This window comes from Nocardia sp. NPDC052254 (genome assembly GCF_040679495.1).
Lineage (GTDB): Bacteria > Actinomycetota > Actinomycetes > Mycobacteriales > Mycobacteriaceae > Nocardia.
In genome coordinates, this window is record NZ_JBFAUW010000002.1 from 650,425 (window position 1) to 708,095 (window position 57,671).

Consider the following 57,671-nt stretch of genomic DNA (forward strand, 5'->3'; position numbering starts at 1 on the left):
CACTGGCGGCGGGACTCAGCACCGCGATCGTTCCGGCCACGGCGCACGCCGCCGCCGATTTCGGGGACTGCCCGGCCGGTGCGATCGCCGACCGGCATCCCGCGCAGTGTGCCGTGATCTCGGTGCCGCGCGACCACGCGGCGGTGGACGGGCCGCGAATCGATGTGACGGTCAGCCGGATTCGAGCCGGTGCGCAGCGATACGGCACCCTCTTCGCCAATCCCGGCGGGCCGGGTGCGGATGCGCTCGACTACTGGGGCGCGCGGCTGGCGCAACTGCCGAAGGAACTGGTCGAACACTACGATCTGGTGGCTGTCCAGCCACGCGGCCTGCGCTGGTCCAGCCCGCTGAACTGCGGTACCGCGATCGCCGACGGCGGCGGTCGCGAACCCCTGCAGAAGGCCTGCGACACCGCCCAGCCCGGATATCTGCGCACCATCACCACCGAGAACACCGCCCGCGACATCGACTCCGTGCGCGCGGCACTCGGACTGGATCGCATCGATTTCCTGGGTGTCTCGTACGGAACCTATCTGGGTGCGGTCTACGCGACGCTGTTCCCGGAGCACGTCGGGCGGATGGTGCTGGATTCGAACGTCGATCCGCAGTGGGTGTGGACCGAACAGTTCGCGCAACAGCAGCTCGCCGGTAAGCAGCGGCTCGACGACCTGTTCGGCTGGCTCGCCGAACACGACAGCCGGTATCACCTCGGGGATTCACCCCTGCGGGTGTATCAGACCTGGGTGCGGCTGGTGTCGGCACAAGGTGGTGGCTGGTACGCCAATCTGACGCCGCCGCCGGTCTCGGCCGCGGATCTGCCCCGGGAACTGCCCGCGCCGCTGGCGGCGGTGGCGAGTGCCGGTCTGAACGTGGGGGCCGAACAGCTGTTCCAGGCACAGAACCTGGTGCGCGCGTTGACATCCGGTGGCGCGTCGGCGCAGGTACCGCTGGTTTCGGCCACGACGGTGGCCTCCTACACCCGGGGTTTCTGGCCGAGCCTGGCGCAGGCCATGTCCGAGGCGAACGCGGAACCGTCGGATCTGCGGCGGTTGCGGGCCATCGCGGGTGCGGCGTCCACCGATCCCACCGGGCAGGCGTTGTTCTCCGCGATCACCTGTAACGAGAACGCGGTGCCGGCCCGGATGGACGCCATCGGTTCGGCGGCCGCGATCGTCGCCTCGGGCGGAAATGCCCTGGATGCCCGCGCCGATCTGGTTCGCAGCGGATTGGCCTGTGCCGATTGGGATCCGGTGACCGAGCCGGTGGCCGTGGCCGATCACGGTCTCGCGACCGCCCCGCTGATCCTGCAGAGCAGCCACGACGCGATGACCCCGTTCCCGGGTGGCCCCGCGATGGCATCCGCGCTGCACGGTCACCTGATCACCGTCGCCGGTGGCGATCACGGCACCTTCGGGCGCGGCAACACGCCACTCGACGACGCGGTGCTGACCTATCTGCGCACCGGGGCGGTGAGTATCGATCAGGTGGATCAGGCGCCGTTGCGGTGAACCGTGTCCTCGGCCGATACGCCCTGCGATCGGCGCGGCCCGGGACCAATACAGTGGGTGACCGGACGCTTTTCGACGAGATGGGGTCGCGATGACGCCGAGACGAGTGGTGCTGGCGCCGGACAAGTTCAAAGGTTCGCTCACCGCGCCCGAGGTGGTCGCGGCCCTGGCCGCCGGAATCGGCCGGGTGGCGCCGGATGCCGAGGTGCTGGAGCTGCCGGTGGCCGACGGCGGGGACGGCACGGTCGACGCGTTCGTCGCGGCGGGCTGGGAGCGGGTGTCGGCCGATGCGGTCGGGCCCACCGGTCTGCCGTCCACGGCGAGCTACGCGGTGCGGGGCGAGATCGCGGTCGTCGAACTGGCCGAGGTGGTGGGCCTGGTGAAACTGCCCGGTGGCCAACTCGATCCGATGCATGCCGGAACCTACGGACTCGGAGTGCTGATCCGCCATGCTCTCGATCGGGGACTGCGCGAGATCGTGCTCGCGGTGGGCGGCAGCGCCTCGTCCGACGGTGGCGCCGGCATGTTGCAGGCATTGGGGCTGCGGATCGTCGATGCGCGTGGCGACGAATCGGCCAGGGGTGCGGCGGCATTGGCGGGCGCCCGGCGCATCGATTACTCCGAGCTGCATCCCGCGATCGCCGAGACCACTTTCGTACTCGCCAGTGATGTCGACAATCCGCTGCTCGGCGCGCACGGTGCGGTGGCCGTCTTCGGGCCCCAGAAGGGCGCCGACCGGCAGCAGTGCGTGGAACTGGAAGCGGCGCTGACGAATTGGGCCGAATTGATCGAATCCAGCGGTGCGGCGCGCCCGGCCGCCCGTGCGACCGACTGGGCCGAACATCCCGGTGCGGGCGCGGCCGGCGGCACCGGATTCGGGGCCATGGCCGTCCTCGGCGCCCGGCCGCGGCCGGGTATCGAGGCCATCCTCGAGCTGATCGACTTCGCCGGCCGCGTCCGGGGCGCGGATCTGGTGGTCACCGGTGAGGGTGCGCTCGACGAGCAGACCCTGCGTGGGAAGGCGCCCGCCGGCGTCGCCGCGGCCGCACGCGAGGCCGGGGCGACGGTGGTGGCCGTGGCAGGGCGCTGCGACCTGACGCCGGAACAACTGCGCGCCGCCGGATTCGACCGCTGCTACGCACTGGCCGAGCTGGAACCCGACCCGGCACGGTCCGTCGCCGACGCCGCCGCCCTCCTCGAGGAACTGGGCGCCCGCCTCGCCACCGACTATCTGAGCTGATGACGGCTCACGCCGGTACGGCGGTGGAGCCCGCGTCGCGGCCGTTCTCCCCACTGCTCCAAGGGCTTCGGCGTCGCGGCCAAGTCGACCCGGGGAAGCCCGGTGGGACCGATCAGCGGGTGCAGAGGAATTCGACCGCCGCCGCGTAGCCCTGGATCCCCATTCCAGCGATCACCGCGGTGGCGATCGGTGAGATGTAGGAGTGGTGCCGGAATTCCTCGCGGGCATGCACATTCGAGATGTGCACCTCCACGATCGGCACCTCCGGAATCACCAGCGCGTCGCGGAGGGCGACCGAGGTGTGCGTGAGACCACCGGGATTGATCACGATCCCGGCCTCCGCACCTCGCGCCGCGTGGATCCGATCGATCAGCGCCCCTTCGGCATTCGACTGGAAGGCGGTGATCTCGCGATCGAACCGAGCGGCGGTCGCGCGGCACAGTCCGACGATGTCGTCGAGTGTGTCCGAGCCGTACACCTCGGGCTGGCGGGTACCGAGCATGTTCAGGTTCGGGCCGTTGAGCACGAGAATCGGGGCCATGCCCACACCCTAGTCCGGCACGGGGCGGGTTCGGCCCGCCCGCCCGGCGCACCGGTCACAGCCCGCGCGGCCCCTCGGCACGCAGGTCGTCGACCTTGCGCATCGCCGAACGCAACTCCTCGAGCCACTCCTCGGCATGCTGGCCCGCCAATTTCACCGTCCACGCCAGCGCGTCGGCGCGGGACCGGGCGACTCCGGCGTCGACCAGGGTGTCGAGGACCTTGCGTTCGGGCTGCCGCAGCCGGGTCATCACCGGCACCGACAAATGCGTGAACAACGTGCGTTCACCGTTCACCGAAACACCCCAAGCCACATTGCGGCCGTAACGGGCCTGCGCCTCCTGGGCGATCTGCATCCGGGCCGGGCGGGTCGATTCACGGAACCGGGCGATCGTGCCGTCGATGGTCGCGCGGGACGGGCCGGATTTCGCCGCGGGGCCGTCGGTTCCAATGGATTGTTCGGTCTCGGATTCACTTTCCGCGATGGCCAATTCGCCGATCACCACGATCTCGTCGCGGTCGATCTCGATGGTCGCGGGACCGCTGAACCACTCGCTTGGCAACCTTCCGGCGAACCAGTCCGGAGAATCTGCGGCATCGGGAAGGTCGGCCTGCTGCCAGCCGCCGGGACGGCCGAATCCGCGTCCGTGTCCGTGTCTCATGACATGTCCTCACTGCGATACTTGCTCTGTAACAGTGATTACAAGATTACGCCGAATGGTGGTCATGGGTGTTTCGCTGTGAGCGGACGCAATGTGGAACACGGGTCACGATTTCGGAGACCGGGTGCGACGCATGTCGATGATCGGGCACTATTGTGGTCGCTGAGCATGGAGAATGCGGTCGGTGTCAAGGTGGTACCGAGGGCAACTCCTTCGGGTACCGTTGGTCTTGTTGCTGGAGTGACAAGAGTGAAGAGTGGGCGACATGGATGTGTGGGGATCCCGCCGCTTTCGCGTTCGGGGCGCAGTGGCACTAGTGGGAGTTGCTGTCCTGGCAATCGTGATCGGTTCGTGCGATTTTCACCGGGCCCCGAGTGGGCCCCAAGCGGTCGTCGAGCATTTCACCCAGCTAATGGACGATCGCGACGCCGCCGGCGCCGCGGCGCTGACGTCGTACCCCTCCGGCGCCGAAAGCACTCTGAAATCGATGTTCGACGGACTGCAGCCCGGTAAGCCGGATTACAAGCTGGTCCAATTCATCGGCCTCGATGCCGATTCGGCGATGTTCAATCTGAAGGCGTCGTGGAATTTCGGGCCGGGTAAGGATTGGTCCTACGACCTGCAGGGCAATCTCCGCAAACTCGCGATCGGGTGGCGGATCTCCTGGGATCCCACCGTTGTGATGCCACAACTGGATTACAAGCGCACGGTGAAACTGGTGCGCACCGAGGCGACGCCGGCGCCGACGGTCAACGACAACGATGGGCAACCGCTGCTCACTCAGCAGACCATCAATGTCATCAAGGTCGATCCCGCCAAGACGCAGGACCCGGTCGCGACGACCAATGCGCTGGCCGATGCCATTTCGCCGGTCGCGCCGCTGATCACCGGCGGATCGCTGATGCAGCAGCTGGCCGAGGCGAAGGGCCGGCCCGTCACGGCGGTGAGCCTGCGTGAGGACGATTTCGCCATCCTGGAGCCCCGGATGGCCGCCATTCCGGGCGTCGTGATGGAGAAGCAGCCGAGACTGATCGTCGCCGACCGCCGGGTGTGGTCGCCGATGACCGACGCGCTGCAGAAGGTCTGGCAGGAAAACCGTGACGAGCACGCCGGCTGGGGTGTGCAGCTGTTCGAACCCGACGGCAAGATGGTCACCCAGCTCGCCGGTTACCAGGGCCCGCCCGGACCCGATATCGCCTCGACCATGGACCAGAAACTGCAGCGTGCGGCCGAGGACGCGGTGGTGAGCGTCGGTACCGCGGCATCCATCGTGGCGATCCAGCCGTCCACCGGTGCGGTGGTCGCGGCGGCGCAGAACAACTACGCCAGCGCCCAGGGCGCGCCCGCCTTCACCGGCACCTATCCGGTCGGCGGGGCGAGCGAGTTGTTCAAGGCGGTCGCGGCCATCACCAAGAAGAAGGCACCGCAGGACGTTTCGGTACAGGATGCGGCCGAGGCGGCGGCGAGTCTCGGTGTGGGTATCGGCTTCAAGGTGCCGGGCCTGGAAGAGACCACGGGTCGGCTGCCCATTGCCGGTCGCGGGGTGGAGCAGGTCAAACAGGGCACCAACGATCCGATTCTCGCGAGCCCGTTCGGGATGGCCATCGCGGCGGCGACCATCGCCCGCGGTTCGGTGGCGCCACCGATGATCGAGATCGGACGTCCCAGCACCACGGAGGCGAAACTCGACCCGCTGTCCGGCGATGTGGTGGACAAACTGCGCGGCATGCTGCGGGATGCCACTGCTCGCCCGCACGAGGTGACGGTGAGCCGTTACGCCGGTGTCACCGCGTTCGCCACCGATGCGGGCAACGACGGCTGGATGCTGGCGAATGCCGGTGACCTGGCCTTCGCCATCCACATCAGCGATATCGACAGCAGTGACGCGACCTCACGGATGGCGGCGCGGATGCTGCAATCGCTGGCGGCCCCGGACGACAACAAGTAGTTTCCGGCGCTCAGTTCGCAGACGCGCCGGTGACTTGCATGCGCCGTGTGATCAACAGCCGTATGGCGCGCCAGCCCAACAGGAAGACCGCCAGCACGGTCGCGGCGACCACGACGAAGCTCACCGCGGTGCCCTGACCGCTGATCACCCGCAGCACCATGCCGCCGATCAACGTCGACAACCACACCACCACACCGGTGGGCCACAGGGCGCCGCCGCCATCGAATCGGGTGGGCGTGCGGAGGCGCCCGGCGATGATCAAGGCGAGCAGCCAGCCGATCAGCAGGCCCGTGGCGAACGGCCAGACAGTTCGCAGCAGACCGGCCGCGATCGCCTCGTCGTGACTGCGCCGACCGATCGCGCAGAACACGATCACCAATACGACATCGATCACCAGCGGCAGCAATTTCCTCACGGGCGCCAGGGTAGTGAGCGGGTCGTCCACCCGGCTCAGGCGGGCGCTTCACCGTCCGGTTCGGCCGAGTCCGGGGACTCGTCACGCTGGTCCCGCGGCTGTTCGCCGCGGCGCGGCTCGGTGATCAGCGACGAGCGCTGTTCGAATTCCTGCTCGAACTCCGCATCGCCGGCCTGTGGATTGCGGAAGCGGAAGGCGACGACGATCCAGCCGATGATCGCGACCAGAATGAAACTCACCAGGCGATAGACGAAGGCCGCGGCAACGGCCTGTGCGAACGGCAGCCCCGCCGCGGCGGTGAGGCTGGCCAGCAGCGTGGCGTCGACGTAGACGATGCCACCGGGCGCGAACGGGATCGTGCCGACCGCTTTGCCCACGCTGAACGCGATCAGCAGGCCCGCCCAGCGCGGATCCGCGCCGACCGCGTAGCAGGCGGCACCCAGACAGGCCACATCACCGAGCCGGTGCACGACCGCCCAGAGCGCGACCCACGCCGCGTCGCGGCGACCCAGATCAACCGATTCCAGCTGGTGCAGAGCATCGTCGACGCGGTCCATACCGTCTTCGGGTGGATGCCGGCGAACCCGGTTGACCAGGCGAACCCCGCGTCGGACGAGGGCTTGCAGCACACCGGGATTCCCGGAGATGTACTTGCCCGCCCACACCAGCAGCGCCACCGCGCCGAGGGTGAGCACCAGCTTCCACGGGCCCACCCGGTTGCCCACCAGGAAGGCGCCGCCCACGCCCAGCAGCAGCATGCCGGCCGTGGCGACCACGCCCGACATCAGCAACTGCCAGGACGCCACCACCGGGCTCGCACCCCAGCGCCGGGTCTGGCGGTAGGTGAACGCGGTGGAGAACACCTGCCCGGCCGGCAGCGATACCGACATCGCGGTGGCGCCGTACACCACCGAAACCGATGCCCGCTGTGAGACATCCACGCCACCGGCGTGCAGCAGCCGCTTCTGGATGCGGCCGAATCCGCTCATCGATACGGCCTGCATCACGATGCACAGCGCCACCCAGCCCCAGTGGATCTCGGTGAGAGTGCGCCAGGAATCGTGCAGGCGGGGCCAGAGGTAAATGCCCTCGGCGATGAGCAACGCCGACAGGGCAACGCCGAGGACCCATTTCAACCAGCGAAATCTGCGGCGAGCGGGCGGCGCGGGATCGCCGGCTGGTCGAGCTTGGGCGGTCACGGACTCCAGCCTAGTGGGATACGGCCCGGAGGCGGCAGCGGACGCGTAACCACGGAGGCGGTGGACGCCGAGCGCGCTCACTCCGAGGCTTTGGGCCAGGCCAATCGGGTTTTGCGGCGGCGGCCGCGCAACTGGACCTCGTCTCCGGGGGTCCACTGCCGTTGTTCGTCGTCGTCGGCGAAATAGAGGGCGCTGCCCGAGGCCAGCACCCGGCCGGGATACTCCTTGGCCAGTTCGGTCAGGCGAGACGCCTCGTTGACCGGATCGCCGATCACGGTGTACTCGAATCGGTTTGCCGCGCCGATATTCCCGGCGACCGCGAGTCCAGCGGAAACGCCGATGCCGATATCCAATCCGGGCACCTCGCGCAATGCCACCCGCAGATCGCGGGCCGCGGCCAGCGCGGCGGTGGGCGCATCCGGCCGATCCAGCGGTGCGCCGAATATCGCGAGCGCCGCATCGCCGACGAACTTGTTGATCAAACCGTTGTGCCGGTCCACCACATCGACCACGACCCGGAAGAACTCGTTGAGCAGGCTCACGACCTCGGTGGGCGGACGTTCGGCCGCGGTCGCGGTCGAGCCCACCATGTCGACGAACAACACCGCCACGAACCGGGTTTCACCACCCAGCTCGGTGCCGTACTCGAGGGCGCGCCGGGCGACCTCCTCACCGACGTGCTGACCGAACAGTTCCTGCAGTTCGCGGCGCTGCGCGGCCTCCTCCATCATGCGGTTGAAACCGACCTGCAGCAGGCCGATCTCACTGCCGTCGAACACTTCGACCTGCACATCGCGCGCACCGGTCTGTACCCGGTTGATCGCGCGCGAGAGCTGGCGCACCGGGTCGGAGATACTCGAGCCGGTCAGCATCGACAGTGCCAGTGCCTGCATGATCACCACGCCGCACAGCAGCAGAATCGAAATCGCCAGCGACTGCGCGGAGAAGTGCACCTGTGAGGTGATCTGGGTGACACACAGCAGCACGATCGCGATGGTCGGTGCGAAGGTCCCCATCCCCCAGGTCATCCCCATCCGGGTGCCGACGCCGGGAGTCAGGGTGTGGTCGAAGGTGCCGGTGGTCAGCGCGTGCGCGGCCACCGGGCGCAGAATGCGCTCGCCCAGCATGTAGGTGAAGCCGAACACGATGGTGGCGGCCATACATTCGGTGACGATCACCGCTCCGGCCAGTTCCGGTGTTTCCACGATGATCCGCCCGGCCAGCACCGCACCGCCCACCAGCCACAGCAGCAGATGCAAAATGGACTGCCGCAGCGGGGCGTGCAGGGCCGCCATCTGTTCCTGGCGACTGGGCGGCCCACCCCGCACCTGCCAGCGCATCACCGGCCGCAACATCAGGGCCGAGGCGGTGACGCTGAGGAATCCGCCGACCGAGAAGACCAATGCGGGAAGGAGCAGCCCGGCGCGTCGCAGCCCGTTCGGCGTGCCCTCGGGCGCGGGCAGACCGTACTGAATGAACGCGTACACCAGAACCGCGCCGAAGGCATTGGCCGCCAGCATCGACGCCAGGTACAGCGGCCAGCGCGTTCGCATGGTCTGTTTGACCGCTTCGAGTTGCGCTGACACGTTGACCAATCTAGCGGGGGGAGCGTCGGGCCGGAGATGGCAGCTTGCGTAACCGTGTAGGTCCGACGTGGACGCCGCCAGATTTACAGGGGGAGCGTCGGGCCGGAGATGGCAGCTTGCGTAACCGTGTAGGTCCGACGTGGACGCCGCCAGATTTACCGGGGGAGCGTCGGGCCGGAGATGGCAGCTTGCGTAACCGTGCACCACGGACAAACCTCCCGACCGGTAGGCGTGCTCGTGACGGGGTGTGCCGATAGGCTCGCGGCGTGAGTGGGGACAACAACACCTCCGGACAGCCGGCCGAGCCGGCGTCCGCGGGCGCGGCAGCGGGATCGTCGACAGTGCGCAGGTCCGCGAGTCGGGTCCGGGAACGCAAACCCGCCGATGCCGTGCACCCGCTGGTGCGTCAGGGCGCCGAATGGTGCTGGCGGTTGTTGATCATCCTGGTGGCGGTGCTGGCGCTCGCGTATCTGGCGCACAAACTGACCACCGTCGTCATTCCGGTGGCGATCGCGCTGCTGGGCGCGGCGCTGCTGTCACCACTGGTGGATCTGCTGCAACGGCTCGGAATGCCGCGCGGGCTGGGGGTGTTCGTCGCGCTGGTGGGTTCGATCGGACTGCTGGCCGGCATCTTCACCTTCGTCATCGAGCAGTTCGTCAGCGGTGTGCCGCAGCTGACCGACGAATTCAAGACCAGCATCCACACCGTCCAGGACTGGCTGATCAACGGGCCGTTGCATCTGAGCGACGAACAGATCCGCAACGGCGGCAACACGATCATCAAAACCATCGAGGCGAACCAGGATTCGCTGACCAGCGGTGCGCTCACCACCGCCGCGGCCATCGGTGAGTTTCTCACCGGGACCTTCCTGACGATGTTCATCCTGATCTTCTTCCTCTACGGCGGCGATCAGATCTGGCATTTCGTGACCAGGATCGTGCCGACTCCGCAGCGGGAGCGGGTACGCACCGCGGGCCGGCTGGGCTTCGGCACCCTGATCGGATTCGTCCGCGCCACCGTCGTGGTCGCCGCCGTCGATGCCATCGGTATCGGCGCGGGCCTGGCGATTCTGAGTGTGCCGCTGGCACTTCCGCTGGCCTCGCTGGTGTTCATCGGCGCGTTCATCCCGATCATCGGGTCGCTGCTGGCCGGATCTGTCGCGGTCTTCCTTGCCCTGATGACCAAGGGTTTCGTCACCGCGTTGATCGTGCTCGGCGTGACCATCGCGGTGATGCAGCTGGAAAGCCATGTGCTGCAGCCGTTGCTGCTGGGCCGGGCGGTGCGGATCCATCCGCTGGCGGTGGTGCTGGCGATCACCGCGGGCGTGGTGCTCGCCGGTATCGCGGGCGGTCTGCTGGCGGTGCCGTTCGTCGCGGTGATGAACACCGCGATCCGATCGCTGCTCGCGGGTAGTACGGAAGAGCTGTACCAGGAACTCAGTACCGGTGAACCAGGCGAGCCGATGTTCCATGCCGAGCCCGACACGCCCGACCCCGATCGATATCGGTCACAGGAGCCGCCTGCCGAGGGCCCGGCCGGTGGTGTTCCGAGCGCGGGCTGAGATGTCCGCGGTGACCGGCGCGACGGACTCCGAGACGCGGGTTGCCGCCACGGCGCCGCTGTGGCGGGCCGCTCAGGCATTTCGACTGGTCACGATGGTGTACGCGGTCGGTCAGCAGATCGCGTCGGTGTCCTCGTACCGGCATCCGGCACTGAGCTGGGTGCTGATCGCGGCGCTGGTGGTCTGGTCGGTGTCCTCGGCGCTGTGGTTGTCGCGCTGGTCGCTGTCCGATACCGAGCGCCGCGCCGTCGTGATCGGTGATCTCGTGGTGGTCGTCGGGCTCATGGCCGCGACCCGGCTGGTCGCGGACTATTCCTGGTATCACGGTCATCAGACCCTGCCCACCACCCTGTGGGTGGCCAATGCGGTGATGTCGGCGGCCATCGAATGGGGTGCGCTCGGCGGCGTGCTGTCCGGACTGCTCATCTCGGTGGTGAGCATCGTGGTCCGGGAGCAGTGGGAGCTGGATCTGTGGTCGGATGCCACTGCGCCGGTGCTGGTTTCGGTGGGCTTGGCAATCGGGCTGGCCGCGGGGACGGCACGCCGCGCGCAGGGTCAGCTCGAACAGGCGATGCGATTGCGCGCCGCCACCGCCGAACGCGAGCGGTTGGCCCGCGAGGTGCACGACGGGGTGTTGCAGGTGCTCAGCTACATCAAACGTCGTGGTGATGAAATCGGCGGGGACACAGCGGATCTCGCTCGTCGGGCGGGCGAGCAGGAGGTGGCCCTGCGGGTGCTGATCTCCGAGCAGGGGCGCCGGGAATCCGCGGGTGGCCTCGGGACGCACGAGGATCTGCGATCACTGTTGAGTGCCTTCGCCGCGCCCTCGGTATTCGTGTCCGCGCCCGGTGAGCCGGTATCGCTCGGGGGGTGGACCGCGCGCGAGATCGCCGCCGCCGTCGGTGCCGCACTGTCGAATACCGCGCTGCACGCCGGGGCGGAGACGAAAGCCTATGTGTTGCTGGAGGATATGGGTGACGCCGTGGTCGTCAGCGTGCGCGACGACGGCCCAGGGATACCCGCCGGGAGGTTGCGCGCGGCCGCGGCGGAGGGGCGAATGGGGGTGGTGCAGTCGATCATCGGGCGGATCGAGGCGCTCGGCGGTACCGCGGAACTGCTCGACACCACCGACGGTACGGAATGGGAATTCCGCATCCCACTCGATCGGGAGGAACGGCGATGACGGCACCGGAAGACGCTGCGGTGGGGAATATCTCGGTGATGGTGGTGGACGATCACCCGATGTGGCGCGATGGTGTCTCGCGCGATCTCGCCGAGGCCGGCTTCCAGGTCGCGGCCACCGCCGACGGAGTGGGTGCGGCCGGTCGGCGCGCCGCGGCCGTCCGGCCCGATGTGGTGCTGATGGACATGCAGCTGCCCGACGGCAACGGCGCCCAGGCCACCGCCGAGGTACTGCGGGTGTCACCGCACAGCCGGGTCCTGGTGTTGTCGGCCTCCGGTGAGCGCGACGATGTGCTGGAGGCGATCAAGGCCGGTGCGACCGGTTACCTGGTCAAGAGCGCTTCGGCGGCCGAATTGATCGACGCGGTCAAGGCCACCGCCGCGGGCCAGGCGGTCTTCACGCCCGGGCTCGCCGGTGTGGTGCTCGGCGAATTCCGCCGCATCGCGGGCGCACCACCGTCGGACTCCGGCGCCGAGCGGCCCGCGCTCACCGAACGCGAAACCGAGGTGTTACGCCTGGTCGCGAAGGGTTTGTCGGCCAAACAGATCGCGACCCGGCTGAGTGTCAGCCATCGCACGGTGGAGAACCATGTGCAGGCGACGCTGCGCAAACTGCAACTGGGCAACCGTGTCGAACTCACCCGCTACGCCATCGAGCAGGGCCTCGAATAGGCCGGCCCAAGATCTCGAACAGGGTGGCATCAGGGATTGCCCTGATGTGCGCGGGCTCCCGCGTCGGTAGCCTCGTCGACATGGGTGGTGAAACCGTTTCCACTCCGGGCGTGGGGTCCGTCCCGCCGGCCGGGGGTGCCGTAGGCGACCGCGACCTCCGGGTATCGGACATCGAACGCGAACACGTCGGGGGACTGCTGCAACGGGCGGTCGGACTGGGCATGCTCTCGCTGGGTGAGTTCAGCGAGCGGATGGATACCGCGCTGGCCGCCAAGACACGCGGCGAACTCAATGCGGTCCTGGTCGATCTGCCGGGTATTCGCCTTGCGGGCCAGCCGAATCCGATGCCCGTGCCGCCGCCGCACCGGCCCGCGCCGGTCGTGACCGGCGAGGCATCGATGCGCCCCAAACTGTCCGGTCTCACTCGCAAGGGCCCCTGGCAGGTGCCGCCGGTGATCAACATCAGCAGCGTGCTGTCCGGCGTCACCCTGGATTTCACCCAGGCCGTGATGTCCACCCAGGTCGTGGAGATCCGCGTCGACGACTTCTGCAGCTCGCTCAATCTGATCCTCCCGGGCGAGGCGACCGTGGACCTCAACGGTGTGGAGCTGATCGGCTCCTCCACCAACAACAAGGTCCGCACCGGCCCACCCATCGGACCGCTGCACATCGTGGTCCACGGCCGCATCCGCTTCAGCTCCATCAACGCCAAGCATCCGTTCGGGGTGCAGTGGAAGAAGCTGGTCTCGGGGTTCTGAGTTTCCCCGGCGCTACCCGGCGTGGTCCTGGGTGACGTAGAAACGGTTGCCATCCGGATCGAGGAAGCTGAACATCAGCGGCGCGGTCGGCCAATCGAGTAGCTCGCCGACGGTGAGGCCGCGTCCGGACAGCGCGGAATGTGCGGCCCGGGCATCCGGTGTTCCCAGCCGGATACCCGTATCGATACCAGCCGGCAGCCCATCACCCGCCGCGACCAGTGACAGCGAGGTGCCGGCGCCGGGCATCCGCAATTCGACCCAGCGGAATCCCGGCCGGAGTTCGGTGTCCAGATGTGTCTCGAATCCGAACTCCTCGAGTAGTGCCTTCGTCCGGTTCTGATCGGATACGGGCACGGCGACGGTCAGCACGGAGGTGAATGTGGGTGCGCTCATATCCGTTGTGACGACCCACGCCCCCGGAATTCATCGCGCCGTCGCCGGTCGGCGACGGCGCGCTGGACCCTCAGTCGCGGTTCTGGCGGCGGAGCAGTTCGTTGACGCTGACGCTGCGGCCGCTGTTTCGGTTCTTCGGGTCGTCGGGGTTCTCGGGGTCGTCGGGGTTCTCACCGGGGTCGGGACGCCGGCGCGACGAACGCAGGTCGGCCATCCACTGTTCGATGTTGTTGCGGTTGTCGCCGCCCGCGGGCGGGCTCGGCTCGGCCGCGGGTTCGGCTGCGGGCGTGGGTGTTCCGCTGTCTGCCGGCGAGTTCTCCGGCGATGCGGCGGGTGCGGGCTCGGCGGGCCGGGCGGAGTCGGAGGGTGCCCGGCGAGGCAGCTGGACCGACGGCACGTTGTTCTCCGGCGCCACCCACGGTGATCGCTCGGCGGGCGCCTGGGGGGCGGCGTCGGCCGGGGTGCGACTGACCTGGCCCTGTCCGGAGGCTCGGCTGTGCTCCGGCCCTTGGCTCGGTCCGGGAGCTTGGCTCTGCTCCGGCCCTTGGCTCGGTCCGGGAGTTCGGCTCTGTCCTGGCCCCTGGCTCTGTCGGGGAGCTTGGCGCTGTCCCGGCTCCTGGCTCTGTCGGGGAGCTTGGCGCTGTCCCGGCTCCTGGCTCTGTCGGGGAGCTTGACGCTGTCCCGGCTCCTGGCTCTGTCCGGGAGCCTGACCCTGGCCCTGCCCGGCGGACGGAGCCTTCCCCGAACGCGGCGCCGGACCCTGCCCCGGCTCGGGGCTCGGCTCGGGTTCGGCGGCCGGGTCCTGGCCCGGGTGGTACGCCGGTGCGTCCGGCCGGTACAGCTGGGCACGGACCGACGGATGCGGCGGCACCTTGGACGGTTTCGGCGGCAGCACCCGAGGTGTGGTGCCGACCGGGGCGGCCGGCGGAACCGGATCGGTGGCCTCGGTCGGTGCCTCCGAGGCGGGCACGGTGCGCGGCGGCATACCGGGGCGAACCACCTGCGGAGGTTGTCCCGCACCGCGATTCGGCGCGGTGTCGGGGCCGGACATCGACACCGCGGGCGGCATCGGCGGGCGCGGGCCGGAAGAAGATTGGGTGGGTCGGGTGGTGTCCGGACCGAGCGGCGTGGCAGGGCCGGCGGCGCGCATCGCGCTCGCCGGGCCGAATCCACCTGGTACGCCGGAAGATCCGGCACCGGAACCGCTCGCGGCACCGGTGGCTCCGGGGCCGTAGGTGTCCTGGATGCCGAGGAGCCCGCCCCGATCGCTCGCACCATCGGCACCGTGATCGGCCGGGCCGATCACACCACCGGCATCGGCCGGATTCGAACCACCGGCCGGTGCGCGGCCGGTGGGCGGGCGCACCCGGCCCGCACCATTGCCCGGAGGTTGCGACGCTGTGGTCGACCGCGGTGGGATCGGACCGGATCGGGACTGATCCGATGCCTCGCTATCCGCCTGATCCGCGGCGGCGCCGGAGGTGCCCCCGGCAGGCTCGGCGCCGGCGACACCCTCCGCCGAGGTGCCCGAATCAGCCACTGGCACATCTGAGTCCGCACCTGCGCGGCGGAAGATGCGCCGCTTGCGCTTCGGTGCTTCGGCTGAGTCCTCGGATTCCGGATCCGCGGCGGGCGCCGGGGCGTCGGATTCCGGGGCGGCCGGCGCTTCGGGTTCGGGATGCATGGCCCGGCGCGGCTTCGCGGCCGGTGGCGGACCCGCCGGTGTCGCACCGCTCGGCGGCGGCATATCCGGATCGATGCGGGTCAGCTGCTCGGTCGGTGCTTCGGGGTCGACGCGCAGGAATTTCAAGCGGCGCGGCTTCTTCGGACCCTTGGTGGTCCCGTCCGGCATCTGCGGCAGCTGCATGGTGACCGGATCGGTCACCGGAGTGGTCTTGACCAGGTCCACGAGCTCACCGGTCCCAGGACGCTCGTCGTCCAGAATCGGCTCGCCCAGCCCGATCCGCTGCTGCACCCGCTTCATCCAGGTGGGCGCCCACCAGCAGTCGTCGCCCAGCAGTTTCATCGTCGCGGGCACCAGCAGCATGCGCAGCACGGTGGCGTCGATGAACAGCGCGGCCATCATGCCGTAGGCGATGTACTGCATCATCACCAGATCGGAGAAGGCGAACGCACCCACGACGACCAGCAGAATCAGCGCGGCAGCTGTAATGATGCGGCCGGTCTGCGCGGTACCGCTGCGCACCGCCTCGGTGGTACTGGCCCCCTGCGCGCGTGCCTCCACCATGCGGGAGAGCAGGAAGACCTCGTAGTCGGTGGACAGGCCGTAGATGATCGCCATGATCAGCACCAGCACCGGCGACATGATCGGCTGCGGCGTGAAGTTCAGCAGTCCGGAACCGTGACCGTCGACGAATATCCAGGTCAGGATGCCGAGCGTGGATCCGAGGCCGAGGGCACTCATCAACGCCGCCTTGATCGGCAGCACCAGGGACCCGAACGTCAGGAACATCAGCAGCGTGGTCACCAACACGACCAGCACGATCATCAATGGCATGCGATCCAGCAGCGAACTGATGCTGTCCTGCATGAGCACCGGCTGGCCACCGACGAGCAGCTGCACATCGTCGGGCACGGGCGTGGAGCGCAGATAGGCGATGGTGTCTTCGATATTCGCGTCCGGCGCCAGCGTGGTTTCCGAGACCCACACATTCGAACCGTTCGGCGGGATACCGGGGGTGCCGAACGGATTCGCCAGCCCGGGCGCGTTGCTCGCATCGTCGATCAGCGGTTTGATCTCGCTGGTGTTGTCGGTCGTGATGACCAGCTGAATCGGATCGGTCTGGCGCAACGGGAAGATGCTGTCGAACTCCTCCTGCGCCATCCGGGTCGGATTGTCCGGCGGCAGATAGGTTTCGCTGATACCGCCGAACTTCAGGTTCTTCACCGGGATGATCAGCAGCAACAGGATGATGCACAGTGGTACCGCCACCTTCAGCGGATGCTTCATCACCCACTGCGTGGTGCGGCCCCAGAAGCCGTTCTCGACTTCTTCGGCCGTCTTGGTCTTGCGGAACCGCTTGAATCCCAGTGCGTCCACGCGCGGGCCGAGGATCGACAGCAGCGCGGGCAGGATGGTCAGCGAGGCCAGCGCGGCCAGCAGGACGGTCGCGATGGTGCCGTAGGCGACCGATTTCAGGAATCCCTGCGGGAACATCAGCATGCCGGCACTGGCCGCGATGATCATGGTCGCCGAGAACACCACGGTGCGCCCGGCGGTCTGCACCGATCGGCGGACGGCCTGGCGGGTGGTATAGCCCTCGGCCATTTCCTCGCGGAACCTGCTGACTATGAACAATCCATAGTCGATCGCCAGGCCCAGGCCGATCATCGACACCACGGCCCCGACGAACGAGTTCACCTCGGTGACATGGGTGATCGCCATGACGATGCCGTTGGCGCCGAGCACGGTGAGACCACCGATGATCAGCGGCAGGGCCGCGGCGACGATGCCGCCGAAGATGAAGAACAACAGGACCGCCACGGCCGGAATGGCCAGCATCTCCATGCGCTTCTGGTCCGAGGCGATGGTGTCGTTCAAGGTCCCCGCGACCGGCTGCATGCCCGCCACCTGGACATCCACGCCCGGGATGGTGAATTTGTCCTTCACCTCGCGGTAGTTGTTCATCGTGCTCGTGTCGTCGTCGCCCTTGATGGCGAGCGTCGCGAACGCGTGCTTCTTGTCCTTGCTACCGGTGGCCGACGCACTCCACTCGCCGGTCTCGGTCCGCCAGTATGCGACGTTGACCTTGGCGATCTGATCCGGATGGTCCCTGGGCAGGCTGTTGAGACTGTCGGTGATCTTCTGCCCGAACTCCGGATCGTCGATGGTCTTACCGTCGGGCGCGGTGTACAGCAGGATCACATCGGACATGTGATCGCGTCCGTAGACATCGTCCTTGAGCACCGCGGCCTGCGAGGATTCCGCACCCGGATCGAACCAGCCGCTGGAGCTCAGATGCTTCTCCAGGCCGAATCCGTATGCCCCCAGGGCGAGAAGTGCGGCCACCGCTACACCCAGGACGGTGTAGCGGAGTTTGTGGACCAGCTCGCCCCAGCGGGTGAACACTAAGCGACTCCTTGAGCGGGGCGGGAGGTGAGCAGTGCGGACAGCGGCCGGAAGGGCTGCAGCCAGGCTCCCTCGTCGGGCAGCGATTCGAGGCTGACCCGGGGCAGCGGTTCACGGAACACACCCGGGATGTCCTCGAGGTCGACGAAACCGAGGATATCGGACGTGACAGCCCAACTCGCGTGCTCGCGGAATCCGAGCACCTGAACGGGGACTCCGGTGGCTGCCACTTCCTCGAGCGGTTCACGGAAGGCCTGGCCGTCCGCGGAGGCCACCATGATTCCCGCGAGACCCGCGCCGGAGCGACGTAGCTGGATATGCGCCAGCATGTCGCTGTCGACGTCGGAATCCTCGTCGATCTTGGGTTTGGCGAAGACTGCGTAGCCGACGTTGCGCAGTGCTTCCACCCAGGGCCGCACCACATCCGCGGTGCCCGGGGCGATATTGGTGAAAACGGTGGCCTCGGGTTCGACGCGCTGGGTGCTGCCGGCCGACAACTCCGCCGTGCGCGCCAGTAACCACCGGCCGAGCGCATCGAATCTGGGCCGATAGGCCGCGGTGGGGCGGCCGCCGAGAATGGCGCCCAAACCCATGTCGAGGTTGGGCGCGTCCCACACCAGCAGCACCCGCCGCACACCGGTGATGTCGCCGGTCGACGTACCGCCGGGGGCATCCGATTCGTTGCCGTGCACTGATCCGGCAACCTCGTCGGCCATCGGGGCCGTCTCCCTGGCACTCATAGCTAGATCTTCCCCCAAATGAACTCGGTGATGGCGCTTCCGGCTCGATGCGCCTTGCTCTCGAACTTCGTCACCGGACGTTCGAGACCGATCACCGTATCCGTCGCCGGATGCTCCGGATCACCGCCCGTCGCCTCGTTCAGCCCGACGAGCTGTGTCTCTCCCGCGCCGACCTCGGCGATGTGCTCGGCATAGTCGGCATGGTCGGTGGCCACGTGCAGAATTCCGCCGCGCTGCAGGCGGCTCGCGATGAGAGCCATGGTCGCCGGCTGCAGCAGCCGGCGCTTGTGATGCCTGGCCTTCGGCCACGGATCCGGGAAGAAAACCCGAACACCGGCGAGCGAATCCTTGGCAATCATGTGTTCGAGTACATCCACGGCATCGCCGCGCAGCAGCCGGACGTTGTCGATGCCCTCGCGCTCGATGCGCTGTACGAGCTGGGCCAGACCGGGCTTGTAGACCTCGATGCCGATGAGATCGAAGTCGGGTTCGGCCTGTGCCATCGCGGCGGTGGCGGTACCGGTTCCGCAGCCGACCTCGATGATCAGCGGTGCCGTGCGGCCGAACCAAGCGGCGGCGTCGAGCGGTTCGTCGCCCACCTCACGACCGATCCGCGGCCACATTCGGTCCCAGGATTGCTGCTGGGTCGCGGTGAGCGCGCCCCGGCGGGAGCGGAAGCTGGTCACCCGCGGATAGAGCCGTGCGGATTCGCGCTCGGGTGGCGTGCTCCCGGCGGCATCGTCGCGCCGTTCGCGGGGGCCTTCGTGGTTACGCAGGCTGCCGCCTTCGGCCCCGTCGCTACCGGCGGTGTGCTTCGCGGCGTCGTTCACGGCGTCCATTGTCCAGTACTCGATGATCAGCGCCGCAGTCGACCGCGCCAACCCGCGAAAGCGCGGTTCAGGCGGTGTCCAGCGGACGCGGTGGGCGGGCCCGCGTGCGGTCGCGGGTTTCGGACTGTCAGGCGGCCAGCGGCTGCGCCTCCGGTACCCGGGGTTCGCGCTGCTGCCCCAGGCGCAGACCCAGCAGCACCCGGCCGGCGGTACCCGCCATTTCCAGCAGCCCACGCCAGCGTGCGGGGGACGCCGCCACCGACCAGACCGTCCGGGTATCGGTATCGATATCGGTCACCGGAACACCGGCGACACGGTCGGCCAGCCAGTCCAGACTCAGCGGCGTGGCCAGCGGCAGTAGCGAGAAATGGTCGCTGAGCCGGTCCCGGACGTAGCCGACGGTCGCGCCGCCGCGGCGATAACGGCGAACCTGGGCATCGACACACGACATGTCGATGATCTGGTCGTGTACCGGCTGGACGATCAGTACCGGGCACTGCGGGATGTGCTGTCCCAGCCGCATGTCGTCGAACATCTCGCGCATACCGGGATCGTCGAGTACCTCGTCGAGCGGCCGGTCCAGATATCTGGAGACGTCCTGCCCGGCCAGCCGTGCCAGGGCCACGATCGGTGGCAGTTGCGCGGCGCGTTCGAGCAGGCGTTCACCGGCGGCGTCGATCCGGCCGTCGAGGGCCGCGTCGAGTGCCGGATAGGACCGCCGCAGCGCCGCGATCACGATCGCCGGGAATCCCGCGTACGGACCGCCGTTGAGCCGGACGAAGACCTCACCGGGATCGCCCACCGGTGCACCCAGCACCGCACCGGTGATCCGCAGTTCGGGCGCGTAGGACGGCGCCATCTCGACCATCCACGATCCGGCCATACCGCCCCCGGAATATCCCCACACCGCGATCGGTGTGTCCGAATCCAGGCCGAGCGGTGCGAAGTGCAGCGCGGCCCGGACACCGTCCAGACCGCGGTAGCCGGGTTCGCGGGGTGCGGCGAAACGGCCGTGCATGCCCTCGTGATCGGCGATGCTCACCGCCCAGCCCCGGCGCAGCGCATTGGCGACCAGCACCCATTCCAGCTGCGTGATGGAACCGGGCACCAACGCACCGCGGCGCAGCGCGTAGGACGGAATGCAACGTTCGGTGGCTGCGTCCACGGCCGATTGGAAGGCCAGCAGCGGGCGTTGTGTCTCGGGGTCGGCGTCGCCGGGCAGCAGCACCGTGGTGACCACCGCTTCCGGGTTCCCGTTCAGGTCGGTGCTGCGATACAGCAGCTGCCAGGCCGATACCCGCTGCGGAATCACACCCAGCAGCGCGATCCGCACGGGACGGCTGCGCAGAATGGTTCCCGGTGCGTGACCGGCCAGATTCGCCGGTGCGCGATAGAAGGGATCGCTCGACGGCGGCAGCAGCCGTTCCGGCTCGACCGCGGCGCCGTGGCCGCCGTGTCCGATGACGTCGACACTGACGCTCATCGCAACCTCCTGTACTTCGCGGGACACCCGCATCCGGTCGTACCGATGACCGTTGCGCTCATCGTCATCGGTACTCCATCGGATCCTGGTTTTCGGTGCGTGCGAGCGCGCGTCCGACCGGGGTCCACACCGTCGGCAGCCGCGCACCGGCGGCGCCGGTTTCCTCAGCGTAGGTGATCGATTCTATGAGCCGTAAGCTCGGATCGATCGAATTATGCTGTCCCACAAGAACAGCCGTCGACAAGCTCGAAACATTCCCAATGTCGGCCGTGGTCCCGCTCACCAGGAACGCCGCAGCGGGCGTGTGACGAACATCCCCGGTGGCGGCCTCGGACAAGCGGATTCGTGTGATCGATCCCACATTCGGATGGGGCGCAACGGTGCTCGCCGGAAAAAAGCGCGGTCCGTGCCGACAACAGGGGCCGGTTCTGACAGAATTTTCCGACGAAGGGGGTATCGCCCGTGCCGAGAGCCACCGCAACCAGCGTGACGCCGGGGTTCGTCACCGACCACGGCGGGTCCACCACACCAGAGCTCGACCAACTCGTCGCGACCGTGCGGGTCGGCGCCGACCCGCTGATCGCCGATCAACTGGCCGCCGCGGCGGCACGCCATCGTCGCCCGCTGCGGATTCAGCTGGCCGGACGGGCAGGCGCGGGCCGCTCGACCTTGCTGCGAGCCCTGGCTCTGATGTCCGCCGAGGAGACCGCGCCGGTGGATCGGCCCGGGGCGCCGGACCCCGTCCTCGACGCCGATCTCGTCGTCTATGTGCTGGCCGGTTCGCTGCAGCCGGCCGATCGCCGCATTCTGGAATCCCTGCGGCGCGAGAACACGCTGGTGGTGCTGAACAAGGCCGATGCGGTGGGGTCGCGCTGGGGCGATGCGGTGGTCGCGGCCGATCGCGCCGCACACGGGCTCCGGGTTCCGGTCGCGCCCGTGGTCGCCGAGCTGGCCGTGCGCACCCGGTCCGGCACTCCCGCCGAGGAGGATCTGCGGACGCTGCGGCGGCATGCGGCCGGAAGTGGTTCGGCGCTGACGCTGTCGCCGGAACTGTTCGTCGACGAGGCGGCGGGCCCGGATGTGGCCGAGCGGCAGGCGGTGCTGGAACGCTGGGGGTTGTACGGGGTGAGCTGCGCGCTGGTGGCCCTGCGATACGAGCCGGAACTCGGCCCGCAGCAGCTGTTGCAGCTGTTGCACGCCGCGAGCGGGATCGATCCGGTGCATGTCGGGCTGCACGATCGCTACGAGCAGATCGGGGCGCTGCGTGGTGCCGAACTGCTCGACGAACTGATCCGGATCGCGGCCCGGTCGGTGCCGCGCGCCGACGGCGGCCGCGCTCGCGATCTGATCGAGGACTACTTGGCCGGCGAGGAAGCGCTGTGGATCGGGATCCGGGCGGGACTGGCGGCGCCGGAGGTGCGCCACCTGGCGGCCGGATATCCGGCCCCGATGCCGTTCGACGCCGACGACGCACTGGCCCGGGCACAGCGCTGGCGGGCCGTCGCCGCGGGCGATATGCCCGCCACCGCCCGCCGCGCCGCGATCCGGTTGCACAACGGGTACATGCGGCTGTGGGAGCGGATGAGCAGTGCCGGACTGTGACGCGATGCCGGGCTCACCCGCGGTACCGGACCCCGACTCCGCATCGGCTTCGGTATCGACCGACGATGTCCGAGCGGTTGTCGAGCGGTGGAATCCGGCCGGCGGCGCCCTGCTGCGTCCGGCTGCGGATGCCGGGCAACAGCCGGAAGCCGTTGTCGGAGAATATGATTCGGTCACTCTGATCGGTCCCGACGATCCCAACACCACACTGCTGCGCACCGAACTGTCCCGATTCGAGCCCCGGGTGGCCTTCACCGATCCGGTCACCGATCCCGCGAATCTGCCGGATGTGATCGGCGGGGGTCCGGCGGTGGTACTGGTCCTGCTGGATCCCGGCGCGGCAGCGGGTGCGGGGCTGATCGATCCGGTCGCGCGGCTGCAGGCCTCCGGCAACCGGATCCTGTTCGCGATGAACGGAGTCCACGCCCATCCGCAGTGGCGCGCGACCCTGCAGCACGATGCCGCGATGCTGGCCCACGCCCTCGGTGCGGAGCCGGAGATCGTGCCGGTGTCCGCGCGGCTCGCGGTGGCCGCCCGCGGTAGTGGTGACGCCGCCCTGCTGGATCGCTCCGGACTGGCAGCCCTGCACGCCCATCTGAGTGTGGCGATCGGGAATCACGGGCCGGATCGGCTGGCCGGTGCCACCGCCCGGATCCTCGCCGATACCCGGGACCGGGTCATGGGACAGATCGAGGCGCTGCGCTCCGGTACCGCGGTCACCCGGCTGCGCGCCGAGCGCACCACGGCGCTGGCCGGGCGCGACGGCGGCCGGGCCCAGGCGCTGGCCGCGTTGCGTAATCGGCTGCAGCTGGCCCGGGTGGATCTGACACATGAGGTCGGTGCCCGGATTCGCACGCTCAACGCCACCGCTCGCACCGATCTGGAACGCCTCGACCGCCGCGCGGTGCGCGAATATCCGGAGCAGCTGCAGCAGCTGGTGAACGAGGCCACCGGGGAACTCGACGGCTTCGTCGGTCGGCGCCTGGTCGAGCTCACCCGGCAGATCGAGGCGGTCACCGGGCCGGCGCCCGGTTCGCAGCCCGGGCCGGGATCGTCTCCCGGTCGCCCGGCCGATCCGCCGCCCCGGGTGGGTGCGGATCCGGACGGCCGCCCGCGCGGTGTGGAGGACCGTCTGATGATCGCGCTGGGTGCATCAGCGGGTTTCGGCCTCGGACGGTTGATCGTTGCACCACTGTCGCTGGTTCCGGCGCTGGATATCGCCTCCGTGCCGATCACCCTGGCCCTCGGAGCGGGGGTCGCGCTGTGGGTGGTTCGAGCTCGCGGGCATCTGGCGGATCGGGCACATCTGCGGCAATGGGTGACCGATGCCCTGGTCAATGTGAAGGCGCAGCTGGAACAGCGGGTCGCGACCGCGCTGGTGGAGGCCGAGTCCGACCTGACCGACCGGGTGGTTCGCGCGAGTACCGCCCGTATGGTCGAGACCGACCAGCGGGTGGCCGAACTGGAGAAGCAACTGCGCCGCGCGGCCGCCGAACAGCCCGCGCAGCTGGCGGCGTGTGAACGCGATCTGGCGATCCTGGACGCCGCGGCCGGGAGCTGATCGCATCCGGTTCGCGTTTGCCCGTCCGGCCGGGTGGATACGTGGAGGTTTCGATCGGGACCGGAGTGAGCAACCCCATTCCGTACCGACACTCACATCGCGTTAACCTCTTTACCTAAGGAATCCGGGTGTCCGTCTCGTTCTCGTACGCCGCCCAGCCGGGGTGCGCTTTCGACGAGCCGGGGCGGATGTCCACCGCCACCGGCGGCCTTCCTGGTGTTGTGAGCTGTTTCAGGCAGCCTGCTCACCCCGCCGCGCTCATCTCAGGAGAGTTTTCATGACCTCAGCGACCATTCCTGGTCTTCACGGTTCCGATGGCACCGCGCCGACCGAGCATGCCGGACTGCTCGCCTGGGTGCAGGAGGTCGCAGAGCTCACTCAACCGGACCGGGTGGTCTGGGCCGATGGGTCCGACGCCGAATGGGATCGCCTCACCGCCGCTCTGGTCGAGGCCGGCACCTTCCAGAAGCTCAACGAGAGCAAGAAGCCGAACTCGTTCCTGGCGCTGTCGGATCCCTCCGATGTCGCGCGCGTCGAATCGCGCACCTACATCTGTTCGCGCACCGAGGCCGACGCCGGCCCGACCAACAACTGGGTCGACCCCACCGAGATGCGCGCCACCATGACCGAGCTGTACCGCGGCAGCATGAAGGGCCGCACCATGTACGTGGTCCCGTTCTGCATGGGCCCGCTGGGCGCCGAGGACCCGAAGCTGGGTGTGGAGATCACCGACTCCGAGTACGTCGTGGTGTCGATGCGTGTGATGACCCGCATGGGCAAGGCGGCGCTGGAGAAGCTGGGCAAGGATCGCCCGTTCGTGAAGGCGCTGCATTCGGTCGGCGCTCCGCTGGCCGAGGGCCAGGCCGACGTTCCTTGGCCGTGCAACGACACCAAGTACATCACCCACTTCCCCGAGGATCGTGAGATCTGGTCCTACGGTTCCGGTTACGGCGGTAACGCGCTGCTGGGCAAGAAGTGCTACTCGTTGCGCATCGCCTCGGCGATGGCGCACGACGAGGGCTGGCTGGCCGAGCACATGCTGATCCTCAAGCTGATCTCGCCGGAGGGGAAGAACCACTACGTGGCCGCCGCGTTCCCCAGCGCCTGCGGTAAGACCAACCTCGCGATGCTGCAGCCCACCGTGCCCGGCTGGCGCGCGGAGACCCTGGGTGACGACATCGCCTGGATGCGCTTCGGCGAGGACGGCCGCCTTTACGCGGTGAACCCGGAGTTCGGCTTCTTCGGTGTCGCCCCCGGCACCAACCGCAGCTCCAACCCGAACGCGATGGCGACCCTGGAGGCGGGAAACACCGTCTACACCAACGTCGCCAAGACCGACGACAACGATGTGTGGTGGGAGGGCCTCGAAGGCGAGCCCGATCACCTGATCGACTGGAAGGGTAATGACTGGTACCTGCGGGATACCGAAACCCTGGCCGCGCATCCGAACTCGCGTTACTGCACGCCGATGTCGCAGTGCCCCACCCTGGCCCCGGAGTGGGACGACCCGCAGGGCGTGCCGATCTCGGCGATCCTGTTCGGCGGCCGCCGCAAGACCACCATCCCGCTGGTGACCGAGTCCTTCGATTGGCAGCACGGCGTTTTCATGGGCGCCACCATGTCCTCGGAGCAGACCGCCGCCGCCGAGGGCAAGGTCGGCAATGTGCGCCGCGACCCGATGGCGATGCTGCCGTTCATGGGCTACCACGTCGGTGACTACATGAACCACTGGATCAACCTGGGCAAGAACGCCGATGCCGGCAAGTTGCCGAAGATCTTCTACGTCAACTGGTTCCGTCGCGGTGACGACGGCCGCTTCCTGTGGCCCGGATTCGGCGAGAACTCGCGCGTGCTGGAGTGGATCATCAACCGTCTCGAGGGCAAGGCCGAGGCCGAGGCGACCGCGGTCGGCAATGTGCCCACCGCCGCGCATCTCGATCTCGAGGGCCTTGATGTGGATCCGGCCGATGTGGACGCGTCGCTGAAGGTCGACCTCGAGGAGTGGCGCAAGGAGATTCCGCTGATCGAGGAGTGGTTCGAGTTCGTCGGTGACAAGCTGCCCTCCGGCGTGCGCGATGAGTTCGAGGCGCTGAAACAGCGTCTGGCGTAGGTCGTTCCGGTCCGCCGGGACCGGGATCCGCTCGACGACACCGTGCCGCCCGCACCGTCTTCACGACGGGCGGGCGGCACGTCTTTTTCGCGTTCCGGCTGCGAAATGGCGCGCTTGTCCTATTCTGAACATGTTCTGCATCTCGCGATTACCCCCTGCGGTTGCGGGGAATTAACTAACCGGCTGAACTGAATGTCAGATGGTGCTCGTTGGTTCCGTCCGCCGGGCGATCGGCCGGATGTGTGGGAGGTGGGTGTGGGCATGACCGGACTCGAGTTCGACCCTGCTGATGTCTCGAGGTTTGCCGACGCTGCGCACCGGGCGTCGCTCGCCGAGGTCGCCAGCACGCCGCTGGCGCGTGCCGCGGCCCGCCTGCAAGCCGTACTGCCACCCGGATGGCGTGTGGACATCGATACCGCCACTTCTCATCCGCAGCGTGATTCCCAGCCCGTTCTGCGGGTTCGTATGTCGGAGAACTGATTCGGCGCACCTTCATCGCGAATCATCTGCCGCACAGTGGACATTCCAGGCAGGTGTGCGGGGTGAAATGTCGCGAAATCCTACCTGCCGGTTCGCTTTTCACGAAACGCACTATTGCGTTAACGCCGCTCACGGAGCATGCTTAGAGCAAACAATGTCGGACGATTTTACAAATGCAATCGCAGGGGAGTCCGAATCATGGCGGTGCAAGTGGTCGGCCGATCGCTGATGACCAGTGATCAGACCCCACATCAGGCAAGGTCCGTCGGCATCGGTGGCTGGGTGGTGTCTTTTCTTCCCGGCCGGACCTTGACGCTCGAGCAGGCGACGGCGGCGCTGCAGGCGGCAGAGGCGGTGACAGCGGTGCGCTCCCTGGCCAATCGAGTCGGCCTGACCCCGTTGGAAACCGTGGGCCTGGCAATGCAGGAGCCGCCCTGGGCGGAGCCGGTCCGGCCCAATCGCCGGCGCGGCTGGTTGGAATAGTCGATTCACCCGGTTCGGAACCCGTTTGCGAGAACGCTTTTCACTTCGGTGGCCGCTCGTCGGCCGGAGGCGTTGCCCGGGAGCATGTCCCGGGCGTCGTGATGCCCTAGGTGAAAATGGTTGGCGTTCAGGAAGAACGGATGTGGATCGGCTTGGTGGCGACCACGACCAGATTGCTCACCAGCAGTTCCCGGATGCCCGGAACGCGGGTCACCCACCATGCCCAGTGTGGGTGATAGCGCGGGAAGGTGGCGAGAACTCGAGCCCGCCCCTCGGCGCGGTGTGCCCAGCGCAGGCCGGCCGCGGCGGTGACCGCGAACAGTGAGATGCCGAAGCGGTTCTTCGGCTGATGTCCGGTCCGGCGGATATACCGCCGGGCCGCGTACTCACCGCCCAGGTAGTGCCACGGACCGGTCTCGTGTCCGCCGAACGGGCCGAGCCAGACCGTGTAGGAGAGAATTATCAGACCGCCCGGTTTGGTGATGCGCAGCATTTCCTCTGCCATCAACCAGGGATCGGGCACGTGCTCGCCCACATTCGATGACAGGCAGATGTCGACGGCGTCGTCGCGGATGGGCAGTGCCATTCCGGAACCTCGCACCGCGCCCGCGACGGTGAGCCCCGCTGCGTGCATTTCGGTCGGATCGGGCTCGATCGGGATATATCGGGCGCCTTCCGCCGCGAATCGCTCGGCGAAATACCCGGGGCCGCCACCCACATCGACGACGGTGGTGCCGGTCAGGTCGCGTCCGGTGAGATCGCGGTAGAAATCGGTGACCAGATCGGCCGTATCGTCGGCGATACCGCCGTAGAAGCGCCCCGGGTCGGTCTGTTCGAAGCGAAAACTACTCAACAGACGCAGCGAGCGGCGAAGGGTGGCCCGGCGCGCGAAACGGGGACGCGGTCCGGTTGCATCGGATCGAAGCATGGCCGAGTCAGTCTGTCACAGGGGATCGTGACCGCTCACAGCAGATACGCAGCCACCGAAGCGACCCGAACCTGTCCATGGCCGCTAGGGTGGAGCCCATTGTCGCCCGTTGTGAACGATCTGGAGAGCTGCTGTGTCCGATCCCGGTCCCCGCGTACCCGAGGTGGTTACGCAGTTCACCGGGCTCGATGCGGCCGGTCCGCGGGAATCCGGGCGCTGTGATTCCGCTGATCCGACGATGACCGGACACGCCGATTCGGTGCGCGAGGTACTGCTGCTGTGCTGGCGCGACACCGGACATCCGCAGGGTGGCGGAAGTGAGCGGTACCTGGAGCGGGTCGGCGCGCAGCTGGCCGCGCGCGGTGTGAAGGTGACCCTGCGGACCGCGCACTATCGCGGGGCGCGTCGCCGGGAACGGATCGACGGGATCGATATCAGCCGTGGTGGCGGGCGCTTCAGTGTCTATCCGCGGGCGCTGGTGGCCATCGCGGCCGGGCGGCTCGGATTCGGGCCGTTACGCGGTCTGCGACCCGATGCCGTGATCGACACCCAGAACGGCATTCCGTTCTTCGCCCGCGTGATCTCCGGCGCTCCGTCGGTGGTGCTGGTGCATCACGGCCACCGGGAGCAGTGGCCGGTGGCCGGGCGGACCGTCGGGCGGATCGGCTGGTGGATCGAATCACGGCTGTCTCCTCGCGTGCATCGCAACGACCAGTACCTGACGGTCTCGCTGCCGTCCGCCGAGGAGCTCGCCTCCCTGGGCGTGGACGCGACCCGAATCGCGGTGGTACGCAACGGCGCCGAGCCGGTACCCGAACAATCCCCGACCGGAGCCGAGCCGAACCGCACCCCGTATCCCAGCGTCGTGGTGCTGTCACGTCTGGTGCCGCACAAGCAGATCGAGGACGCCCTCGACGCCGTGGCGGGCCTGCGCACCCGCCTGCCCGGCCTGCAGCTCGACGTCATCGGCGACGGCTGGTGGGCCGGCAACCTGAAAAACCGTGCGCGCCAACTGGGTATCGCCGACGCGGTCAATTTCCACGGCTTCGTCGACGAAGCCCGCAAACATGAACTACTCTCCCGCGCTTGGGTTCACCTACTCCCCTCCCGCAAGGAAGGCTGGGGTCTCGCGGTGATCGAAGCCGCCCAGCACGGCGTACCCACCATCGGCTACCGCAGCTCCCGAGGTCTCACCGATTCGATCGTCGACGGCGTGACCGGAGTCCTGGTCGACGACCCGGCTCAGCTCACCGAGACCACAGGCGAACTGCTCGCGGATACCGAGATGCGTGTGGTGATGGGGGAGAAGGCTCGAGCACGGGCACGTGAGTTCTCCTGGGAACAAACGGGTTCCGGAGTCGGTGAAGTGCTGGCCGCTGCCGCACGGGGGAAGTTCGTCGCAGGCTTGGTGGCCGGCGCTCGCCCGGACGGACACGGATAACGGCGCTGCTACGATTCCCTGAAAGTGGAGGTAGAGCCAGTTTCAGGGGGAACGTGTGAAGATCACTCCGGAATCCTTGCGTGAAGCCGGGATCAGTCTCGGCAAGCTGGGCGAGGCAGTCCACGACACAGCCGTCTACCCGCTGCTCGATGCCGAGCGTGGGATCACCGCCCTGCAGGGATCACCGATCGCCGGAGCGCTGTCCGGAGCGGACGCGGCCAGTTCGCAGGCCAAACTCACGCTGTCATCACGCCACGCGGGCATGGCGGAACTGCTGTACTCCACCGCAGCCACATTCCAAGGCCAGGACGAGGAATTGGCGAACAAGCTGAAGGATTTCGGTGATCTGAACGGGAAGGGCAATTGATATGCCCATTCCCACCAAAACCCAGGTGATGGGATGGAAGACCGGAATGCTCGCCGAGATCGCGGGTGATGCGGTCAAGCTTCGGGACGCCATCGACACCGATGCCGACATGATGAACCGAACCATTCACGGGCTCGACTGGTCCGGTGCGGCCTTTCAGGCAGCGGCCGATCGCGCGGACCGGGAGAAGACCCAACAGCGCGCGGTGGCTACGGCATACGACGATCTGGCGACTGCTCTGCAGGCGGCGGAGAGCGACACCGGGTGGCTGATCGGGCAGATTCAACTGGTCGTGCGCAACAACTCCTTCCCGCACTGGACGATCGGTGACGACTACGTCGTCACCCCGGCGGACAGCACGCTGCAGGAGCAGGCCGACAATGCCACTGTCAGCTTGCAGAGTCTGGCCGATCAGCTCGGTCAGGCGATGGACAATTGGGCGCCCAAGATCGCCGAAGCGGTGAGCGCGATTTCCGACAGTGCGCCGATCATCGCGGAGAAGTGTGTGGTGAACCCCGCCGATCAGTTCACCTCGCAGCAGGCCCAAGCCGATCTGGAAGCTTTGCGCAGCGGCACGGCCGACGCGGCCACACTGGAGCGGCTGCGCGCCGCCACCGACCTCACCTCTGAAGACAAGGACGCGCTGGCCAGCGGAAAGGGCGTCAACCTACCGCAATTCGACTATCTCCAGGCCCTGTCCAAGGGCATGAACGGGATGAGCGGTGCGGACATCGCGAACCTCGGCAGCAAGCTCACGGGCAACGGTCACGATCAAGTGCAGGCGGCGGTCGCCGACGGCTTCCGGATCGTCTCGGATCCTCAGGTCCATTCCGCGGGGCTCGACGGATCACCCGGTAATGCCACCGGCGGTATGAATCAGCTACCCGACACCGTGCAACGCGCGCTGACGAACGACCCGGTCAAGTCGATCCCGTTCGGTTCACATCATGTGAACAACTGGGATGATCTCCGTGCGATCAACTCGGTGATGTCCAAGGGCGACAAGATGATTCAAGGCAGCGACATCAACCGGGGCATGCTCAAACAGGGCGCCGAGATCGCCGCCGCGTCGAACCCGGACGCCTACTTCGATGTCAACACGAAAAATGCGGCGAACCTCGCCGACGGCCTGCTGGGCAACGCATCCGGCGACCACGCCGCCATCCACGACGCCGTTCTGGCCGATGCCAACGCCCCCGCGGGCTCCGACGCACGCGCGGCGGCGGACCGGATGGGCGTCACCTGCGACCACGGCGGCAAGTACTACGGCAACCAGCATGTGGTGGACATCCTCGAACACGAGTGGACACCGGATCAGCATGGCGCCGAGAACGTTTTCAAGTGGATCGGGGAGGATGCTTCCCTGCCGAAGGGGAGCTTTGCCAACAACCAGGCCGGGCAGACGGCATACGGACTGGCGGCGATTCTCGGGGATTCGAACAATCAATCGGTTCTCAACAGTCCAGACCATCCTTTGGGTGCAAAGAATCCCGCGCTGACTCAGACGCTAGCGAACACTCTGTCACCATATCTGGGTAACTTCGCAGATGTTCGCGACTACCCGGGTACAAGCATTCTGAATAGCGCGCCGGTAGACTCCGCAGGAAATAGAATCAACTCACCTTTCAGTGATCCATCCGATCTGAGCAAAATGTTTTCTGTGCTCGACTCTGATCCGCAGGCCGCTCGAACGATCAATAGTGCTGGGATGCAATGGCACGACGCTCTTGCATACTCTGCTGGCCTGAACACTGATCATGCATCAGGGTATCTGGCGAATGCAGGAAACTTGCAGTCCGCAATGAGTGACGGGTTGTCCAGCCAGATCAATGCTCATGCGGCGGAACGCTCCTATGAGGCCTCTCAGCAATACGCCGATCGGGGAGTCTTCGCAGACGGTGTGACAAGTGTGGTTCAAACTGCGGCGTCGATAGCCGCCGGCCCTGAGGCTGGTCCCATCGTTGGTGGTATCGCTGCCACGGTCGACTCCTATATCAAGGCCGATGTTATTCCCAACCCCGCAGATCCTGCTCACCCCTTGCCGAACGACAAAGTATCCACTGAGCTGAACGCCATTCAAGATTCCATCAAGGCGGACACGATAAGAAGTGAATATCTGCAGGTCCAAGGGTACGTGCAACAGCACCCGGAGGCCGCTCACTATTTCGAACAGCAGAATGGCGGAAATATGATAGCCGACTGGCATAATATCGCCAGTGGCGATGGGCTGAACGAGTGGCGTGAAAGCTACAGTCGATTCGTGCACGATGTGAACCCCGCACTTCCGAAAGATGTATTCCCGGAACCCAGCTCGGACAAGAACGGGCCAATTAGAGAATCTGAAATTGCGCCGCGTGGCGGACAGAATTCGCCGGGTGTCAAATGACAAATTTGACTCGTCTTCTGGCTGCCGTGGCAATACTGGGTTGCGGAGCCTGTGGTGCACCGGCATCTGATCACGATGCAGATCCGGAATCATCGTTTCTTTCAGCCACTTTGACTGCATCCAGCCTGCAACCGCCGCCGCAGAGTGCCGATATGAATCCGAAAATAGCATACGATCCGTGCACAATGATCCCAGACGGTGTCGTTCGTAAAGCTGGATACAATCCGGCGACCCGGAATAGATATTCGGGTGCGCCTCACTCTTCGGTGGTGATATTCGGATGCGATTTCGTTGACGATTCGAACAGTGCTATAAATCCGCAATCTGAATTGAAGGTCGCCTCATCAAATGACAGTCTCAACGAGAATCGAAATTCGCGGACCGATCCAGCTTACAAGCATGAGCCTGTGGTCGCGGTCAATGTAAACGGGCGGGAAGGATTTCAAGCCTCCGATGCGCCCGAGTACGGCACCTGCTATGTGTATTTTGCAACCAAAGCCGGGACTGTGACTGTAATACGAAGAACCACACCGACCACGCATGACTATGATCCGTGCGCTGGGATGCTCGATCTGGCCAAGCTGATCGAACCAACGGTCGGAGCCAATAACTGATGTTGGACATAAAGTCGGCCGCAGGCGTTATCGCGACCGACTTGTTGTTCGGCGTGCGCTTGCAGGCCGCCTGCGGCCGATATCGCTGTACTCATCACTCGACCGATCTCGTCGAATCCCGTGTACGAGATATGCATCGACGTTCAGCACTATGTGAGACAGCACCCGGAGTACGCGCACTTCCTCGACCCTCACCCGAGTGGTGCCTACCGAGCCCGAATCTGTTGCAGGACTGGGCACCTGATCGCCGATCCAACTGGGGTTGCGGAGAACGAATGACGGGATGCTTACAGCCCGTTCGCCATGGCTGTCAACAGGCAGTTGGGGCAGTGCGGAGTTCCGCCGATCCCATTATCGAAACGACGGTTCTCACCACGCCGAAGTGACTGCTCCAGCCCACGTGGCCGTCCGACGGGGTTGGCAGTACCGCCATGTTCGAGCTGACGGGCAGGAGTCGGTCAGGGCACATCGGCGCTGATTTCGAGAGCCGTTGCCGGCCAAGTGAACTCGGCTCCAATTCCAGGGAATTCCTATGCGCGGTCGAGGGTGCCGGAGATTGCGTTGGCTACGAAGGCATCCCACTCGTCCGGGGTGAAAACCAGTGCAGGCCCGGAGGGGTTTTTAGAGTCGCGGACTCCGATGCGGTTGCTGGACAAGAAGGCGACTTCCACGCATTCCTTACCTGCCGAGCTCCGGCTGCTTTTGAACCATGTCGCCCCGGATAGGTCAACGGTCATCTTCAGCTGTCCCTTCTTGCCACCTGCCGGAGCAGGCTTCTACTCGATACAGCATCCAGCGCGACGTGCTGGATGATCGCAGATGCCTCACGGTACCTTGCTATATCTGCCTCCCCCTCGAGATAGACGTCGCCGGTGTAGTTCTCGACGTAGACGACAGTTGGCTCATGGCTGTCCGGGAAGTCGAGGATTATGAACGGACCGACCGGAGTGCCCAGCGGAAAACCCGCTCTCGAAGGCAGGATTCGAACGCTGACATTGTCGCTCGTACCCAAGTCGGCCAGGTGTCGCAGCTGTTCTGCCATCACAGCCGGCTCACCGACGACGGTGTGAAGAACGGACTCGTGCAGTACCAGGTTGACCTTCGCCGGACTCGTCCTACGAGTCATGATCCGTCGCCGACCGGCTCGAAGCTCGATCCGGCTCTGCTGTTCGTCCTCCGAATCATCCGGGAAGTAGATCCGATCGAGCGCACGCGCGTAGTCGGTAGTTTGGAACAGGCCAGGGATGATGTCCGGCCGGTAGATGTCCAACGTCGCTGCGGTCGACTCCAGTCCGACATAGACATTGAAGCCTTCCGGTATGACGTCCCCGAACCCGTGCCACCAAGTCTTAGCGGCTATCTGCTTGTTCAGCCCGACCATCGCAGCGGTGCGTTCGCTGTCGAATTCCAGTATCGCGCAGAGCGCTTCGATGTCGCGCGTCGTGAGCTTGCCGACCTCGCCGCGCTCGATCCGCGCGAGCTTGCTGAGGCTCCACTCCATCGTGGCGGACACCTGCTCGAGAGTGAGATTCATGTCCTGCCTGCCCCTGCGGAAGTATCGGCCGAGTTGCCGACGCGGGAGCGGTGATGTTGCGCTCTCCTTTGCCACTTTGACCCCCTTGCTCTGCCATCCCTGCGATTATCGTTGACCAGACTGACAGGCGCCCTGGGGTTTTGGGACATTTCAGCGATATTTCCGTAGTGGCATTGTCATTCGGGTGTGTCGATGATGTTCTTGAAACACCTCCGTGGGGGATCGCCGCCGACGAATATCGGCAATCCGGTCGGCCACGAGCTGAAGCTCCGCGCCCATCGCTGCACCCGGCATATGCCACCTGCTCGGCCGCATGTCTCTCAGATCAGATTGTGTTCATTTGCGCGACGAATCGAGGTTCGATGAGTACGTCCCGCCCGCCCGACGATGTCGCCGATACCGCGTTCGGTAGACGCGACCACTACCGCAAACGATACGGCCTACCGGCCTCGGTTGAGCCTCATGCTAACCGCATCATCGTGAAAGTTGGTGTGATAGCGGCGATTACGATGCCCGAGCCGCTCGGCATCCGCGTGCTGGACGCTTTGTCCGCGCGTGGTGCGGCGGACGGCCCGATCATTCTGCACACCCGCAGCAGACGGTGGACCTATCTGCTGGAACCGGATATCCCGTTCGAGGACTACGAACTGTATGCCGAGATGTATCGGAGGTCGGTCACCATCGCTCCGGTCGGGGCGAGTGTTGCCCTGCCCGCTCCGACCGATCCCGAAGACGGGTATCGGTCCTGGAAGCGGCTGCCGGACAACGACTGTCGTCCTTCGGCCGCGCTGCTGGTCGAAGTCGTCCGGGACTGTGGGCGGAGTGCGGGGAGTGGGGCATGACCGCGGCACTGGTCGTGTGGTCCGCGGCGTCCTGGCTGCTGCTGGTCGCGCTGGCTCGGTGGTCGGTCGGCTGGCGACTTCCGGGCTCGAAGCCGCAGCGTTCGGTTCCGGATGTTCGGCCGCGGGGTGGGGTATCACGTGGTTCGGCGCCGGGTGGTTCGGCGCGGCGCCGGGCGTCTGTGCCGAAGTTGACCGTCGGCGACATCTCCGAACGCATCGCGCATGAGCGACGCCTTCGTGAAATAGCGACCAGCACAGAGGTTTACGGCGTCCGGCCGCGCAATGGTGCTGCACCTGTCCGAGCTGCGCCGACGCGCGCCTCTCGATGGTGATGCGTGATCGCGAGTGTCGACTCGTGAGCCGCTGTCACCGCTCCGGGCGCGACCATCGGTCTGTCCGCCTCGGGCCTCACTCCGCGAGCTGATCCACGACCCATCCGGTGGTGTTGGCGCTGGATCGGAGCTCGGAGTGGCCCACCGGCGGAGCGCCGGGGAAAAGGTCGTCGTAGAAATCCATCGTGACGCCGGGCTCGGAGATCACCGAGCAGGTGGTGGGCGGGGTCGCCACTTCGTCGTGGCGGCTGGCGATCACCGAGTAGCGGACGCCTGGCTGGGTGATGGGGCCGTCGAAAACAGCGTGGTAGACCTGGGATTGGGGTGTCATCTGCATCGCGGACGCCAGGTCCGGGGATGCCGCGGTGAGCATCGTTGCCAGGAAGGGGGCCGCTTGGAGGATCTCCACCGGTGTGATCGGGGGATTGTGGATGCCGTAGGCGGCGAGGAAGCCGACGCCGTCGCAGCCGCGGGCCTCGGGTGCGAGAAATACCGCGTGTGAGATTTCGGGTGCGCCGTGCAGGACCTTGATGAAGTAGTTGGACACTACGGTGCTCGCCGAATGCGCGAGGATGTCGACCTGTTCCACACCGGTGCGTTGCCGCACCTTGGCGATGAAATCCGCGACCTGTTGCGCACTCGCCGGAATATCGCCCGCCCAGCGTTTCTCGCTCACGACGCCGCCCTGGAATACGAGTGCGCAATACCCCGCATCGTGCAAGGCAGCGAGCATCGGAGCCCACTGCGCGGAGGTCTGGGCAACGGTGCCGTCACCGCCGGGCAGAACGATCACCGGATGGGGATGGCGGGGAGTGGGAGCGCAATCGATATTCGGCTCCACAGCTTTCCCGGCAACCGCTGCGGCAGGAGTGATCACGGGGGGTTCGGCCGACCCCGGCCCGGCCCCGCTACCGAATGTCGCGATCGAACAGAGCGAAAGCACCGCCACCGCGCGTGCACACTGTGTTCCCATGCGTTGCCATGCCTTTCGAGATCCCGTCGGCCACACGGGATGAGGGATCAATATCGACATTCCGTGGATCACGGCCGTCGCCGGCGATCGATCAGGGCCGCGACCGCTCCCGCGAAAAGTAGTGCTGCCCACAGGGCATGTGCGGCCAGGGCGGTGACGCGGTCCATGGCGGATGCCTTCGCCACTTCCCGTACCCCGGGTACCCGATAGAGGGTGAGGTACGGGTCGGAGAAGATCGGTTCGAGTTGGCCGACAGTTGTTTTCGAGTTGCCGAGGGCGCCGGGAGTGCGGTGCTCGACCAGGATCCAGCCCACGCCCTCCGCCGCCAGTTCCGCTGGGCTCGCGCCGCGCAGCAGGAGGTTCTCCACTCGTTGCGCGCGTACTCCCTCGCCCGTGACCACCTGGCCGCGCACCGGCAGCACTCCGGTCTGCAAAACATCGGAGCGGAGCATGCGGGGTGCGGGATCGAGGACCGGAACTCGCCCGCTGTATGGGAATTCGCGGAACATCCCCGCGGGCAGGACGGCGACGTCGCCGGGGCCCTCGACCATCGCGGCCACTCGTTGCCATGCGGGTGGGTAGTGCACCGGGCGCAGGGCGCCGCCGACACCCCAAGCCAGATCGGGGAGGGTGAGGATCAGAGCGGCGATGAACACGATCGCGACAAGAGGTTGTCGCCCATCGGGTTCGGATGGTTCCGAGGCGGTCTGCCCGGGCCGTGGACTCGGCGCCGGTTCCCTATCGCCGCGTGGGCGCAGGGTGGCCAGTGTGCGGCATCCGGCCGCTGCGCAGAGTGCGAGCGCCGGCATGGCCAGCGCCACAAATTTCTGCGTATCGCGCAGCAGTCCGGCGCCGGGTATGCGCCCGATCAGGTATTCCCCGGCCGACAGCCCCCAGCCGGTCGCGCCCAGCGCCGGCAGCACGATGCTGACGGCCGCCAGTATCAGCAGTGTGCGGCGTGTGCGGCGGGTGGCCCGGTCGCCGGACGCGCCCACCGTGTACACACCCGACAGCGCCACCCCGAGCAGGACGAGAGTGGCGACGACCGCGAAAAGCGTTGTTCGCGAACCGGGTACCGAATCGCCGTTCCAGATGCCACCCAGCCCGGCCAGGCTCGCGAGGGTGCCCAATCCGGGCTCGGCGCGCGCCGCGAAGGCTGCCACCCCTGCGGGATCGGACGGTTCGGTGCCGCTGCCGGACAGTGCCGTCGCCACCAGCCAGGGGCTGGCGGCGAGCAGCCACACACCGATCGTGCCGAGCAGATTCCGGCGCCCCACCGTCAATATCGCGACGAGCCCGGCCAGCAGCGAGCCGGTCGGTGTCAGCCCGGCCGCGGCGAGGACACCACCCAGCATGAGCCACGAATACGCCGGTCGGATCGATCGGTGCCGGGTGCCGATGACCGCCGCCGCGGACCGTTCACCCACTGCCGCGCCGGAGTCCCGCCCCGGTGGCGGGCCGGTGCGAAACACTGTGGAACGCAACCGGAGCCGGTGTGCGATCAGGACCGTCCACGGCAGCGCCGCATACCCGGTGAGCAGACTCCAATGCCCCTGCAACAGTCGCTCGGCGACATACGGATTCCAGATCGCGACAGTCGCCGCCACCAATTGCGGTGCGAGCGAGACCCCCAGCAGCTCGCGTGCCAGCCGGGCCGCACCCCAGCCGGCAGCGGTCGATGCCAGCAGCAGAATCACCTTGACGACGATCCCGCCGTCCACGATCACCGAGAGTGCGGCGAGCAGTCCGTCCTGCGGAACCGCCCGTGGCGCGGCGTCTCCGAGCCCCAGTGCGGCATCGGTGGCGTACGAGCGCGGGGTACTGACGGCATCGCGCAGCAGCAGATATCCGGATCCGAGCAGCGGCCCCAGAATGATCGTCGCGAGCACCAGGCTGTAGCCGACCGGTACGAAGCCCAGCCATCTCGCGGACCTGCCCGCCTCGTGCGCGGCGGAGTCTGCCCGGTGTCCCTCGCCGGTCGATCCCCGTGGCGAGTCACTGGGTTCTCCGTCGCCTGCTCGAGTCCCGGTCACGCTGAGCCACCCTACGTCGAGGAGGTGGACGGCTCACGTGCGGAACGACGGCGCCGGATCGGGCCCGGCCGCGTGCGGTGCCGTCGATATCGCCGTCGCACATCGCCGTCGCATCGGGCATAGTCGGCCGATGAGCGGAAACGAGTCGGCGGAGAACCACTGTGCGGAGTGCGGATTCGACTATCGGACCGAGGAGGCGCACCGCGCCGCGGCAGCGATCCGGGCCGGTGTCACCGAGATGGCCGCGACGCTCGACGATTGCCCCGATGCGCGCCGCCGCCGCACGCCCGAGCTGTGGTCGCCGCTCGAATACGGCTGCCATGTCCGCGATGTGCTGCTGGTGCAGCGGGAGCGGGTTCTGCTCGCGCGCCGATCCGATACTCCGGCCCTGGTCACGATGGGCCGGGACGAGCGCGGCGAACACGACGGCTACGCCGATCAGGACCCCGCCGAGGTGGCCGGGGAACTGATCGCGGCCGCTCGGCTGCTGGCCAATGTGCTCGATCGGCTCGGCGACGACTGGCACCGGTCCGTTCTGTACAACTACCCGGACACGACGGAACGGGACCTGCGGTGGGTAGCCGTCCACACGGTCCACGAGGTGCGTCACCACCTGCTCGACATCCGGCGGCAGCTCGTCGGCGCCGGCTGAACCGGCTCGTCGAGGTCGGGCCGACTGGGGCACCCGCGCGCGAGATGGGACCATGGCGGAATGCCTGCTCTGCGCCGTCTGCCCGTGGTCGCGGATATGACCCTGGTGACGGCCGGCGCGATGACCGCCAATGTCGCCGGCTATCTGCTGCAACTGCTGGCCGGACGGTGGCTCGGAGTCACCGGCTACAGCGAATTCGCGAGTCTGCTCGCGGTGCAGTTGCTGGCCGCGGTGCCGGCGCTGGCATTGCAGAATGTGGTCGCCCGGGAATTGGTGCGCGGAGCCGCGGTGGCGGCGGTCCGGCAACTGGCTCGGCGCTGCGCGGTGATCGTGGTGGTGGCAGCGGTCGCGCTGATACCGGTTGTCGCGCTGGTGCTGCACGTCGATCCGCTCGCCGCCGGTGGGGCATTGCTGGCCGCGCCGGTGCTCGTACTGATCTCCGGTGAACAGGGGATTCTGCAGGGCGGACACCAATTCCGCCGGCTGGCAGTGGTTCTTGGTGGAGTGGCGATATTCCGGGTGGTTCCGGCCGTGGTCGTGCTGGCGGTGGGCGGAAATGCCGCCGCGGCATTGTGGGCGGCGGCGCTCGGATTGCTGGTGGCCGCCGTCGTCGCCGATCGGATCACGCGGTCGATCGGTACCGCGTCGGGTGCGCCCGACTCGGAACATCGGCCGTCGCACACCGCGGGGGTCACCGCCGTGCTGCGGGCCGCCCAGGTCCAGGCCGCGCTCATGGCCCTGTCCTCGGCCGATCTCATCATCGCCCGGATCGTGCTCGACGAGGCCGATGCCAGCCGATACGCCTTGGGTGCGATCGCCACGAAGATCGCCTTCTGGCTGCCGCAGGCCGTCGGTGTGGTGCTGTATCCGCGGATGGCGCAACCACAGCATTCGGTGAAGGCATTGCGTTCGGCGCTGGCGGTACTCGCGGTGATCGGACTGGTCGCGGTCGCCGGTGCGGCCGTTCTGGCGCCGCTGGCCCCGGCGTTCGCGGGATCGGACTACGCGCCGATCGAAGGGTGGCTGTGGTTGTTCGCCCTCGACGGCGCGCTGCTGGCGGTTCTGCAGGGCGCGCTGCTGTCGGCCATCGCCGCCGACCGCACCGCACCCGCCGCCATCATCTGGGTCGGCCTGGCGATCGAACTCGCCGTCACGCTGCCGTTGGTGCGCAGCTTGCCGGTCCTGATCGCGATCGCCACCGGAACAGCCGCGGCGGCAACCATATCGGTGGTCGTGATCGTGGTCCGCGGCGTTCGGCGCGACCGAGGTCGGCTGCCCGCCGGCGCCGGTGATCGACGGGTGACCTCGCCGCCCGGCGACTGATCTCAGTTCACACCGGCGCCGCTGAACATCTCGATGAGCCCGAACGGCGCGCGCTCACCCAGGCAGAGTTCGAGCACCTCCCGCGCATCCGCGTACGCCGCCGTGCTGCGGGTGAACAGCCGCGCTTCGTAGGCGGCGAGCGCGGCCTCGACATCGCCCGGATGCGCGGCGATCGCCTGCGCCAGTTCGGCGCCGTCCAGCATCGCCAGATTCGCGCCGTCGCCGGAGGGCGGCATCAGATGTGCGGCGTCACCGAGGAGCGTCACCCCGGCCACCCGGTCCCATCGGTGCCCGTCCGGGAGGGTGTGGATCATGCGCGGGACCGGCGCGGATTCACCGTCGGTGAGCAGCGCGGTGAGTTCCGGCGCCCAGCCCTCGAACTCCTCCGCGATGCGAGCGGTCGCGGTCGCGGCGTCGGTGAAGTCGATGCCGGCGATCCACTCGGCGGAGCGATTCAGCTGGACATAGGTGTGCACGATGTCGCCCGCCTCGCGATGAGCGGTGATCCCCGTGCCCGGCGTCAGCGCGTACATCGCACCGTCGCCGACCGCCGCGGCCGATGCCGGGTGATGTGCGTCGACGTCGTACAGATAGGTCTCGATGAATGTCGTGCCGATGTATTCCGGAACGGCATCCGACAGCAGCGGCCGGACCTTCGACCAGGCGCCGTCGGCGCCGACGACGAGGTCCGCGGTGACCGTGGAGCCGTCGGTGAAGGCCACCTCGTGGCGACCCCCGTCCAGCGGCCGGACCTCGCGGACCTTGTGCCCCCATCGGATCGTCCCGTCGGGCAACGAGTCGATCAGGATCCGGCGCAGATCCCCGCGCAGCACCTCGGGCCGGGCGGCCGTGCCGTCGTCCGGCTCTTCCCGTAGTACGGCGCCCTGTGGAGTGAGCATGCGCAATGCCTCGGCGCCGTGGTGGATGATCGCGCGGAATTCGTCGGTGAGGCCGGCCGCCGCGAGTGCGACCTGCCCGTCGTCGGTGTGGATGTCGAGCTGTCCGCCCTGGGTGCGGGCCTGGGCCGAGGGTTCGGCCTCGTAGATCGTCGCCGCGATGCCGTGGACGTGGAGAACGCGCGCGAGGGTGAGGCCGCCGAGGCCCGCCCCGATGATGGTGATCGGTGTCGTCATCGTGGTCTCCTTCCGAATAGTCTGGAACGTCGTTCCAGTCAAGTTTGGAACAACGTTCCACAGATGTCAAGATGGTCTGCGTGGCAACCAGGAAACAACGTGCCGAGCGACGTGCGGATGCGCTGTCCAAGGATCGGATCGTCGAGGTGGCGATAGAGATCCTCGATACCGAAGGGGAGAGCGCGCTGACCTTCCGCGCACTCACCGCCCGACTGGATACCGGCGCCGGGGCGATCTACTGGCACGTCGCGAACAAGAGCGAGCTACTCGCGGCGGCAACCGACGACGTCCTCGGTTCGGCCATGGCCCGGGTGCGCGGCGACGGAGATCCCCGCCGGACCATTCGAGCCATCGCCCTCGGGGTGTTCGATGCGATCGACGCGCACCCATGGGTGGGAGCCCAGCTCTCCCGCGAGCCGTGGCAACCGGCGATGCTGCCGGTGCTCGAAGGTATCGGCACCCAGCTGGCGGCCCTCGGGGCTTCCGAACGGGCGCAATTCGATTCGGCTTCCGCGCTGCTGAGTTACCTGCTCGGCCTCGCCGGACAGTACGCCGCGGCCGCCCGGCTCCCGCGCGATACGGATCGTTCGGCATTCCTCGCCGCCGTCGCCACGCAATGGGAACAGCTCGATTCCGCGCGCTATCCGTTCGTGCACCGGTTCGCCACCCGGCTGCGCGGGCACGACGATCGCGAGCAGTTTCTCGCCGGTGTCGACCTCATTCTGGCCGGCATCGCCGGCTAGGCCGGGAAAACGCCAGTGGCTCCCCGGTTTTCGAAAACCGGGGAGCCACTGTGTGCGCGGGAAGAACCTACAGGTTCTTGCTGATATCGATCTGCTGGGTCGGCGCATCCGAGAAGGCCTGGCCCGGCTTGTCACCCGGCGGGGTGGTGGTGGGCTTGCGCACCAGGCGGCCCGGCTTCGACGAACCGCCGTCGCCGCGCAGGCCCAGCACCAGACCGGCGATCAGCGAGATGGCACCCAGCACACCGAAGACGATCGGCAGCGTCCGGCCGTACAGCGACAGCTCGTCCATGTACTTGTGGGCTTCGTCGATCTGCGACTGCACGGTGTCCGGATCGAAGACCAGCGTCGAGTTGATCGCGGTGACCTCCGGCTTGTCGGCGGTGCGCGCGTAATACATGTGCAGCTGCTCGGAGCCGTTCACGATGGTGCCGGTCTTGGGCTCCACCCAGATGTCACGGGTGTTGGTGTAGTAGCGGCTCATGGTGATGTCGCCGTCGCCCTCGACGCCCCACTTGGCGGCCGGGAAGGTCAGCCGGTTGGTCGGCGAGGACACGACCTTCGACAGATCGGTCGGCGGGACCTGCTGCTGGAAGTGGTAGACCTTCAGATCGTTGATCTCGGTCTCTTCCATGAACTTCATATCGAACGACTGGCGTGCGTTGATGTCGAAGTACGGGTAGGTGGTCTTCTCGGTACCGATCGGGAATCGGTACTGCAAGCCCGTGTGCTGCACCGGATCCGGGACACTGTTGCCCTTGCTGTCGACGGTGACGGCGATGGAGCCGTTGGGGTCGTCGTCGATCGGCTCACCGGTCTTGCGGTTGATGGTGACGCGGTCGATGGTCGCCGACAGCAAACCGGTGTCGCCACTCTTACCGGTGTTGCGCAGCGTCTGCCCGGCCTGGATGGTCATGTTGGTCTTGTCCGAGGGATCCTCGACGGTGAGGAATCGCTGCGAGATCAGGGGGACGTTCTTGTCGATCTGCACCGGGCCTTCGCCCGAGGTGAGCGACTTCGCGTCCAGCACCTCACTGGTCGCACCTTGTTTGTTCGATGCGATGGTGGTGATCTCGAGGTCGAGGGGAGTCTTGCCCAACTGGCTGATCCCGTAGGTTGGTATCAGTATCGCTGCGACGATCAACAGCGCACCGAGTCCCACGAGCAGGCAGGCCACCGTCCTCTTGGTACCGGCACTGAGTGCCATGCAAACTCTCCTCGTCGTCGAACAAGTCTCGTCCGGGTGCGCGTCACGACCGGGCGCGGTCGACCTCACGAGCACTCGTGAGCCCCGACACTAACAGCCGCATACCCGAACCTGCCGAGCTGAGTGCGGAAAACACCCCGAAAAAGGAGGCCGGCGCGGGTGGGCGGCAGACTGGACCCGATGACCACCACCTCCGAGCCCGCACCGACCGGCACCACGACGCCGGTCCGCCCCGCGGTGCCCGGGATACGCAGATTCATTCCGGCGCTGGAGGGTATGCGCGGCCTGGCCGCACTGGGCGTGGTGGTCACCCACGTCGCCTTCCAGACCGGTGCCGCGGGCACCCCGGTACTCGGCCGGGTGTGGGGGCGGTTCGATATGGCGGTCGCCGTCTTCTTCGGTCTGTCCGGATTCCTGCTGTGGCGCCCGCACGCGGCCGCCGCCCGCGGTCTGGGCACCGCACCGTCCGCCGGCCGCTATCTCCTGCATCGCGCCGCCCGGATCCTGCCCGCCTACTGGGTGGTGGTGTGTGCCGCCCTGACGCTGCTGCCCTCCGCGGCCCATTCGGCGGGGTTGCGGGTGTGGGTGGCCAATCTGTCGCTGCTGCAGGTCTTCGTCCCGCTGACCCTCACCGACGGACTCACCCAGATGTGGAGCCTGTCGGTGGAGATGGCCTTCTACCTGGTACTACCACTGCTGGCGTGGGCGCTGGTGTGGATGCGCGGTGCCGCGGCGCGGTGGCGGGCGCCCGTGGTCACCGCGCTCGGATTGTTGTGTCTGAGTTGGAATCTCCTGCCGGTGCCCACGCCGGACGCGATTCACGCGGACAACTGGCTGCCGGGATATCTGCCGTGGTTCGCGGGGGGCATGCTGCTGGCCGAACTCGCCGAGATACTCGGCGCCACGGCCACACCGCCCGGATGGCAGCGGTGGCTCGGTGATCGGTGGCTGATGTGGTCGATCGCCGCGGTGGCCTTCGCGCTCTCGGCGACCGATCTGGCCGGACCCGCCGGACTGCAGCGCGGCGAACCGTGGCAGTACGTGATGAAGATGGGGCTGGGCGCGCTCATCGGATTCGGCCTGCTCGCCCCGCTCGTCGTGGGCACCGCCCGGCACCGCTGGCTGGAGAGCGGCCTGGCGCTGACCATCGGACGGTGGTCCTACGGCATCTTCATCTGGCATCTGGTGGTGCTGGCCATGATGTTCCCGATCTTCGGGTTCATCCCGTTCAATGGCGGATTCCTCCACATTCTGGTGCTGACGGTGGGCTTCACATTGCCGCTGGCGGCGGCCAGTTACGCCCTGATCGAGGAGCCGGTCCGGCACTGGGTCAAACGCCGCGTGGGCTGAATCCGGCCGCGGTGGGCCGAACGTGGTTCCCGGCCGGTTGCGGTGGGTAGCCCGGTCAGTCCGCGGCTGATCGCCGTAGCCGGATCCGTCGTCGCACGGGCAGTGCGGCGACCCCGACCGCGATCACGGCGACGAGTGCCGGGAACTGCACCCACAGTGAGCCGCCCATGTATTCGGTTCCCGAACGCCAGGGCCCGGTCGACAGCGCCGCCTCGGCGATCACGACGCCGGCACCGGCCGTCGCGGCCAGTGCGAACGGTGCGCGCGGCAGGAACCGGACCGCACACAGCGCCGCTGCGGCACAGCCGGTTGCGATCGGACCGGCGATCACGAAGGCCGCGAGTGCGATACCGGCCGCGCCCAGCCACCAGCTGTTCCAGGTGCGTGGCGGCGGGTCGTGGGTGACGGGCGTGCCGCCCGGATCCGCGTCCGGCGGCGTTGCGGTCCGGCCGGATTCGTCTGCGGGTGCCGCGGGCTCGTCACCTTCGGCATCGGCCGTCAGGACATCCGCCCCGGTGTCGCGCTCGTCCCGGCGCAGCAGCTCGCGCAGCCTGCGGGGAACGGGTATCGCCAACAGCACCAAGGGAATCAGCAGCAGCAGTCCGCCGAAAATGGCGAGGCGGTACCAGCGGTCGAGCGGAAATTCGACCGTGACGGCACCCTGCGCATCGGCCGGAACGACCCAGCCCTGCTTCCAGCCGTCGACCACCACCGGGGCGAGGGTGTGACCGTCGGCGGTGTGGGCCTGCCAGCCGACATTGGTACTGAGCGGCAGCGTCAGGAGCCGATCTCCCGGCGGAGCGGAGATTCCGGTCGGCACGCCGGCGGCGGTGTCGCCGGGGAGGTCCGCGGGTGCAAGCGTGCGCGCGGAGTCACCCGCCGCTCCACCGGTGATGCCGCCGGGTTCGCCGCCGCCGGGCGGACCGGTCGTGGTGTCGTCGGGTGTGGTGCCCGCGATGTCGCCGGGCGAGCCGGTCGCGGTGTCATCTGGTGCGGTGCCGCCGGGCCGGTCTCCGGTGGTAGCCACGAAAGCTGGATTGTCCAAACGCAATTCGTCGACGAAGAACATCTCGGTCGGCGCCACCGTCACATCGACCGAACCGCTGGGCAGGTCCACCGGCTGTGCGGCGCCGTCCGCGACGGTGCCCTCCGGCGCCTCGGCGCCCGGTGGGCAGACGGCGGCGGGAACCGGCTTCCCGGTGCGCAACTCGTCGGCGGTCCCGGTGACGCTGGTGTGCAGGACCCGGCCGGCCACGGCGATGGTCGGACCGTGCGCGCAGTCGACGGTGACCGGCCGGTCACCGGGTGCGGGCGCCGGATAGCCGGGTCCGAGTACCGACACCTCCGCCAGCCCGGGCGGTTGCTCCTGAGTGAGTCCCAGTGCGGTGCGATCCAACACCGGCTTCCAGGAATCGATACTGATCTCGATGTGATCGGTGACGGCGGAATGCAATTCGAGCCGGACCGGGGTCGGGGGCGCGGACATCGGGGCGGGTGTGGTCGTCGACTTCGGTTGCGGTGCGGGTGCCTCGGGCGAGGGGGTCGTGGTCGGCGCCGAACTCGGGGAGTGCTGCCCGCCGGCTGCCGGATCGCGCTCCTTCGGCGCCGGCGGAATCTCCCGAACCTGAGGTCCGTCACCGAGATTCACCGTGATCGAGGTCGGCCGGGCCGGCAGCGCGCCCATCGGCGGGGTGACCTCGAGCCCGGTGACCAGTTCCGGACGCGGTAGTTGAATCGTCAGAGTGGGCTTGGCCCCGGTCTTCTCGCGCACCGTCTCCTCCGGTGCGATCCAGCTGGTTCGCGGATCGCCGTCGGTCGCGGCGAAGGCCGAGCCGCGCAGATCGCCGACATCGGCCTTACCGCGGGCCACCGGCCGTTCCGGATCGGTGAGCAGGCCTTCCAATGCCGGGCCCTGCCGAGTGCGGACGGTCAATTGGGGTAACACCGTCATCGGATCCGGAACGCTCACGGTGCGCTCGAAGGCGCCCGGCTCCTCCGGGGGCAGGGCCAGTCCCTTACTACACCGCACCCGGTCGGGCGCATCGAAACAGCCACTGCGGCCGGGGAATTCCTGGCCCAGATTCCAGCCGCGAACCGGTGTCCCGGCCGGTACGGGCGGCAGCACCGTGCGATGACGGATATCGACGGGCACCGGATCGTCCCGGTTCGAATAGTCGAACAGGTTCACCTCGCTGATACCGAATTGCCCACCGCCGGTGCCGTTCTCGGTATCGGTGGCGGTGATCGTGAGCCAGCTGGTACGTCCGGGTGGCAGCGAAATCGATACCGGGTCGCCGGGTTTCGTAATCCGCGCCGCCACGGTTCCGTTCGCGGTGCGCACCTCCATCCATTTCACCGGAACGCCGATCGCGGCCGGACTGGTGGTCACCCGCAGTGCCCCCGCGGCGATCGGATGATCCAGGTCGAGCCGGAGCCATTGCCCCACAGCGTGTTCGGCGCTGGTGCTCAACCACGCGGTCGTGGGATCACCGTCGAAGGCGGCGGCGGTGGAGCTGCCGGGTGCGGCACCGCCGAGTTGTGTGGCATCGGCGGCGGAGCTGGAGGCGGTGACGGTCGCACCCGACCACCGGCCCTCGACCAGCTGTGCGCCCGGCACCCGATAGTCGGGCACGAGGTTGTGCGTACGCCGAGCGTCGGTGGGGGCGCGCAGCGCGGAATTGTGGTTGTCGACCCGGCCGAAATCGGCCTCCCGATCCATCGGGGTATCGGTGATGGTGGTCGCGGTGGATTTCAGTCCGGCCGCGGCGGCATCCGCGGCCAGCAGCATGGGACCGCTCGCACCCGCGGCATCGGTGTCGTGTGGGGCGTTGCGCCGCAACCGTTCCAAGACCTCCGGACCACCCTGCACCACCGGCACCGACCCGAGCGGGACGGTGCGGGCACCCGGGAAGTCCGCGGGTGCGCCCGGACCGCTGTGGACATCGACCGGGGTGCCCGGCTGATCGGCGGTGACCCGGAAGATCTCGATCGCCGGATAGGTGGGGCGCAGATCGCCGTCGGCGACCAGTCCGTCACCGTGCCCCACCTCGATCGGATTACCGAAGGCAGCGACCTCCGTGATCCCCGGCGAGCCCTCGATCGCCTGATGGGCCGGCATCGGCCGGGTGGATCGGGAGGTGTCGGGGTCGAGATCGTTGCGCAGCACCAGAACTCCGATGCCCTGCGCGATCAGCGTCGGGGCCAGCCCGGTCGACGGCCGGCCGTCCGCGATGAGCCGCTGCACCGAATCCATGGCGCGGATCGCGCCCGGCGGGGTGAGCGGCACCGCATCGCGCACCGCCCAGGGCGTCGTGGCCATGGCCTGCAACGGTTCGTCCCGGGTGAGACCCCAGATCTGACTGCCGAACGGCGCGCCCGGCACCACCAGCGCGCGGGTGTCGGAGGCATTGTGCGCCAGCCAGTCCGCGGTCTCCTGCCAGTAGGCGGGAACCTTGTCGTAGGCGCCGCGCGGAGCGAGTTTCGAGGTCCATGCCAGTGAGGTCGACAGGGTCAGCGCCGCCAGCAGCAGGGCCGCCACGGCCACCATCCGGTTCCGCTCCGGATGGGCGAAACCACTGCGCCACACCGGCATCGGCACGGAGGCGGGCAGCGGTACCCGGCGCAGCAGGTGGGCCAGGCCGATCACCAGCGGAATACGGATCAGCGGTTCCAGCTTGTGCACATTACGCAGTGGTGCGCCGCCGGAGTCCAGGAATGTCCGGATCGACTCGGCGAACGGGCCGCCGAGCTCGCCGGCGTATCCCGCGCAGATTCCGACCAGGCCGACGATCAGAACGAGAGTGAAGCGGCCACGCGCCGGCATCGACCGCAGGGCCAGCCCCGCCATCCCCGCGGCCGCGAGGACACCGGTCGCCAGCACCGCCGCCGGCTGGGTGACCAGCACCGCGCCGGCGATCCGCTCGGGCGAGACGTACGGGGTCCAGCTGTCGGTGCCACGCAGCACCTCACCCAGCGACGCCCACTGCGTGGTGACGCCGGAGGATTCGATGTAGTCCAGGAACGGCGGGCTCACCTTGCCGAGTACCAGCAGCGGCACCACCCACCAGAAGGTGCCCAGCACCAGCAGCGGTATCCACATCCGGGTGAAGCGCCACCAGGTGCGATTCGGCCGATACGAGGCCCACCACAGTGCCGCGGGCAGGAAGGCGGCCACCGTGGCCACCGCGTTCACCGATCCCATCAGCGCCAGCGCGAGCGCACTGGCCGCGGGTGAGGTGGACCCGCGCAGTGCCAGTGATTCCGCGTTCGGCCGACGTGGCAGCAGTCGGCGCCATCCGGGTCGTGGCGGCCCGGTCGCTCGCGACATTCCGAAGGCGCCGAGCGCCGCGGGCGCCAGCAGCACCCAGGGCGCGAGCATCATCGGCAGGGTTTCCGACGAGATCGATCCCAGGGTGGTGAGGACCCGGGGCGACAGTGCGAACGCGACGGCCGCGATCACCCGCGAACCCCGGGTGCCGATGCCCAGCACCTCGCACAGCCGGATGATGCCCCAGAAGCCCGCCAGGATCAGCAGCGCCCACCAGATACGCTGCGTCACCCAGGCCGGCAGGCCGAGTATGTGGCCGAGGGAGAAGAAAGCCCCGTGCGGGAAGAAGTATCCGTATGCCTGGTTCTGCACCTGGCCCATCGGGGCCTGACTGCTCCACAGATGCGCGGCGCGGTGCAGAAAGCCCAGCGGATTCTGGGCGAGATCGTATTTGGTGTCGGCGACGGTGAGGCCGGGAGCCTGCAGAAAGGTCAGCAGGAATGCGGCCAGAACGGTGCCGGCCAGCCAGCGCCGACCCAGTGGTGCGGTGGCCGAGTATCCGGTGTCGGCGGGTCGGTCGGCAGGAGTCGCGGACTCAGCGAGCGCCGTACTCAACGTTTCTGAGCAGCGACGAGTCAGCGTCACCACTGCGGTCGATGTCGGGGCGCGAGTTCTGTGCCGTCGCCGTCACGACGATGAACACCGCGACCACGCCGAGCAGCGCTCCGGCGACGGCGCTCACAGCTCCCGGGACGGCAAACTTCATCGCGTACTCCCAACATCGACACAGGCGTCTTCCGAGTCAACCTACAACATCGGCGGCGGAGTGCGCTCGAGCGGCGTCTCGAGGGGATGGAACCGTTTCGGGTGACGGCGCGTCCTAACTCTCGGAACTGACTGTTCCGCATTGGAGAACATCAACTGGATGTGAGGGGAAAATGCGCAAAGCAACGATGGTCGCGGTGGCCGCGGCTCTGGTCGGGGGGCCGTTCGCGGTGCTGGCGAGTGGGACCGCCGCGGCGAATCTGCCCGAGGATCACCTGACATACAAGCAGTGCCAGCATCAGAAGATCCTCGCCGATCACAACGGACAGCCGGGTATGGCCTGCTACGAACAGCCTGACGGCTACTACCAGCTCGAGCCGTACCACGGCTGAGGTCGGGCCGGCTCGCTCGTGTCATCGCGTCGCATACGGCGCGGTGGCCGAGCGGCCCGGGGGTCAGGCGATGGTGCAGGCCAGACTGGTCAGCAGGGTGCGGAGTTTGGCCGTCGTCTCGTCCAGTTCGGTGCGGGGATCCGACGCCGCGACGATGCCGCCACCGCCGTAGGCCTGCAGGGTGCTGCCGTCGGCGGACAGTTCGGCGCAGCGGATGGCGACCACCCATTCACCGTCGCCGCGATCGTCGCACCAGCCCACCGCGCCGCCGTAGAAGCCGCGCGGCTCCTCGATCTCGGCGATGGTCCGCAGCGCGAGGCCGGTGGGCGTGCCGCAGACCGCGGGGGTGGGATGCAGCAGCAGGGCCAGGTCGAGGGCGGTGGTGGCGGGGTCGCGCAGGCGGCCGGTGATGGGGGTCGCCAGGTGCCACACTTCGGGGGTACCGAGCAGTTCGGGTCCGTCCGGGATGGTGAGATCCGCGCACACCGGTGTGAGCTGCTCCCGGATCCACTCGATGACGAAGGCATGTTCGTCGCGGTTCTTGATGCTGGACAACAATTCTCGTGACCGCTCGGCGTCGACGGCCGGATCGGGATGGCGGGGCAGGGTGCCGGCCAGCGGGCGAAGTGTGACGGTCTCGCCGTGCCGGGCCACCAGGACCTCGGGGGTGGCTCCGACGAGTGTGGCTCCGGTCCGGCCCGCGGGGCTCAGATCCACCGCGAAGACATTGGCCCGCGGATGGCGAACCAGCAGGTGAGCGGCCACCACCTCGGCGTCGAGCGGTTCGGCGGCCGCGGCGATCACGGAGCGTGCCGCGACCACCTTGCGCAATGCCTGCCCGGGGTCCGACAGTTGCTCGACGAGTTTTGTCACTCGGGCCATATGCTCTGCGGGACTGGGGATTTCGGCGATCGCCCGCACCTCGGGCAGTGGTGGCAGGGCGGCCGGCCGCCAGGAACCGGCGGTGTGGAAGGCCTGCTCGGGTTCACAGAGTGCGGCCCGATCGGCGGGATCGAAGGCAATCGCGCCGACGATCAGCCCGGCCGAGCCGTCGCGCAGTGCGTCCGCCGCTCGCCAGGCATCGTCGAATGCGCGCCGGATGCCGGTCGCGCGGACCGATGTCCCCGGTTGTGCGAGCAGAAATCCGTCCATAACTCCCCGACCATAGTCCTGTGCCGGACCGGTGACGCCGGGGTAGCGACGCAGATCTCATGTGCGCCGCGGCACGTCATCCCGCCAGATCGCTCACCGGTATCGGTTCTTTTCCGGGCGGTACCAGCAGAATCGGCCGGTGGCAGTGTTTGAGGACCGCCTCGGCCACACTGGAATGCATCAGCGCTCGAATTCCGGTCGACCCACGAGTCCCCGCGACGATGATGTCGACATTCAGTTCGTCGGCCACATCGACGATTGCATTCCAGATCGTCGACGTGCATTCGGCGGTGCGCGGTTCGGCATTCAGTCCGGCCAATTTGGCCAGCCGTACACCCTCGGCATTGACCTGTTTGGCATCGACGTAGGCAATGTCCTCGATCTCCTCGTCCGGCATCCATTCCGGCTGCATCACCCCGGAAAGTCCGGACAGCCGGGCGGCTTGGCGCACCATTGGCTCCCAGGCCGTCAGCACCACGGCTTTGGGGGCGGACAGAAAACGGCCCGCATATTCGACGGCCCGTTTGGCATTCTCGGATCCGTCATAGGCGATGAGCATCAAGTCGCAAGTCATGACGACCTCCCGGACTCGGTGTGCCGTGGGCGAGATACGCCCCGAGACTACCCGCGCGAACTGCGGATATGTATGAAGTCGGGTCGGATTTACCAATTCGATCCGAGATCGTCTCCAGTCATCGGCGCGCACCTGTTCAGGGGCCGTATCCCCAGGGCGGAACGGGAGTTCCCGGATGGAGTACCGCGATGTTGTCGGCCGAATATCCGAGTCCGTCGTCGTCGCCGTCACCGAGCACGATATCGAGGTGGTCATTGCCGGCGTGGAATGAGATTCGCGGGCACCGGAATCCACCGAACATTGTGGAATCCGGAAAATAATGGAGTTCGACCGCCGTCAACGGCCGGTCCATGAACGGCCGCCACAGGTCGGTGCGGCGGCCCACCTGCCAGAGCGCGACATCGGCATCGGGAACCAGCACGGATCCGAGCATCGGTGCGCGACGCAGGCCGATACCTTCGTGGTCGCCGGTCGGGTCCCAGGTCAGCGAATACTTTCGGCCTGATTCGGTGTGTAGTTCCAGACCGTGGTCGAGGGTGTCGAAATCGGCGCAGCGCCACAATGGTTCGGACCATTCGGTCTCGGATTCGATCGTGCGCGGTCCGCTGCCGAGCCATTCGGGGTGCAGCGGTTCGCGGCGATAGTCGAGTGTGTAGTAGACGACCTCGTGAATCCGCTCGCCCGCCAACTGCGCGGCATGACGCCGACGGGCGTTCACATCCCGCTCGGATTCCGCCCACGACCACCAGTGTTCCCGCTCGGTCGAATCGCCCGTCCGGGCCGTCATCGGATCGCACATCCGGGCAGTGTTGCCCGGCAACCGGCCGGCGTGCCACCGATTTTCCGGTGACGACCGAACCTCAGTCGTGGCTGACAATTCGCACGCGATTCACCGAATCGCATGGAACTGCTGTGCTTTCCGTTATTCACTGGAACAACCGACGATCGGAGCCGGATACGGCACCGGGACATCGACCGTGAGCGAGGTTGTACCGTGCGATTGAAAGAGATTGCCACGCCGCAGGATTGGGCCGAGACATACCGCGATCTGTTCGGACTACCCCATGTGCGCGTCACCTCGCCGGGATACGTCGTCTTACCGCTCGTCGACTCCGTCGCGGCGGTCAACACCCCTGAACCGCTCGGCGCTCTGGTGCTCGGCGATTTGACCGTCCGGGGTATTCCCGGGCCGGTCCTGGTACGTGAGAATCCGCCGCGCCGAACGTTTCTCGCGGTATTCGACGGACATCCCGATCTGGATCGCACGGTGCGGCTGGAACGTCACGGTGTGGATGTCGGCGCACATCGCAGCAATGTCATTCTGCCCACCGGATTCGGCCGGCATACGCACGAGGGGCGCTGGTGGGCACGCTCGCCCCAGCGCGACGAATCGCTGCCGCTGCTGTCGGAGATCGTCGCCGCGGTGGAGCGGATCGCGGGCCCGGCCGCAGTGTGAACACCGACGCCGGCGCCTGATCCGGCCGGCGTCGGTGCTCGTATCGACGCGCGGAGTCTATGCCGCGGGCAGTACGCAGACCGCGGCCAGCGCCAGGGCCAAGAACGGCATCGGATACGGCAGGTCGGCGTAGCACCGTGCCCGCAGCACCGTGGCGACCGCACCGATGAAGTACAGGAACAAGCAGATCGCCGCGGCGACCCCGATCGGCGGGAACACCAACCCGGCGAGCAGCCCGATCGCTCCGGCCAGCTTGATCACCCCCAGTGGTATCAGCGCCCAGTCCGGTATGCCGTAATTGCGCATATTGCCGCGCACCCAGTCCGCGGCGACGAAATCGACCAGCGCGGCCGCACCGGCGGCAACGGCGGCGATGATGGTGACGGTGATGTATGTGGTTTGCATGGCTGCACCCTCCTGCTGTTTCGGCGCCCCGATCTGACATCGTGGATCGTGAGCCGATGCTCACGGCGGCGGACGAACAGGGCGAATCCGTCCCGCATCCGTTCGACGAACGGCAGCCGAGAAAGGTGACCGGTGCGCGATCAGGACATTCTGGCGCGGAGTTTCGAAGAACACCGCGGCCGCTTGCGTGATATCGCCTATCGCATGCTGGGCTCGATCGGCGAGGCCGAGGACGCGGTCCAGGAAACCTGGCTGCGGTACGCGAACGTGGCGGTGCCGCCCGACAGTGCTGCCGCGCGGATGTCGGAGGACGAGGAGAACGACCGGTCGGCCGATGCCGCGGAACGCGGCTCCGGGGCGATCGAGATCAGGAATCCGGCGGCCTGGCTGACCACCGTGGTGTCCCGTATCTGCCTGGACCAGTTACGTGTTCGCACCGCCCGCCGCGAAGACCCGGTCGACTGGGCGGCGGCGCCCGAGCAACTGCTATCGTTCCCGGACACCGGCTACCGCGAGCCGGAAGCCGAAGCGGTACTGCATGATTCGGTCGGTCGCGCGTTACTCGTCGTGCTGCGTTTTCTGAGTCCCGACGAACGGGTCGCCTTCGTCCTGCACGATATGTTCGCGGTGCCCTTCGACGAGATCGCGCCCATCGTGGGCCGCACCCCGGCCACCACCAAGAAGCTCGCGAGCCGTGCCCGGCTGCGGGTGCGCGGTGAATCGGCGATGGCCGCCGAAGAGTTCCACCACCGGCACGAGGTGGTCTCGGCCTTTCTCGCCGCCGCACGCTCGGGTGATCTGCGGCAACTGCTGGACGTGCTGGCGCCGGACGTGGTCCGGGTCGCCGATCCCGCCGTGTTGCCGCCCGGAGTGGCCACCACGGTGCGCGGCGCCGGGGAGGTGGCGAAGGAAACGATCCTGCTGCGCAGCCGCTCCCGGGTCGCCGGCCTCGCCCTGATCGATGGTGATATCGGTATCGTCGTCGCGCCGCACGGCGTGTTGGCCGCCACGCTCGAGCTGGTGATTTCGGGCGATCGGGTTGTTCGCTACGAGGTCACCGCGGATCCGATTCGGCTGCAGCGCAAAAGTATCCGTGTCATACTGCCGAGCTTCGGTGCATAGATCCGCCCGGCGCCGTGGACTCACCGGCCGGAACCACAGCGTTCCGGCCGGCGCTTTTTTTGGAGGTTTGTCGTGCATCCCGCAGTGGCTCAACTGAATTCGATCATGCCGCCACCGCCGCTGCCACCTGTGTCCGGACCGCCGTGGCCGGAGATCGACGTAGCACTTGGCGTGGCGTTGCCACAGGATTTCCGGGACTTCATCGATCTGTACGGCGATGGTGCAATCAATCAGGAACTTCACCTCATCTATCCCGCGCGCAGCGGCCCGGCCCCGTCGTTCTCGCCACTGCTGGACAACGCCGAGGAGCTGAACGAATACGGCGTTCTCGAGGCCTGCGCGGGCCTGCCGTATTCCGGGTATCCCCGACGGGGTGGACTGCTCCAGTGGGGCGGTACCCACAACGGCGACATGATCTACTGGCTCACCGAGGCCGACGACCCGAACGAGTGGCAGGTCGTGGTCATCTTTCGTCATCTGGGCAGTCCGTCGTGGCGCCTGTTCGAAGGCGGAATGGCCGACTTCCTGATCGGTGTCGTCTCCGGAACATCGGAACTGTTCAGCACCCTGATCGGGGACCCGCCGGGCGGTGCGCGCTGGACCCGGTACCGGGATTGGGATCACGACTACTGGCAGCCGCCGACCGCCTCCTTCCGGCTCGGCGCCGCCGCGGAGGACGAGCCCACATTCGTGGACATGGCCGACGGTGCGCCGCTGCCGCTGCGGTTTTCCGAGGGCGGTGGTGGTGATCAGGCCCGGTACGGACGTTCCGGCGAGCAGCGAGCTCTGATCGAGTCGGATCCCGCGAGCCCCGACACCGCGATCCGGTTGGCGGGAGGTGAACTGGCTCCGGGCATCGCTTACCGCATCCACACGTATATCGATATCGCCGTGCTCGACGGATCGCCGCATGCCGTGGCACTGGAGCTACTCCGCGACGGAAGTCCCGTCCCGATCCATTCGCGCCCGGCCGGGCCGGAGTGGATCGACGACTCCCGTCGAACCGTCCGAGCGGTGGCGGAGATTCGGGTGCCCGCGGGTGGTAGCGCCGTGTCGGTGCAATTGCGCGCGGCGCGTGACCGGCCCGGCCCGGACATCCGAGTGACCGGACTGTATCTGTCGGTGCAGGGGACGGTGATGACGGTGGGCGAAGAGATCACTCCGGCGGCCGAATAGTCTCCGCATCGGATCCTCGGGACAGGATGCGACGGCGCCGGTCCATCCGAAGATGAACCGGCGCCGAATGCTCTGCCGCCGAACAGCTTACGGTGTTCAGCGCTCCAGGATCGCGACGACGCCCTGGCCACCCGCGGCGCAGATGGAGATCAGCGCGCGCCCGGAACCCTTCTCCGCCAACTGCTTCGCGGTCTGGGCGATGATGCGCCCACCGGTCGCGGCGAACGGGTGCCCGGCCGCCAGCGAGGAGCCGTTGACATTGAGCTTGGACCGATCGATGCTGCCGAGGGCTCCGTCCAAGCCGAGCCGCTCCTTGCAGTACTGATCGGACTCCCAGGACTGCAGGGTGGCCAGCACGACGGAGGCGAAGGCCTCGTGGATCTCGTAGTAGTCGAAATCCTGCAGGGTCAGGCCATTGCGGGCGAGCAGGCGCGGTACCGCGTAGGTCGGCGCCATCAGCAGGCCGTCCGGACCCCACACGTAATCGACCGCGGCGACCTCGCTGTCCACCAGATAGGCCAGCGGAGCCAGCTTGTGCTCGGCCGCCCACTCCTCGCTGCCCAGCAGTACCGCGGACGCGCCGTCGGTGAGCGGGGTGGAGTTGCCCGCGGTCATGGTGGCGTCGCCGAGCTTGTTGCCGAAGACCGGCTTCAGCGTGGCCAGCTTCTCCAGGGTGGAGTTCGGCCGCAGGTTGTCGTCGCGGGTCAGGCCGAGGAACGGGGTGACCAGGTCGTCGAAGAAGCCGCGGTCGTAGGCGGCCGCCATGTTCTTGTGCGACAGGTAGGCCAGCTCGTCCTGCGCCTCGCGGGCGATGCCGAATTCCTTGGCGGTGATCGCGGCGTGGTCACCCATGGACAGGCCGGTGCGGGGCTCGGCGTTGCGCGGAATCTCGATGCCCACCATGCTCGGACGCAACCGGCCGACCAGCTTGACGTAATCCTTGTTGTTGCGCGCGCGGTTGGCGTCGAGCATCCATTCGCGCATGGATTCACTCACGCCGATCGGTGCGTCGGAGGTGGTGTCGGTGCCGCCGCCGATACCGGCGTCGATCCGGCCCAGCGCGATACCGTCACCGACGGTGACGATCGACTGCAGGCCGGTGCCGCAGGCCAGCTGGAGGTCGTGGGCGGGGGTGTAGGGCGACAGTTCACTGCCCAGCACGCTCTCGCGGACCATGCCGTGCTCGCCGACCCGCTTGAGCACCGCGCCGCCAACGACCATGCCGAGCCGCTCACCCTGTAGTCCGAACCGGCTGACCAGTCCGTTCAGTGCGGCGGTGAACATGTCCTGGTTGGAGGCGTGCGCGTAGCGGCCGTCGGAGCGAGCGAACGGAATGCGGTTACCGCCGAGGACGGCGACCGGTTTTGCCTGCTTGCTACGGCTGCTGGCTGATGTGGTCTTCGCCGAACGGGCTTTGGTGGTCACTCGGGTCTCCTTGGGGACGGTCGGCCGGCGGAGCT

The 57,671-nt window shown here is 67.5% G+C and carries 50 protein-coding genes (1 of these 50 running past the window's edge); 25 read left to right on the forward strand and 25 right to left on the reverse strand.

What is annotated here, in order from left to right:
• Both AB0L57_RS07925 and AB0L57_RS07930 read left to right on the forward strand, forming a co-directional pair.
• Positions 1-1,508: the 3' portion of an alpha/beta fold hydrolase gene (locus AB0L57_RS07925; RefSeq protein ID WP_364958772.1), read on the forward strand. The gene continues 46 nt to the left of window position 1, outside the view; 1,508 of the gene's 1,554 nt are visible here — the last part of the coding sequence; its start codon lies off the left edge, out of view; the stop codon is at positions 1,506-1,508.
• Positions 1,509-1,599: 91 nt separating this feature from the next.
• Positions 1,600-2,748, forward strand: coding sequence for a glycerate kinase (locus tag AB0L57_RS07930; RefSeq protein WP_364958774.1), 1,149 nt, complete (start codon positions 1,600-1,602; stop codon positions 2,746-2,748).
• A 112-nt stretch (positions 2,749-2,860) separates the two neighbouring features.
• Here AB0L57_RS07930 and aroQ read toward each other — a convergent pair whose 3' ends face one another.
• Both aroQ and AB0L57_RS07940 read right to left on the reverse strand, forming a co-directional pair.
• Entirely contained in the window at positions 2,861-3,289 is a 429-nt protein-coding gene (aroQ, locus tag AB0L57_RS07935; RefSeq protein ID WP_364958776.1) for a type II 3-dehydroquinate dehydratase, read from the reverse strand.
• Positions 3,290-3,344: 55 nt separating this feature from the next.
• A complete protein-coding gene (locus AB0L57_RS07940; protein WP_364958778.1) occupies positions 3,345-3,950 on the reverse strand; it encodes a hypothetical protein in 606 nt (201 codons plus the stop codon).
• 265 nt (positions 3,951-4,215) lie between these two features.
• On the opposite strand from AB0L57_RS07940, the gene AB0L57_RS07945 reads away from it, so the two are divergent.
• Complete coding sequence (locus AB0L57_RS07945; protein WP_364959325.1) at positions 4,216-5,898, forward strand: NTF2-like N-terminal transpeptidase domain-containing protein; 1,683 nt, start codon at positions 4,216-4,218, stop codon at positions 5,896-5,898.
• A 10-nt stretch (positions 5,899-5,908) separates the two neighbouring features.
• Here the strand turns inward: AB0L57_RS07945 and AB0L57_RS07950 are convergent, their stop codons facing one another.
• The 3 genes from AB0L57_RS07950 to AB0L57_RS07960 all read right to left on the reverse strand — a co-directional run bounded on the left by AB0L57_RS07950 (position 5,909) and on the right by AB0L57_RS07960 (position 9,065).
• A complete protein-coding gene (locus AB0L57_RS07950) occupies positions 5,909-6,313 on the reverse strand; it encodes a DUF3054 domain-containing protein (protein ID WP_364958779.1) in 405 nt (134 codons plus the stop codon).
• A gap of 35 nt (positions 6,314-6,348) precedes the next feature.
• Positions 6,349-7,512: a YbhN family protein gene (locus tag AB0L57_RS07955; RefSeq protein WP_364958781.1), complete on the reverse strand. Its 1,164-nt coding sequence runs from the start codon at positions 7,510-7,512 to the stop codon at positions 6,349-6,351.
• A gap of 77 nt (positions 7,513-7,589) precedes the next feature.
• Entirely contained in the window at positions 7,590-9,065 is a 1,476-nt protein-coding gene (locus tag AB0L57_RS07960; RefSeq protein ID WP_364959327.1) for an adenylate/guanylate cyclase domain-containing protein, read from the reverse strand.
• A 422-nt stretch (positions 9,066-9,487) separates the two neighbouring features.
• Between AB0L57_RS07960 and AB0L57_RS07965 the strand changes: the two genes are divergently transcribed.
• From AB0L57_RS07965 to AB0L57_RS07980, 4 genes are all read left to right on the forward strand, one after another.
• Positions 9,488-10,660 (forward strand): AI-2E family transporter, encoded by a 1,173-nt coding sequence (locus tag AB0L57_RS07965; protein WP_364959329.1) that lies wholly within the window; start codon positions 9,488-9,490, stop codon positions 10,658-10,660.
• Between the two features lie 10 nt (positions 10,661-10,670).
• Positions 10,671-11,843, forward strand: a complete 1,173-nt coding sequence (locus tag AB0L57_RS07970; RefSeq protein ID WP_364958783.1) for a DUF5931 domain-containing protein — start codon at positions 10,671-10,673, stop codon at positions 11,841-11,843.
• A complete protein-coding gene (locus AB0L57_RS07975) occupies positions 11,840-12,514 on the forward strand; it encodes a response regulator transcription factor (RefSeq protein WP_364958785.1) in 675 nt (224 codons plus the stop codon). The genes AB0L57_RS07970 and AB0L57_RS07975 overlap by 4 nt, the downstream gene beginning before the upstream one ends.
• Before the next feature lie 80 nt (positions 12,515-12,594).
• Positions 12,595-13,272: a DUF1707 domain-containing protein gene (locus AB0L57_RS07980; RefSeq protein WP_364958787.1), complete on the forward strand. Its 678-nt coding sequence runs from the start codon at positions 12,595-12,597 to the stop codon at positions 13,270-13,272.
• 12 nt (positions 13,273-13,284) lie between these two features.
• Here AB0L57_RS07980 and AB0L57_RS07985 read toward each other — a convergent pair whose 3' ends face one another.
• From AB0L57_RS07985 to AB0L57_RS08010, 6 genes are all read right to left on the reverse strand, one after another.
• Positions 13,285-13,665 carry a VOC family protein gene (locus AB0L57_RS07985; protein WP_364958789.1) on the reverse strand — a complete coding sequence of 127 codons (381 nt, stop codon included), beginning with the start codon at positions 13,663-13,665 and terminating at the stop codon, positions 13,285-13,287.
• 70 nt (positions 13,666-13,735) lie between these two features.
• A complete protein-coding gene (locus AB0L57_RS07990; RefSeq protein ID WP_364958791.1) occupies positions 13,736-17,755 on the reverse strand; it encodes an MMPL family transporter in 4,020 nt (1,339 codons plus the stop codon).
• The gene (locus tag AB0L57_RS07995; protein ID WP_364958793.1) at positions 17,755-18,495 is read right to left on the reverse strand and encodes an NYN domain-containing protein; all 741 of its coding nucleotides are present in this window, start codon (positions 18,493-18,495) and stop codon (positions 17,755-17,757) included. The genes AB0L57_RS07990 and AB0L57_RS07995 overlap by 1 nt, the downstream gene beginning before the upstream one ends.
• Before the next feature lie 2 nt (positions 18,496-18,497).
• Positions 18,498-19,334: a tRNA (guanosine(46)-N7)-methyltransferase TrmB gene (gene trmB / locus AB0L57_RS08000; RefSeq protein ID WP_364959331.1), complete on the reverse strand. Its 837-nt coding sequence runs from the start codon at positions 19,332-19,334 to the stop codon at positions 18,498-18,500.
• Between the two features lie 118 nt (positions 19,335-19,452).
• Complete coding sequence (locus AB0L57_RS08005; protein ID WP_364958795.1) at positions 19,453-20,808, reverse strand: lipase family protein; 1,356 nt, start codon at positions 20,806-20,808, stop codon at positions 19,453-19,455.
• Positions 20,809-20,872: 64 nt separating this feature from the next.
• On the reverse strand, positions 20,873-21,169 hold the full coding sequence (locus AB0L57_RS08010) for a hypothetical protein (protein ID WP_364958797.1): 297 nt from the start codon (positions 21,167-21,169) through the stop codon (positions 20,873-20,875).
• 101 nt (positions 21,170-21,270) lie between these two features.
• Here AB0L57_RS08010 and AB0L57_RS08015 point away from each other — a divergent pair, with 101 nt between their 5' ends.
• From AB0L57_RS08015 to AB0L57_RS08035, 5 genes are all read left to right on the forward strand, one after another.
• Positions 21,271-22,410, forward strand: a complete 1,140-nt coding sequence (locus tag AB0L57_RS08015) for a hypothetical protein (protein ID WP_364958799.1) — start codon at positions 21,271-21,273, stop codon at positions 22,408-22,410.
• A 4-nt stretch (positions 22,411-22,414) separates the two neighbouring features.
• Entirely contained in the window at positions 22,415-23,971 is a 1,557-nt protein-coding gene (locus tag AB0L57_RS08020) for a hypothetical protein (RefSeq protein ID WP_364958801.1), read from the forward strand.
• A gap of 277 nt (positions 23,972-24,248) precedes the next feature.
• On the forward strand, positions 24,249-26,081 hold the full coding sequence (locus tag AB0L57_RS08025; protein ID WP_364958803.1) for a phosphoenolpyruvate carboxykinase (GTP): 1,833 nt from the start codon (positions 24,249-24,251) through the stop codon (positions 26,079-26,081).
• A gap of 261 nt (positions 26,082-26,342) precedes the next feature.
• On the forward strand, positions 26,343-26,561 hold the full coding sequence (locus AB0L57_RS08030) for a hypothetical protein (protein WP_364958805.1): 219 nt from the start codon (positions 26,343-26,345) through the stop codon (positions 26,559-26,561).
• 198 nt (positions 26,562-26,759) lie between these two features.
• Complete coding sequence (locus AB0L57_RS08035) at positions 26,760-27,044, forward strand: hypothetical protein (protein WP_364958807.1); 285 nt, start codon at positions 26,760-26,762, stop codon at positions 27,042-27,044.
• 127 nt (positions 27,045-27,171) lie between these two features.
• On the opposite strand, the gene AB0L57_RS08040 is transcribed toward AB0L57_RS08035, so the two are convergent.
• Positions 27,172-27,972 (reverse strand): class I SAM-dependent methyltransferase, encoded by an 801-nt coding sequence (locus AB0L57_RS08040; protein WP_364958809.1) that lies wholly within the window; start codon positions 27,970-27,972, stop codon positions 27,172-27,174.
• A gap of 259 nt (positions 27,973-28,231) precedes the next feature.
• Here AB0L57_RS08040 and AB0L57_RS08045 point away from each other — a divergent pair, with 259 nt between their 5' ends.
• The 4 genes from AB0L57_RS08045 to AB0L57_RS08060 are packed head-to-tail and all read left to right on the forward strand — an operon-like array spanning position 28,232 to position 32,780.
• Positions 28,232-29,413 carry a glycosyltransferase family 4 protein gene (locus tag AB0L57_RS08045; protein ID WP_364959333.1) on the forward strand — a complete coding sequence of 394 codons (1,182 nt, stop codon included), beginning with the start codon at positions 28,232-28,234 and terminating at the stop codon, positions 29,411-29,413.
• A 55-nt stretch (positions 29,414-29,468) separates the two neighbouring features.
• Complete coding sequence (locus AB0L57_RS08050) at positions 29,469-29,780, forward strand: hypothetical protein (RefSeq protein WP_364958811.1); 312 nt, start codon at positions 29,469-29,471, stop codon at positions 29,778-29,780.
• Position 29,781: 1 nt separating this feature from the next.
• Complete coding sequence (locus AB0L57_RS08055) at positions 29,782-32,166, forward strand: hypothetical protein (protein WP_364958813.1); 2,385 nt, start codon at positions 29,782-29,784, stop codon at positions 32,164-32,166.
• Positions 32,163-32,780 carry a DUF3558 domain-containing protein gene (locus AB0L57_RS08060; RefSeq protein WP_364958815.1) on the forward strand — a complete coding sequence of 206 codons (618 nt, stop codon included), beginning with the start codon at positions 32,163-32,165 and terminating at the stop codon, positions 32,778-32,780. Before AB0L57_RS08055 ends, AB0L57_RS08060 begins: the two co-directional genes overlap by 4 nt.
• A 530-nt stretch (positions 32,781-33,310) precedes the next feature.
• Here AB0L57_RS08060 and AB0L57_RS08065 read toward each other — a convergent pair.
• Entirely contained in the window at positions 33,311-33,517 is a 207-nt protein-coding gene (locus AB0L57_RS08065) for a DUF397 domain-containing protein (RefSeq protein ID WP_364958817.1), read from the reverse strand.
• 2 nt (positions 33,518-33,519) lie between these two features.
• Positions 33,520-34,389, reverse strand: a complete 870-nt coding sequence (locus AB0L57_RS08070; RefSeq protein ID WP_364958819.1) for a helix-turn-helix transcriptional regulator — start codon at positions 34,387-34,389, stop codon at positions 33,520-33,522.
• 287 nt (positions 34,390-34,676) lie between these two features.
• Between AB0L57_RS08070 and AB0L57_RS08075 the strand changes: the two genes are divergently transcribed.
• Complete coding sequence (locus tag AB0L57_RS08075; protein ID WP_364958821.1) at positions 34,677-35,156, forward strand: DNA-directed RNA polymerase subunit beta; 480 nt, start codon at positions 34,677-34,679, stop codon at positions 35,154-35,156.
• 408 nt (positions 35,157-35,564) lie between these two features.
• Here AB0L57_RS08075 and AB0L57_RS08080 read toward each other — a convergent pair whose 3' ends face one another.
• Together AB0L57_RS08080 and AB0L57_RS08085 are read right to left on the reverse strand one after the other, a co-directional pair.
• Positions 35,565-36,281 carry a hypothetical protein gene (locus AB0L57_RS08080; RefSeq protein WP_364958823.1) on the reverse strand — a complete coding sequence of 239 codons (717 nt, stop codon included), beginning with the start codon at positions 36,279-36,281 and terminating at the stop codon, positions 35,565-35,567.
• A gap of 248 nt (positions 36,282-36,529) precedes the next feature.
• Positions 36,530-38,380, reverse strand: coding sequence for a hypothetical protein (locus tag AB0L57_RS08085; protein ID WP_364959335.1), 1,851 nt, complete (start codon positions 38,378-38,380; stop codon positions 36,530-36,532).
• A 244-nt stretch (positions 38,381-38,624) separates the two neighbouring features.
• Here AB0L57_RS08085 and AB0L57_RS08090 point away from each other — a divergent pair, with 244 nt between their 5' ends.
• Positions 38,625-39,146 carry a DinB family protein gene (locus tag AB0L57_RS08090; protein ID WP_364958825.1) on the forward strand — a complete coding sequence of 174 codons (522 nt, stop codon included), beginning with the start codon at positions 38,625-38,627 and terminating at the stop codon, positions 39,144-39,146.
• Positions 39,147-39,206: 60 nt separating this feature from the next.
• Positions 39,207-40,469, forward strand: coding sequence for a polysaccharide biosynthesis protein (locus AB0L57_RS08095; RefSeq protein WP_364958827.1), 1,263 nt, complete (start codon positions 39,207-39,209; stop codon positions 40,467-40,469).
• Positions 40,470-40,471: 2 nt separating this feature from the next.
• Here AB0L57_RS08095 and AB0L57_RS08100 read toward each other — a convergent pair whose 3' ends face one another.
• Complete coding sequence (locus tag AB0L57_RS08100; protein WP_364958829.1) at positions 40,472-41,602, reverse strand: NAD(P)/FAD-dependent oxidoreductase; 1,131 nt, start codon at positions 41,600-41,602, stop codon at positions 40,472-40,474.
• Between the two features lie 71 nt (positions 41,603-41,673).
• Here AB0L57_RS08100 and AB0L57_RS08105 point away from each other — a divergent pair, with 71 nt between their 5' ends.
• Positions 41,674-42,345: a TetR family transcriptional regulator gene (locus AB0L57_RS08105; protein ID WP_364958831.1), complete on the forward strand. Its 672-nt coding sequence runs from the start codon at positions 41,674-41,676 to the stop codon at positions 42,343-42,345.
• A 67-nt stretch (positions 42,346-42,412) separates the two neighbouring features.
• Here AB0L57_RS08105 and AB0L57_RS08110 read toward each other — a convergent pair whose 3' ends face one another.
• Positions 42,413-43,552 (reverse strand): DUF3068 domain-containing protein, encoded by a 1,140-nt coding sequence (locus AB0L57_RS08110; RefSeq protein ID WP_364958834.1) that lies wholly within the window; start codon positions 43,550-43,552, stop codon positions 42,413-42,415.
• Between the two features lie 276 nt (positions 43,553-43,828).
• Here AB0L57_RS08110 and AB0L57_RS08115 point away from each other — a divergent pair, with 276 nt between their 5' ends.
• Positions 43,829-44,902 carry an acyltransferase gene (locus AB0L57_RS08115; RefSeq protein WP_364959337.1) on the forward strand — a complete coding sequence of 358 codons (1,074 nt, stop codon included), beginning with the start codon at positions 43,829-43,831 and terminating at the stop codon, positions 44,900-44,902.
• A 55-nt stretch (positions 44,903-44,957) separates the two neighbouring features.
• Here AB0L57_RS08115 and AB0L57_RS08120 read toward each other — a convergent pair whose 3' ends face one another.
• Both AB0L57_RS08120 and AB0L57_RS08125 read right to left on the reverse strand, forming a co-directional pair.
• Entirely contained in the window at positions 44,958-49,709 is a 4,752-nt protein-coding gene (locus AB0L57_RS08120) for an alpha-(1->3)-arabinofuranosyltransferase family protein (RefSeq protein WP_364959339.1), read from the reverse strand.
• Positions 49,710-49,764: 55 nt separating this feature from the next.
• The gene (locus AB0L57_RS08125) at positions 49,765-49,935 is read right to left on the reverse strand and encodes a DUF2613 domain-containing protein (RefSeq protein ID WP_364958836.1); all 171 of its coding nucleotides are present in this window, start codon (positions 49,933-49,935) and stop codon (positions 49,765-49,767) included.
• Between the two features lie 172 nt (positions 49,936-50,107).
• On the opposite strand from AB0L57_RS08125, the gene AB0L57_RS08130 reads away from it, so the two are divergent.
• On the forward strand, positions 50,108-50,326 hold the full coding sequence (locus tag AB0L57_RS08130; protein ID WP_364958838.1) for a hypothetical protein: 219 nt from the start codon (positions 50,108-50,110) through the stop codon (positions 50,324-50,326).
• Positions 50,327-50,389: 63 nt separating this feature from the next.
• Here AB0L57_RS08130 and AB0L57_RS08135 read toward each other — a convergent pair whose 3' ends face one another.
• From AB0L57_RS08135 to AB0L57_RS08145, 3 genes are all read right to left on the reverse strand, one after another.
• Positions 50,390-51,478: an isochorismate synthase gene (locus AB0L57_RS08135; protein WP_364958840.1), complete on the reverse strand. Its 1,089-nt coding sequence runs from the start codon at positions 51,476-51,478 to the stop codon at positions 50,390-50,392.
• A 76-nt stretch (positions 51,479-51,554) separates the two neighbouring features.
• Positions 51,555-52,052, reverse strand: a complete 498-nt coding sequence (locus tag AB0L57_RS08140; protein ID WP_364958841.1) for a universal stress protein — start codon at positions 52,050-52,052, stop codon at positions 51,555-51,557.
• Between the two features lie 136 nt (positions 52,053-52,188).
• A complete protein-coding gene (locus AB0L57_RS08145) occupies positions 52,189-52,839 on the reverse strand; it encodes a hypothetical protein (protein ID WP_364958843.1) in 651 nt (216 codons plus the stop codon).
• Positions 52,840-53,046: 207 nt separating this feature from the next.
• Here AB0L57_RS08145 and AB0L57_RS08150 point away from each other — a divergent pair, with 207 nt between their 5' ends.
• Positions 53,047-53,508 carry a hypothetical protein gene (locus AB0L57_RS08150; protein WP_364958845.1) on the forward strand — a complete coding sequence of 154 codons (462 nt, stop codon included), beginning with the start codon at positions 53,047-53,049 and terminating at the stop codon, positions 53,506-53,508.
• A 57-nt stretch (positions 53,509-53,565) separates the two neighbouring features.
• On the opposite strand, the gene AB0L57_RS08155 is transcribed toward AB0L57_RS08150, so the two are convergent.
• A complete protein-coding gene (locus tag AB0L57_RS08155) occupies positions 53,566-53,913 on the reverse strand; it encodes a DoxX family protein (protein WP_364958847.1) in 348 nt (115 codons plus the stop codon).
• 132 nt (positions 53,914-54,045) lie between these two features.
• Here AB0L57_RS08155 and AB0L57_RS08160 point away from each other — a divergent pair, with 132 nt between their 5' ends.
• Both AB0L57_RS08160 and AB0L57_RS08165 read left to right on the forward strand, forming a co-directional pair.
• Positions 54,046-55,035: a sigma factor gene (locus AB0L57_RS08160; RefSeq protein WP_364958849.1), complete on the forward strand. Its 990-nt coding sequence runs from the start codon at positions 54,046-54,048 to the stop codon at positions 55,033-55,035.
• Between the two features lie 171 nt (positions 55,036-55,206).
• Complete coding sequence (locus AB0L57_RS08165; protein WP_364958851.1) at positions 55,207-56,211, forward strand: SMI1/KNR4 family protein; 1,005 nt, start codon at positions 55,207-55,209, stop codon at positions 56,209-56,211.
• A 96-nt stretch (positions 56,212-56,307) separates the two neighbouring features.
• Here the strand turns inward: AB0L57_RS08165 and AB0L57_RS08170 are convergent, their stop codons facing one another.
• Entirely contained in the window at positions 56,308-57,636 is a 1,329-nt protein-coding gene (locus AB0L57_RS08170; protein WP_364958853.1) for an acetyl-CoA C-acetyltransferase, read from the reverse strand.
• Positions 57,637-57,671 lie beyond the last annotated feature (35 nt).

Excerpts from the sequence above, each read along its gene's own strand:
- AB0L57_RS07995 (WP_364958793.1), bottom strand. The coding sequence starts at position 18,495 with ATGAGTGCCAGGGAGACGGCCCCGATGGCCGACGAGGTTGCCGGATCA.
- AB0L57_RS08125 (WP_364958836.1), bottom strand. The coding sequence starts at position 49,935 with ATGAAGTTTGCCGTCCCGGGAGCTGTGAGCGCCGTCGCCGGAGCGCTG.
- AB0L57_RS07930 (WP_364958774.1), top strand. The coding sequence starts at position 1,600 with ATGACGCCGAGACGAGTGGTGCTGGCGCCGGACAAGTTCAAAGGTTCG.
- AB0L57_RS08065 (WP_364958817.1), bottom strand. The coding sequence starts at position 33,517 with ATGACCGTTGACCTATCCGGGGCGACATGGTTCAAAAGCAGCCGGAGC.
- AB0L57_RS08005 (WP_364958795.1), bottom strand. The coding sequence starts at position 20,808 with ATGAGCGTCAGTGTCGACGTCATCGGACACGGCGGCCACGGCGCCGCG.
- aroQ (WP_364958776.1), bottom strand. The coding sequence starts at position 3,289 with ATGGCCCCGATTCTCGTGCTCAACGGCCCGAACCTGAACATGCTCGGT.
- AB0L57_RS08030 (WP_364958805.1), top strand. The coding sequence starts at position 26,343 with ATGACCGGACTCGAGTTCGACCCTGCTGATGTCTCGAGGTTTGCCGAC.
- trmB (WP_364959331.1), bottom strand. The coding sequence starts at position 19,334 with ATGGACGCCGTGAACGACGCCGCGAAGCACACCGCCGGTAGCGACGGG.
- AB0L57_RS07975 (WP_364958785.1), top strand. The coding sequence starts at position 11,840 with ATGACGGCACCGGAAGACGCTGCGGTGGGGAATATCTCGGTGATGGTG.
- AB0L57_RS08075 (WP_364958821.1), top strand. The coding sequence starts at position 34,677 with ATGAGTACGTCCCGCCCGCCCGACGATGTCGCCGATACCGCGTTCGGT.
- AB0L57_RS08130 (WP_364958838.1), top strand. The coding sequence starts at position 50,108 with ATGCGCAAAGCAACGATGGTCGCGGTGGCCGCGGCTCTGGTCGGGGGG.
- AB0L57_RS08095 (WP_364958827.1), top strand. The coding sequence starts at position 39,207 with ATGCCTGCTCTGCGCCGTCTGCCCGTGGTCGCGGATATGACCCTGGTG.
- AB0L57_RS08105 (WP_364958831.1), top strand. The coding sequence starts at position 41,674 with ATGGTCTGCGTGGCAACCAGGAAACAACGTGCCGAGCGACGTGCGGAT.
- AB0L57_RS08115 (WP_364959337.1), top strand. The coding sequence starts at position 43,829 with ATGCGCGGCCTGGCCGCACTGGGCGTGGTGGTCACCCACGTCGCCTTC.
- AB0L57_RS08145 (WP_364958843.1), bottom strand. The coding sequence starts at position 52,839 with ATGACGGCCCGGACGGGCGATTCGACCGAGCGGGAACACTGGTGGTCG.
- AB0L57_RS07940 (WP_364958778.1), bottom strand. The coding sequence starts at position 3,950 with ATGAGACACGGACACGGACGCGGATTCGGCCGTCCCGGCGGCTGGCAG.
- AB0L57_RS08055 (WP_364958813.1), top strand. The coding sequence starts at position 29,782 with ATGCCCATTCCCACCAAAACCCAGGTGATGGGATGGAAGACCGGAATG.
- AB0L57_RS07960 (WP_364959327.1), bottom strand. The coding sequence starts at position 9,065 with ATGCGAACGCGCTGGCCGCTGTACCTGGCGTCGATGCTGGCGGCCAAT.
- AB0L57_RS08100 (WP_364958829.1), bottom strand. The coding sequence starts at position 41,602 with ATGACGACACCGATCACCATCATCGGGGCGGGCCTCGGCGGCCTCACC.
- AB0L57_RS08140 (WP_364958841.1), bottom strand. The coding sequence starts at position 52,052 with ATGACTTGCGACTTGATGCTCATCGCCTATGACGGATCCGAGAATGCC.
- AB0L57_RS07945 (WP_364959325.1), top strand. The coding sequence starts at position 4,216 with ATGGATGTGTGGGGATCCCGCCGCTTTCGCGTTCGGGGCGCAGTGGCA.
- AB0L57_RS08110 (WP_364958834.1), bottom strand. The coding sequence starts at position 43,552 with ATGGCACTCAGTGCCGGTACCAAGAGGACGGTGGCCTGCCTGCTCGTG.
- AB0L57_RS08040 (WP_364958809.1), bottom strand. The coding sequence starts at position 27,972 with ATGCTTCGATCCGATGCAACCGGACCGCGTCCCCGTTTCGCGCGCCGG.
- AB0L57_RS08025 (WP_364958803.1), top strand. The coding sequence starts at position 24,249 with ATGACCTCAGCGACCATTCCTGGTCTTCACGGTTCCGATGGCACCGCG.
- AB0L57_RS08020 (WP_364958801.1), top strand. The coding sequence starts at position 22,415 with ATGCCGGGCTCACCCGCGGTACCGGACCCCGACTCCGCATCGGCTTCG.
- AB0L57_RS08060 (WP_364958815.1), top strand. The coding sequence starts at position 32,163 with ATGACAAATTTGACTCGTCTTCTGGCTGCCGTGGCAATACTGGGTTGC.
- AB0L57_RS08035 (WP_364958807.1), top strand. The coding sequence starts at position 26,760 with ATGGCGGTGCAAGTGGTCGGCCGATCGCTGATGACCAGTGATCAGACC.
- AB0L57_RS08155 (WP_364958847.1), bottom strand. The coding sequence starts at position 53,913 with ATGCAAACCACATACATCACCGTCACCATCATCGCCGCCGTTGCCGCC.
- AB0L57_RS07980 (WP_364958787.1), top strand. The coding sequence starts at position 12,595 with ATGGGTGGTGAAACCGTTTCCACTCCGGGCGTGGGGTCCGTCCCGCCG.
- AB0L57_RS07985 (WP_364958789.1), bottom strand. The coding sequence starts at position 13,665 with ATGAGCGCACCCACATTCACCTCCGTGCTGACCGTCGCCGTGCCCGTA.
- AB0L57_RS08135 (WP_364958840.1), bottom strand. The coding sequence starts at position 51,478 with ATGGACGGATTTCTGCTCGCACAACCGGGGACATCGGTCCGCGCGACC.
- AB0L57_RS08090 (WP_364958825.1), top strand. The coding sequence starts at position 38,625 with ATGAGCGGAAACGAGTCGGCGGAGAACCACTGTGCGGAGTGCGGATTC.